Origin of the sequence: Nonomuraea sp. NPDC049655 (assembly GCF_044465465.1) — a bacterium.
Lineage (GTDB): Bacteria > Actinomycetota > Actinomycetes > Streptosporangiales > Streptosporangiaceae > Nonomuraea.
Map to the genome: position 1 here is coordinate 166,053 of NZ_JBITLS010000015.1, position 54,732 is coordinate 220,784.

Below are 54,732 nucleotides of genomic sequence, written 5' to 3' on the forward strand. Positions count from 1 at the left end.
CAACCTGCACGCCGACACCCGCGGCTGGGTCAAGAAGGGCTGGCTGGACTACATCGCGCCGCAGCTCTACTGGTACATCGGGCAGCCGCCGGCCGACTACTCCAAGCTCGTCCCGTGGTGGTCGGACGTGGCCGCGGGCACGAACACGCTGCTGTGGATCGGGCAGGCGGCGTACAAGGCGGGCGACCCGGCCCAGGCCGCCGAATGGCAGAAGCCGGACGAGCTGTCCAGGCACCTGACGCTCAACCGCGCCCACCCCGAGGTCGGCGGCGACATCTGGTACAACGCCAACGACGTCAAGGTGGACCGGCTCGCCTCCATCACGACCGCCGTCAACGACCACTACCAGCGGCCCGCGCTCGCGCCCGTGCTGCCCCGCCTGGCGAACGGCGAGCCGCCGCGCCGCCCGGTGGTGGCGTACGCGCTGCGCCGCACCGGCGGCGTCGAGGTGCGCGTGGTCGCCACCGGCCGGGACGAGCCGTTCCAGTTCGCCATCTTCCGCTTCCCGGACGAGGCCGGCCAGAACGCCTTCGCCGACGCGCGCAACCTGGTCGCGGTCGTGCCCGCCGACCGCCAGATCCGCTGGACGGACCCCGACGGCAAGCGCGGCGACCACTACTACGCGGTCGCCGTCGACCGGGCCAACAGGACCAGCAGGCCCAGCCACGGTTTCCGGGTGATCTGAAGGACACCGGTGAAGGAACGCTGACCTCCGGCGACGAGCGCATGGCTCACCAGCGCGCGTCGCCGGCACGTTCCCTGACCGGCGTCGAGCACGGCGCGCGCCACCGGCCTGTCGGCCCGCGGTCGCCCGCCGTCGCCCGTTCCGCGCCCAGCAGGGGTGAGCGCAGTGATCTCTCGATGGTTCCGACGCTGCCGGAACCCCTCGCCGAAGCCCCGGTCGCGATCTGGCTCCCTCTAGGAAGCCCTCCTACCGGCCGCCGACGGCTGCTGCTCAGCCGCGGCGCCCGCCGACCGCTGTGGTGGCACCACAGGGGTCGGGCGCACCAGCCCGAGCGCGACGACCTCGTTGGCGAGGCGCGTGCGGCGGTTGGTGCCCTCAGGAATCCTGAACTTCTGGTACAGCCGCAGCAGGTGTTGCTTGACCGCGGCTTCGGTCACGACCAGGTCGTCGGCGATCTCGCGCGCCGTCGCCGGAGCGACGAACGCCTCGTCGGACAGCGCCGGCCTGCAGAGCGAGGTCAGCACATCGACCTCGCGCCTGGTCAGCTCGGGCGCCGCCGCCCTGCGCAGCTCGACCTCGGGGGTGAAGTCCTCACGGGGGACTCCACCGATGCGACCCCGCGCCGCGCCGAACGAGACGACGTCTCCGTCGTCAAGGACCCTCCGGGCGATCGGCCTGCCGTTCACCCGTGTGCCGTTGCGGGACAGGCCCAGATCAACGACGTACAGGTAGGGTCCTCGTCTGACGAACTCGGCATGGAGTCGAGACACACTGGGGTCGGTGAGCCGGATGTCCACACCCCGGCCTCTCCCGACCGTCGTGATCTCGGGGCGCAACGGGACCACGTCGCCGGTGTCCTCGATGCGTATGAACGGCCCCTCCACGGCAGTTCCTCCCCAGGTAGCCCGCCGTAACTATTACTACAGCTCCGGCTTACCCAACCGAGGGGATGCGGAATCTCCTTTGCCGAAAGGAGAATCCCCCGTGAAATTGGTCTGGACCTCTGCGAACGGTTTTACCTGCTCACGGGTAGACTTCGGAGGAAGATAAGCGGAGGAAACACTCATGGCGGACAAGCCCACGAAAGGCCTGGCCGATGTCGTCGCCGCGTCCACAGCGCTGAGCGACATCGACGGCAAGGCCGGTCGCCTGTTCTACCGTGGATACGACATCCACGATCTGGCCGGCCGAGCGACGTTCGAGGAGACCGCGTACCTGCTGCAGCACGGCAGGCTGCCCGACCGGGCCCAGCTGGAGGCCTACGGCGCCGACCTGGCCCAGGGCAGGGAGCTCGGTGCGCTGGTCGCCGCCAACGTGGCGGAGATCGCCGAGAAGCAGAAACCCATGGAGGCGCTCCGCTCCCTCGTCTCACTCTCCGGCGCCGACGACCCCGACAAGGACTCCACCGCCCCCGACGCGAACCTGCGCAAGGCGGCCCGCCTGACCGCGCAGCAGCCCGTGCTGGTCGCCCGCTACCACGCCGCGCGCACCGGCGGCGCGGTCCCCGAGGCCGACCCCGAGCTCAGCATCGCCGGCAACTTCCTGCTCCAGGTCACCGGACGCGCCCCCGAGCGGCGTGCGGTCGAGATCTTCGACGAGTGCCTGGTGCTGCACGCCGACCACACGATGAACGCCTCGACGTTCGCCGCCCGCGTCTGCGCCGCGACCCTGTCGGACATGCACTCGGCCATCGTCGCGGCCATCGGCACGCTCAAGGGCCCGCTGCACGGCGGCGCGAACGAGCAGGTCATGAAGACTTTGGAGTCGATCCCGCCGGGCGGGGTGGCCCAGGCCGTGCGCGACAAGCTCGCCGCGGGCGAGAAGATCATGGGCTTCGGCCACCGCGTCTACAAGACCGAGGACCCGCGCGCGACGCACCTGCGCCGCATGTCCGCCGAGCTGGCCGAGGCCGCCGGCGACGACACCTACTACCGGATGTCGAAGGAGATGGAGGAGGTCGTCTTCGAGACGAAGGGCCTCTATCCGAACGTCGATTTCTACGCGGCGTCGGTCTACCACTACCTTGGCATTCCGACGGACCTGTTCACCCCCGTCTTCTCGATCAGCCGCATGTCCGGCTGGACCGCGCACGTGATCGAGCAGCATGCCGACAACAGGCTGATCCGGCCCGACAGTGAATACATTGGCGAGCGCGATCAGAAGTGGAAGCCAATAGAAGAGCGTTGAGCCGAGAGAACGAACGTGAACGCTGGGGACCGTTCCCGCTGATCGTGGCGGGAGCGGTCGCCGCCGTGCTCGTGATCCTGTTGGTGGACCCGCGCTGGGGCGGGTTCGCGCTGGGCGGTGTGCTGATGGTCGCCGCCGCGCTCCGGTTCGCCGGGTTCGACGGGCAACTGGCCGTCCGCGACAAGAAGACGGACGTCATCACGCTGATCGCGTTCGGCTTCCTCATGGCCCTGACCTCGCTCGCGCTGTACAACAACGGGTTCAAGGCCTGGCTCCTGTCCCTTTTGGCCGGTTGACGGGACGGTCCGATAGCCTCAACGCATCCATTCATTGAAGGGGAACCATTCGCATGCCCAAGATCAAGGTGGAGGGTCCGGTCGTCGAGCTCGACGGCGACGAGATGACCAGGATCATCTGGCAGTTCATCAAGGACCAGCTGATCCTTCCCTACCTCGACGTCGACCTGAAGTACTACGACCTGGGGATCGAGTACCGGGACTCGACGGACGACCAGGTCACCATCGACGCCGCCAACGCCATCAAGAAGTACGGCGTCGGTGTGAAGTGCGCCACCATCACCCCCGACGAGGCGCGGGTCGAGGAGTTCGGGCTCAAGAAGATGTGGAAGTCCCCCAACGGGACCATCCGCAACATCCTCGGCGGCGTGATCTTCCGTGAGCCGATCATCATGTCGAACGTGCCGCGGCTCGTGCCCGGCTGGACCAAGCCGATCGTCGTCGGCCGTCACGCCTTCGGCGACCAGTACCGCGCCACCGACCTGGTCATCCCCGGCGAGGGCACCCTGACCCTCACGTACACGCCGAAGGACGGCTCCGAGCCGATCGAGCTCGACGTGTACGACTTCCCGGGCGGCGGCGTCGCCATGGCGATGTACAACCTCGACGAGTCGATCCGCGACTTCGCCCGCGCCTCCATGCGCTACGGCCTGGCCCGCAACTACCCGGTCTACCTGTCGACGAAGAACACCATCCTCAAGGCGTACGACGGCCGCTTCAAGGACATCTTCGCCGAGGTCTTCGAGACCGAGTTCAAGGCCGACTTCGAGAAGGCCGGGCTCACCTACGAGCACCGCCTCATCGACGACATGGTCGCCGCGGCGCTCAAGTGGGAGGGCGGCTACGTCTGGGCCGCCAAGAACTACGACGGCGACGTGCAGTCCGACACCGTCGCCCAGGGCTTCGGCTCGCTCGGCCTGATGACCTCCGTCCTCATGACCCCCGACGGCCAGACCGTCGAGGCCGAGGCCGCCCACGGCACCGTGACCCGCCACTACCGCGAGCACCAGAAGGGCAACCCCACCTCCACGAACCCGATCGCCTCGATCTTCGCGTGGACGCGTGGCCTGGCCCACCGCGGCAAGCTGGACAACACCCCCGCCGTGACCGACTTCGCCAACAAGCTGGAGCAGGTCTGCATCGAGACCGTCGAGAGCGGTCAGATGACCAAGGACCTCGCCATGCTGGTCGGCGGCGACGCCAAGTGGCTCACCACCCAGGACTTCCTGGCCGCCTTGGACGAGAACCTCAAGAAGAAGATGTCTGCTTGAGAAAAAGCGGCCTCTACCTGCGGCTTCGTCGCACGGTAGGGGCCGTTTCGCATGTCCGGGGCCGTCTGCGGGCCGTCTCTGTCGGCGGGCGTCGGTCCGGGGGGTTGACGGGCGAGCAGGGGCGATTATGGTCCGTTTAGGAAAGTTTCCTAAGAGAAGCTTCCGTCCCTCTCACGCATCAGGAGGCGTCCTCGTGCTGTCCAGGAAGTGGGCCACCGGCCTGCCCGCCGCGACCCTGCTCACCACCGCGCTGCTCGCGGGCTTCGCCCCGGCCGCCCACGCCGTCCCCGACGGCTGCACCTCCAGCGTGAACGGCTCCACGGCCGAGAGCCGCTGCACCGGCGGCACGGGCCAGCACCAGATCGCGATCACCGTCCTGCACGTCAACCCCGCCGTCGGGTACGTCTACAACGTCGGCCCGTGGGTCTCTCCCGGCCAGGTCTCCTCGGCCACCATCCCGCCCGGCACGATCATCTCCATCCGCGTCAACAAGCGCTGACCCGCTGGAGGCGCCAGTCGCTCGCGGTGAGGCGGTACAGGACGTGGCGGCGCAGCCGGTGGCCGGGCGGCAGGACGGGATGGTCGAAGTCCCCCTCGGGGTCGTGGACCATCCCGAGGCGCCGCATGACGGCGCTGGAGCGGGTGTTGACCGTGGCCGTGAAGGAGACCACCTCCGCCAGGCCGAGCCGGTCGAAGGCGAAGCCGAGCGCGGCGGTGGCCGCCTCGCTCGCGTAGCCGTGCCCCCACGACCTGCGGTCGAGCCGCCAGGCGATCTCCGTCGCGGGCATGAAGGGGGCCTCGAACGTTGGCCGGTGCAGGCCGGTGAAGCCGATGAACTCGCCGGTGTCCAGCCGTTCCAGCGCCCAGCGTCCCCAGCCCTGCCGGATGATCAGGTCGTCGCCGGCGTCGGCGAGCGCGTCGCTCTGCTCGCGGCTGAGCGTGGCGGGGAAGTGTTCCATGACCTCGGGATCGGCGTTGAGCTCCGCGAAGGGCTCGCGGTCGGAGGGGCGCCAGGGCCGCAGCAGCAGGCGCTCGGTCCGCAGCTCGACCGGCGGCAGGTGGGTGGAGTCGATCACCGGTCACATCTTATGCGCGGGACGAGGTCGGGGAGCTCGTACTCTTGGTCCCGTGTTGAGTAGTAACCGGCTGCGTGTCCTGCTTGAGGTGTTCAGGACGGGCAGTATCGCCGGTGCGGCCAGGGTGCTGAAGTTGTCGCCGTCCGCGGTGTCCCATCAGCTGTCCCGGCTGGAGCAGGAGGCGGGGGTCGGGCTGGTCGAGCGCAACGCCCAGAGCCTGCGGCTGACCGAGGCGGGACGCCGCCTGGCCATCCGGGCCCAGGAGGTCGTCGACATCATCGAGGCGGCCGAGAAGGACCTGCTCGCCCAGGCCAGGGTGGACGCCGGCGAGCTGCGCATCGGCTTCTTCGCCTCCGCCGGGTACCGGCTGCTGCCGCTGGCGTTGTCGCGGTTCGCCTCCCGGTATCCCAAGGTGGCGCTCGACCTGGTGGAGGGCCAGCCGTACGAGCTGCTGCCCGATCTGGAGCGCGGCGCGCTCGACGTGCTGGTGGTCTTCGAGCACGCGCTCGATCCGTGGCAGTGCCCGGAAGGGGTGGAGGTCGTCCACCTGTTCGACGAGCCGCAGCTGCTGGTCCTGCCGACCGGCCACGCCGCCGCCCAGCGTCCCAAGGTGCGGCTGGCGGACCTGGCCGAGGAGCCGTGGATCACCACGTTCGGCGCCGAGCACCCGGTGTCGATCCTGGAACGGGCCAGCACGCTGGAGGGCTTCTCGCCGCGGATCCGCTGCCGCAGCGACCACTACGAGGTGACGATCGGCCTGGTGCGGGCCGGGCTCGGCGTCGCGCTGGTGCCGAGCCTCGGCCTGCAGGGCGCGACCGGGCTGCACACCTGCCGGCTGACCACGCCGAACCTGTTCCGCAGGATCGGCGTGGCCAGGCGGCCGACCAATCCCAACCCGGCCGCCCGGTCGTTCCTGGCCTATCTGCGTACGGCCTCGGCCCAGCTCAGGAACTCGCTGGAGCCGTCGTTGCGCTGAGGCGGGCGGCGACGTCCAGGCCGGCCCGCCGTACGGCGGAGGTCAGGTCGTGCTCGCTGCCCGCGGGGCCGTGGGCCAGGACGGCGTAGGCGATGCGGCCGTCCATGATGCCGACGTCGGATCGGACGCCCTCGTCGGTGCCGGTCTTGTTGGCCAGCCAGTCGCCCTCGGGATCGTGCCTGACCAGGGCGGGGACGAGCCCGTGGTCGGTGTTCTGGCGCATCCAGCCGCGCATGAGCGCCTGCCAGCCGCCCGGACCGGCGAGCTGCGCGGCCAGGCCGGACAGCTCGGCCGCGGTGCCGATCGCGAACGTCGGCGGGTCCTGCGGGGTGCGCGGTTCCCTGATGCGGTCGAGCAGCCTGGTCCGCGACAGCCCGAGGGCCGCGGCGGCGGCGTTGACCCGGTCCAGGCCGATCGTGCGCAGCAGCGCGTTCGTGGCGGTGTTGTCGCTGACGGCGGCGGTCAGCAGGGCGAGGTCGCCGATCGTCCAGACGCGCGCGGACAGCGACGTGAGCAGCCCGGAGCCGCCGCAGTAGTCGTCGTCGTGCAGAGTCACGGGCGTGTCGGGGGCCAGGATGCCGCCCTCGACGCTCATTGCCACCTCGGCCAGCAGCAGCAGCTTGCCGACGCTGGCCAGCGGCAGCTCGGCGTCCTCGTTGACGCCGTGGAACTCGCCCGTCACCAGATCCCTCGTCGCGACGGCGAGCGTGATGTCGTTCACCGCCCGATGATCCTTCCTGATCTGTCCTCGGTGAGCCTGTTGTCCTGCACGGCGAGCCGTCCGGCCACCACGACGGCCCTGATGCCGGCGGGAGGCAGCAGCGGGTCGGCGTAGGTCGCGCCGTCGGCCACCGTCGCGGGGTCGAAGAGCACCAGGTCGGCGTGCGCTCCGTCGCGCACGACGCCCCGGTCCGCCAGCCCGAACCGGTCGGCCGCCATGCCGGTCATCTTGTGGACGGCGGTCTCCACCGGGAACAGCCCCTGGTCGCGGGAGTAGCGGCCGAGCACCCTGGGGAAGGTGCCGGCCAGCCGGGGGTGCGGATGGCCCGGCTTGGGCACGCCGTCCGAGCCGATCATGACGTACTCGCTCGCCAGGACCCGCTGGACGTCGTCCTCGCGCATGGAGTGGCTGATGATGGTCACCTCGCCGTCCTCGGCGAGCAGCAGCTCTGCCGCCGCGTCCACCGGGTCACCGCCCAGCTCGGCGATCGTGCGGCCCTCGGCCTCGGGATGACGGGTGGCGCAGGCGACCGAGATGCGGTCCCAGCCGCCGTTGCCGACGGTGTTCTCCCAGCCCGGCACGCCGTCCTCGATGGCCGCGCGCATCCGGTCGCGCTGGCCGGGGTCGCGCAGCCGGTCGAGCAGCGCCTCGGTGCCGCCGTCGTTGGCCCACGGGGGGAACATCGCCGACAGCGACGTGCTGCCCTCGGTGTAGGGGTAGACGTCGCAGGTCAGGTCCATGCCCTGGGCGCGCAGCGCGGCGATGCGGGGGAGCGTGCGCAGGGTCTTGCCCCAGGCGTGCTTGCCGGCCGTCTTGTGGTGGCTGACGTGCAGCGCAGCCCCGCTGCTGCGGGCGATCTCGACGGCCTCCTCCAGCGCCTCCTCCACGCGCGACATCTCGTCCCGCAGGTGGGTGACGTACGGCTTGCCGTGCCGGGCCGCGACGCGGGCCAGCGCGACCACCTCGGCGGTGTCGCCGTACGTGCCGGGGGTGTAGATGAGGCCGGTGGACAGCCCGGCGGCGCCGGCGGCCAGCGCCTCGTCGAGCAGCGCGCACATGGTGGCGAGCTCGGCGGGGGTGGCCGGGCGGTCCTCGTAGCCGAGCACGCCGGCCCGCAGGGTGCCGTGGCCGACGAGGGAGGTCAGGTGGTTCGACCGGGGGGCCCGCTCGTGCGCCGCGACGAACCCGTCGTAGTCCTCAAAAATCGGGATGTCGCCGCCGAAGCCGGCCCTGCTCGACCGGCGCAGCGCCGGCACCCGCTCGGGCAGCGCCGGGAACAGGCTCGACCCGCAGTTGCCGCAGATCTCCACCGTGACGCCCATGAGCACGGGCGCGGCGGCCAGCTCCCGGCCCGCCTCCCCGAGCAGGGTGACCGCGTCGGAGTGGGTGTGCACGTCGATGAACCCGGGCGCGACCACCAGCCCGGCGGCGTCGATCACCCGCCCCCCGCCGCCGTCGGACGGGCCGCCCCCGGGCAGCAGGACGAGGCGGTCACCGCGGACGCCGACGTCGGCCCGGCGCAGCGGCGCGCCCGTCCCGTCGGCCACGAGGCCACCGCTGATCAGCATGTCGAGGCTCACGCGGCCGAACCCTCCCTGAGAAGCGAGCCGTTCACAGCACCTGCCCGAGGAAGGCGCGGGTGCGCTCGTGACGCGGCGCGGACAGCACCTCGCGCGGCGGCCCCTCCTCCACGATCACGCCGTCGTCGATGAACACCAGGTGGTCGCCCGCCTCTCTGGCGAAGCCCATCTCGTGGGTCACCACGATCATCGTCATCCCGCTGGCCGCCAGGTCGCGCATGACCTGCAGCACCTCCTGCACCAGCTCGGGGTCGAGCGCGCTGGTCGGCTCGTCGAACAGCATGAGCTTGGGGTCCATGGCCAGGCTGCGCGCGATCGCGACCCGCTGCTGCTGGCCGCCCGACAGCTGCCTGGGGTAGTGGCCGGCCCGGTCGGCCAGCCCCACCCGGTCGAGCAGCGTCTTCGCGCGCTCGGCCGCCTTCGCCTTCGGCAGGCGCTTGACCGTGCACGGGCCCTCCATGACGTTCTCCAGCGCGGTCATGTGCGGGAACAGGTGGAAGCGCTGGAAGACCATGCCGATCTCCTGGCGCTGGCGGCACAGCTCGCCGGGCCGCAGCAGGTGCAGCTTGCCGCCCTGCTCGCTGAAGCCCATGAGCTCGCCGTCGACCCACACCCGGCCCGCGTCGATCGTCTCCAGCCGGTTGACGCAGCGCAACAGCGTCGACTTGCCGGACCCGGACGGGCCCACCACGCAGACCACCGCGCCGGCCGGCACGTCGAGGCTGACGCCCTTCAGCACCTCCAGCTGGCCGAAGCGCTTCCTGACCGATTCGATCTTCACCATGCTAGTGGCCACGGCTGAACCGCCTCTCCAGGGAACGCTGGCCGAAGGTGGCCACGGTGGTGAGCAGCAGGTACCAGGTGGAGGCGACCACCAGCAGCGCGATCACCTCGAAGTTGTCCAGGTAGATGCGCTGGGAGACGGTCAGCAGCTCCGCGCCGGAGATGACCGAGACCATCGAGGTGGTCTTCAGCATGGAGATGAACTGGTTGCCGGTCGGCGGGATGATCACCCGCATCGCCTGCGGCAGCACGACCCTGCGCAGGATCTGCCGGTGCGTCATGCCCAGCGACTCGGCCGCCTCCCGCTGCCCGGGATCCACCGAACGGATGCCCGCGCGGACGATCTCGGCCATGTACGCGCCCTCGTTGATGGTCAGCCCGAGCAGCGCCGCCGTGAACGGCGTGATCAGCTCGTTGGCCGGCCACTGGAGGAACATCGGGCCGCCGAACGGCACGCCGAGCCCGATCTCGGGGAAGACCAGGCCGATGTTGAACCAGAAGATGAGCTGCACCAGCAGCGGCGTGCCCCGGAAGAACCAGGTGTAGAGGCCGGCCGCGCCGCGCAGCACCGGGCTGTCCGACAACTGCATGACGGCGGCGACCACGCCGAGGGCGACGCCGATGACCATGGACAGCGCGGTGAGCGCGATCGTGATCCACAGGCCGCCGAGCACGCGGCCGTCCAGCAGGAACTCGGCGATGACGTCCCAGTGGAGGTTGGGGTTGACGATGACGGTGTAGGCCAGCCACGCCATCACCAGCGCCGCGACCACCGCCGCGACGAGCCGCCCGGGCCTGGGCGGCTTCACCGCCTCGATCGGGAGTTCCATCATGCGCCGGTGTTGATCGTGACCTTGGGCACGGCGTTGGCCGTCGTGCCGTACTTCTCCAGGATCTTGCCGTACTCGCCGCTGTCGATCAGCTCCTGCAGCGCCTTGGCGACGGCGTCGCGCAGGCCGGTCTGCTTCTTGTCGATCGCGATGCCCCAGGGGCCGGCGTCGTACTGCTCGGCCAGGACCTCGTACTTGCCGGTCTCCTTGGCGTACATGGCGGCCACGGGGGAGTCGACGATCGTGGCGACGGTACGGCCGGAGTCGATGGTGAGCAGGCCGGTGGGGGCGTCCTCGCTCTGCATGATCTCCATCTTCTGGGCGCACTTCTCGTTCTGGCGCTTGCCGATCTCCAGGTTGGAGCTGCCCTTGGCCAGGACGACCTTCTTGCCGCACAGGTCCTCAAGGGTCTTGATGCCCTCGGGGTTGCCCTTCTTGACCATGATCGAGCCGCCGGCGTTGAAGTAGTCGACGAAGTCGACGGCCTTGCGGCGCTGTTCGAGGTCGCTGAGCGCGGCCATGGCGATGTCCCACCGGCCGCCCTGCAGGCCGGGGATGAGACCGTCGAAGGAGGCGTTGATGATCCGGGTCTTCAGCCCGAGCCGCTCGCCGACCGCCACGGCCAGGTCGGCGTCGACGCCGGTCATCTCCTGGGTGCCCGGCTTGTACATCTCCATCGGGGGATAGCCTTCCGAGGTCGCCATGCGGAGCTCGCCGGACTTCCGTACGGAATCCGGGACGAGGTCCTTGGCGCTCTTGCCGGTCGAGGAGGGCGGCGTGGGGGCCGCCGCCGTACCCGAGGTGGACCTCCCGCATCCCGCGCCGAGCGCGCAGGCCGCCACCAGGGCGATGACCAGGTGTGTTCGCATGGCATGTCATCGTGGCCAGGCCGTCAGGCGGCACCAAGCCTCGTGAAGGCATGCGACCCTCAGCAACGAATCCATCGATGCTCGACCCTTCATGCCCTCGCGGTTGTTTACGCTCGCCCCTCATGAGTTTGGACATCTGGCCCCAGACCACCACATGGCACGACGGGGAGCTGCGGCTCGGCGGGATCGGCGCGGTCGAACTGGCCCGGGAGCACGGCACGCCCGCGTACGTGCTGGACGAGGCCGACTTCACCGCCCGCGCCCGCGCCTGGCTGGACGCGCTGCCCGACGGCGACGTGCACTACGGCGGCAAGGCGTTCCTCTGCCCCGAGGTGGTGCGCTGGCTGGACCGGCTGGGCCTGTCCCTGGACGTCTGCACGGGCGGCGAGCTCGCCGTGGCCATGGCCGGCGGGATGCCGCCGGAGCGGGTCGTCTTCCACGGCAACAACAAGTCGGCCGACGAGCTGCGCAGGGCCGTGGCCTGGGGCATCGGCTGCGTGGTCGTCGACTCCTTCGCCGAGATCGAAAGGCTCGCCGAGATCGCCGCCTCCCTGGGCGTCCGGCAGCGGGTGATGATCAGGGTGACGCCGGGCGTGGACCCGCACACCCACGCCTTCATCGCCACCGGCGGCGAGGACTCCAAGTTCGGCTTCTCGCTGAGCGCCGGCGCCGCCGCGCTCGCGGTGGCGCAGGTGAGCGCCGAGCCCGCGCTGGAGCTGTACGGCCTGCACTCCCACATCGGCTCGCAGATCTTCGAGCTGGACGGCTTCGGCACCGCCGCCGCCAGGATGGCCGCCTTCGCCGCCGAGACCGGCGTCACCAGGCTCGACCTGGGCGGCGGCCTCGGCATCGCCTACACGCCGGACGACCCCACCCCGCCCACGCCCGCAGAGCTGCTCGCCGTGCTCAGGAAGGAGACCGCGGGCCTGCACCTGGCCGTCGAGCCCGGCAGGTCGATCGCCGGGCCGTCCACGGTCGCCCTGTACGAGATCGGCACGATCAAGGGCCGGTACGTGAGCGTGAACGGCGGCATGAGCGACAACCCCCGCCCCGGCATGTACGGCGCCGCCTACACCGCCGCCCTGGCCAACCGCGCCTCCGACGCCCCCACGAGCGCGTTCACCGTGGTCGGCAAGCACTGCGAGAGCGGGGACGTGCTGGTCAGGGACATCGCGCTGCCCGGCGACGTGCGGCCCGGCGACCTGCTCGCCGTCCCGGTGTCGGGCGCGTACCAGCGCTCGATGGCCGGCAACTACAACCACGTGCCCAGGCCGCCGGTCGTCGCGGTGCGCGACGGGCAGGCGCGGGTCATCGTCCGCCGCGAGAGCGAGGAGGACCTGCTGCGGCTCTACCTGTGACGCGGCCGCTCTACCTGTGACGCGGCGGCTGGGCCGCACCGGCCGGTCAGGGCGTGAGCTTGGCCAGGTCGGGGGCGTAGGCGGTCATCCAGCTCGGGTGCAGCCGGTAGTAGACCACGTCGTTCTCCCAGTCGAAGGCGTCCGCGCCGTAGAAGTCCTTGAAGTAGTCCAGGATGGCCGGCCAGTCGGCGGCCGGCTCGCCGTCCCGCGGGTTGAGGATCTCCACCCTGCCGTGGGTGAACACGCCCAGGTCCTCCCCGCGCATGTGGGCGACGCTGGCCGCCGGGCGGGCGGCGAGGTGGCGCGCCTTGGCGGCGCCGCGGGCCGTGCCGAAGTGCCATTTGCCGTGCAGGAAGTGGCCGTCGGCGCCGCTGATCCGCGGCTCGCCCTTCGCCGTCACGGTGGACACGGCGAGGACGCGCATGCCGGTCAGGATCCCGGTGAGCTGCTCGGCGGTCAGGGTGCGCTCGGTGACGATCGAGCGCAGGTGCGAGGTGGAGCGGGAGAGCGAGGCGTCCAGGAGCGCCTGGAGCTCTTCGAGCTCCTGCGGGGTTTCGCGCATTGAGGTCCTTGTCTGTACGTACGTACCGGCCCGCGGTCGGCACCGGCCGGTGGGACCATGCTCGACCGGAAACCCGACACCCTGTGTCGTGTTTTCCGGAACTCAGGACGAATCTCTGACGCGGGCCGCCTGTTCCTCCTGGACCCTGCGGGCGGTGCGCAGGAAGCCGAGGATCACCGCCAGCTCGTCCGGCCCGTACCCCTCCAGCGCCCGCGCGCCGGCCTGGCCGACCGGGACGAAGATCTCGGCCTCGGCGGCGCGGGCGGCGTCGGTGGCGGCGACCAGGACGCGGCGGCGGTTGCCCGGATCGGGCGCGCGGGCCACCATGCCCGCGCGTTCCAGCCGGTCGATGACGGTGGTGACGGCCGCCGGGCTGAGCTTCAGCGCGAGGCTGAGCGCGCCCGCGGCGACCGGACCCTCGGCCAGGACGACGTCGAGGCAGCGCAGGTCGGTGCGGTTGAGGCGGAGCCGGGCCGCGGCGGCCTCGTCGAAGGCGTCGAAGCTCTGCTGCAGCTGCCGGAGCTCCATGGCGATCTCTCCGATCACGGCACGTTTCGACATTCGAACCTTTCTGCTATCGTACTTTTCGTCAGTCGAAATGACGATATCACTTCCGGAGGCACCGCCATGCGCTCGACCACCCTCGCCGCGTCCGACACCGCCGAGATCCAGCGCCTGTTCGCCGACTTCATGGCCGCCTGGACCGCCGGGGACGCCCGCGCGTTCGGCGCCCTGTTCACCGACGACTCCGACTACGTCTCCTACGACGGCACGATCGCCCGCGGCCGCCGCGCGCACGAGCTCAACCACGACAAGCTCTTCCGCGGCGTCCTGGCCGGCTCGGCGCTCGTCGGCGACCTGGAGTCGGTGCGCTTCCTCACCCCCGACGTGGCGGTCGTGCACGGCACGGCCTCCGTCCTGATGCCCTGGCGGTCCACGCTGCCCAGGCGGCGGCTGTCCCGGCAGACCGTCGTCGTGGTGCGGACGGGCCAGGGCTGGCGCATCGGCGCGATCCACAACGGCCGGGTCCGGCCGGTCACCGTCCCGGAGCCGGACGCGTTCCCGTCCCGGATGTCGCAGCTGATGGCCCGGGTCGCCCGCCGGCTCGGCCTCGGCAGGAGATGACGGTTTTCGCAATCCCTGACCCTTCCTTGACGAGGTCGCGGCGTGGCGCAGTTGATCATCTGGGTAAGGCCCAACCTGTAACAGTCGTACGCGTCTCGGGGGGTTCGGATGCGACTGGGTATTTTGACAGGAGCGGGGCTCCTTGCGGCCGCCGTCGTCCTGACCGGGTGCGACTCGCCGCCCGACACTGCCAAGATCACCGACAGCAAGGCCGAGGCCGCGGCCAGGCTGAAGCAGAGCAAAGCGGCCAAGATCGCGCTGGCGCGCAAGGTGAAGGCGAACGAACTGGGCCAGATCCCGGTGCTGATGTTCCACCGGGTCATCAAGAACCCGGCCACCACCGACGACAGGACGCCGCAGCAGTTCCGCTCGGACCTCGAACGGCTGGTCAAGGAGGACTACGTCCCGATCAGCGCGTCGGAGATGGTGACCGGGAAGATCAACGTCCCGGCGGGCAAGCATCCCGTGGTCCTGACGTTCGACGACTCCTCGCCCTCGCAGCTCACGCTGAACGAGATGGGCGTCCCGCAGCCGGACACCGCCGTGGCGATCCTGCGCGAGGTGGCCGCCAAGCACCCGGGTTTCCGGCCGGCCGCCACCTTCTACGTCACCCGCGACATGTTCGGCAAGACCGTGCGCGAGGAGCAGGCCCAGACGCTGGGCTGGCTCAAGGACAACGGCTTCGACATCGGCAACCACACCCGTGACCACGTCAACCTGCACGGACGCTCGGAGAAGGAGGTGGAGGACCAGATCGGCGGCATCGCCAAGCAGATCGACGACCTGACCAAGGTCAAGCCCAACTCCATCGCCCTGCCGTACGGCAACCAGCCGCGCAACAAGAACTGGGCGCTGCACGGCAAGCTCTACAACCACGCCGGCGCGTTCCTGGCCGGATACACGCCCGCGCCGTCGCCGTTCAGCAAGGCGTTCGACCCGGGCGGCATCCCGCGGATCCGGGTCATGGAGAAGAAGGGCGACTGCGCGCAGTTCTGCTCGGCGGCCTGGCTCGACTGGCTCAAGAACAACCCGGACATGCGCTACACCTCGGACGGTGACGTCAGCACGGTCGCGTACCCGAAGTTCAAGAACCCGTACCTGCGCAAGTCCTTCACCACCTGGAGCCTGCCCTACTGACGGACGCGCCCGAGCACCACGCTCAGCTCGGCGGGTTGCAGCATGAAGTCGGCCACCTCGCCGGTGACGTCGATCGGGCGGACGGCCGCGGTGCGCAGGTCCAGCACCAGGTAGGCGGTCTCGCCCAGCCGGCCGTTCGCCCTGACCGTGAGGGTGTCCTCGTCCTCCCAGCGCAGCAGGGCGGCGAGCCACCAGCCGGTGGCCAGCCGCGGCGTGACCGTGCGCACGTGTTCGCCGGTCTTCGTGTCGAACAGGGCGACGCCCTGCTGGAGCACGCCGCCGGGGGTGAGCTCCCGGTGCCGTGACGCGATCAGGCGGCCGGAGGGGGACGGTTCGATGGCCCACTCCACGTTGCCCGGCATGGTGTAGCTGCGCAGCAGCTCGCCCTTGGGCGAGTAGACGGCGAACCACACCGACCTGAGGTGGCCCGGGGAGCGGCGGGAGGGCTCGCCGCTCTTCATGACGAGACCTTCCGACGTCCATCCGGCGACCTGCCCGCGGTCCGGGAGGCGGGTGGCGGTGCCGCGCGCGACGTCCACGATCACGGGCGGCTCCAGCACCACGTCGGTGTCCTTGGTCAGACGGTCGGGCTGGAGGAGCAGGTGCCGGCCGTCCAGGGAGAACAGCGGCGGCTGAGCGCCGAACAACGCCGTGACGGTCCCGCGCGGCTGCCTGACGGGGAGCCGTTCGACGGCTCCCGTCCGCAGGTCGGCCACGACGTAGGTGTTGTCGCTGTCCCTCAGGAAGGCCGCACGCCGGCCGTCCCGGCTGAGGGCGAACATCGTCCCGTCGAAGCTGTACGGCAGGCGGCCGCGCTCCGCGCCGTCCCCGACGAGGATCATGTGCGCGCACTCGTCGCAGCTCGGGACGTACGCGTAGCGGATCGGGGTGGCGTACTTCGTGCGCTTCGCGGGCTTCACCGGCTTCTCGGCCGTCTTGGTCGCAGTGACCGGCTGGGAGTGGACGAACCGCACGCCGGGCTCCGCCGGCAGGGGCGCGGCGACCCACGCGGCGGCCAGCACCACGCTCAGGGCGGCGGCCCCCGCCCGCCAGGGCAGCCTCCGGCGGCGCGTCACGCCAGCCTGCCGACGACGACCTCGCCAAGGCGGGAGGGGACGTTCTTCACCTGGCGGCTCTTCCCCGTCTCCAGGTCCACGAGGTACAGGACGGGATCGTCCCAGCCGAGCATGACGAGCAGGCGCCCGTCCTCCGTCCACCGCACCAGCTCGGCCTCGACGCCCGGCCCGCCCAGCGTCGCGCGCGCCCGCACCCGGCCGCCGGTGCGCGGATCCATGGTCAGCACCTCGTTTTCCGAGAAGAGGACCAGGCGGTCGCCGTCGGGCGTGAGCAGCGCCTGCAACGCCGGGTCGAAGGGCGTCCTGGTGCGTACGGCCCCCCGCGCGTCGAGCGTGACCAGCTCGGTGTCGGGGGCGCCCTCCAGGGCACGCCGGCCGGTGGTGGCCACCACCTTGCCGGGCACGACGTCGATCACGCGGCCGATGCCGGGCAGCCGCCGCCGGGCCCCGGTGACGGCGTCCACCAGGTCCACTCCGTCGGGCCAGGTCAGGATGACGTGCCGGTCGTCCTGGCCGAAGGCCGCGTCGGGCACGCCTTCGCCGGGGCCGGTCAGCGGGCGCGGGGCGTTCTCGGCGGACAGGTCGTGCAGCACGAGACGGCCGGTCGCCGCGTCCAGGTAGATCAGGCGGTAGCCGTCGCCGCTGATCACGAGCGGCGCCCGCCGATTGCTGATCGGCATCACCGCGCGGGCCTGGGGAAGGGCGACCGTCTGCCATGAGCCGGAGCGTCTCAGGTGCAACCGCCAGCGGTGGTGGCTCTGGTCGGCGTAGCCGATCGGCGCGGGGAGCGGCCCGGTGAGCGCCGCGGGAGGAGGGGGAGAGCTGTAGCGCCAGACCACGAGGCCGTTCCAGGCCATGATCAGGCAGACGGTGACCAGCGCCGCCGACACGGCGCGCCAGGGCACCCGCCACCGGCCCGGCACACCGGGCCGGGGACGTCCGGAGAGGATCCAGACGAGCAGGGGCAGTCCCCGAACCGCAACGTGGCTGAGGAGAAGCAGGTCGTCGTGGAGGCCGGGCAGCTCGGAGAGCGGCGCCGCCCACAGCGCTGCCGCGCTCCCGCCCGCCATCAGCATCCGGGCCGTGTCCGACCTCATGGCCGCCTCGGCGGCGACCAGATCGGCGGGCCCCTGCGCGAGGGGGCGGCCCAGATCGTGCAGCACGGCCTGGACGATCACCACGACGGCGAGCGTCCACGCGGCGGCGGCGCGTCCGGCGAATCCGACGTCACCCAGGAAGGAACGTGCCACCACGTGGAGCGCGACGCCGCAGGAGAGGGCGGCGCAGATGCGCCAGAGGATGACGAGCGGTCGTGACCCGACGCCCCGCCGCGGCGCGCGGAGCGTCCGTGGTCTCGGCCCGCCGCCCTTGGACAGCTCGCCGGCCAGCACTCCGAGGGTCCAGCCGCCCACCGGCAGGAAGAGGCGGAGGCCGAGGTCGCCCGAGACCGGCGGCAGCGCCATGAGAACCGTTCCCGCACTCGCCCCCGCCCACCGGAACCGCCGGGTGACCTGCATGTGGCGCAGCATCGCCGGGCCGTTGAACGCGGTGAAGGCCACCTGCTGCCGGGCCGAGAACCGGTCCGCGGCGGCCCGGCTCATCGGCCTGTTCGCGACGAGCGCCGCTGTCGCCGCCGACAGCACCGCGACGGCGACGACGATCGCGATCACCATGAAGAGGCCTCTTCCGGCCCACCCAGGAAGGGGGCACAATACGCCTTTCCGGGACGGAAGGGGCTGGCGTGGTTTCTCCGGAGATCTGGGAACGGCTCGACCACCGGGCGGGCATGCTCACTCGCCGGCAGGCGTGGCGCTGGCGGGCGGCGGCCGCCGCGGGCGCGGCGACGGCGCTCCTCGTCCTGGCCGGCTGGTCCAGCGGTGCCCTGTTCCCGCGCGTCGAGGAGCTGGGAGGCAACAGCTCCGTCAGGAGGTCCCAGGACGAGCTCGGCCGGCCGACCGGTCTCCAGGGCACGGTGAGCCGGTACCTCCACAACCAGGGCCACTTCCCCGTGACGGTCACCGGGGTGGGCGTGGAGGGAGCGGGGCTGACGATGACGTCGGCGCGGGGCGAGGACGGCCGCGCCCTGCCCCTGACGATCCCCGCCGGGCAGGGCGTGTCCTTGAGCCTCGGCGTGGTCGTCACGGACTGCGCGGCCGCCGCCTCCACGGGTTCCCGTGTGGTGCTGGAGGTCGATCGCTGGTGGGGGCGCGTCGCCGTGCGGCCGGAGATCAGAGGCGACCTGTACCACGCGGTGGACCTGGACTGCCGGTGACCGGCTCATGTTGATCAACCGTAGCGACCGGCGGAGTTGGGACGCCAGGTTGGAAGGAGGATTTCCTGATTGCACTCTGATGTCCGCGGCGTGCGAGGAGGTCGTCGAAGACCCGATCCGTGATCTGCGACCAACCAGTCAAGACCGCTGTTACAGGGTCCGAATGGACGCTGTGTACGGGCTTTGTGCAAAAACCGGTGAGTCACGAACGGTTAACGGATCCCTGGGAAGTTGCTGAGCGTCGTAAAGTTTGCGTGGTTGGGGTTCAGTGAACGTGGGGAAAGACGAATGCCGCAGATCGCGCCGCTGGTGGCCGGCGATCCAGCGCTGCTGGGATCGTTCCGGCTGTCCGGACGGATCGGCGAGGGCGGCCAGGGGATCGTCTACCTGGGCGTCAACGAGCAGGGCGAGCGGGCCGCGATCAAGCTGCTGCACGTGAAGTTCAGCGGTGACACGATCGCCAGGTCGCGCTTCGCCAGGGAGCTGAAGGCGGCCCAGCGGGTGGCCTCCTTCTGCACCGCGCGGGTGATGGAGGCCGACCTCGACGGCGACACGCCGTACATCGCCAGCGAGTACATCGACGGGCGGGCGCTGCGCGACATCGTCGAGACCGACGGCCCGCTCAGCGGCACGGTGCTCGACCGGCTGGCCATCGGCACGGCCACCGCGCTCACCGCCATCCACCACGCCTCGATCGTCCACCGGGACTTCAAGCCGGACAACGTGCTCATCGCCGCCGACGGGCCGCGCGTGGTCGACTTCGGCATCGCCCGCATCATCGACTCGACCGGCACGATCACCAGCCGCGCGATCGGCACGCCCGCCTACATGGCGCCCGAGCAGATCGCCGGCGACGACATCGGGCCCTTCACGGACGTGTTCGCCTGGGGCGCGACCATGGCCTTCGCGGCCACCGGGAAGGCGGCCTTCGAGGGCAAGTCGATCGCCGTGGTGCTCAACCGCATCCTGAACCACGAGGTCGACGTGGAGATGATGCACGAGCCGCTGCGGGGCGTGGTGCGTTCGGCGCTGGCCAAGTCGCCCGACGAGCGTCCCTCGGCCGACCAGCTCCTGCTGCGCCTGCTCGGGCAGACCGGCACGGCGGCCGGGGCCTCGACGGCGGTGCTCACCAGGGGCGTGCAGGTGGCCGGCGACGACACGACGCCGTTCACGCGGGTGTCGGCCACGTCCATCACTGACCGGCCCGCCACGCAGGCCACCGGCCACCCCGCCGGCCCCCCGTCCGGCACGGCCGCCGGCACCGCCCCCGCCCACCCGACCACGACCGGGACCGGCTCCGCGCACCCGACCGGCACCGGCTCCGCGCACCCGACCGGCACCAGGTCCGCGCACCCGACCGGCACCGGCACCCCGCACCCGACCGGCACCCCGCACACGACCGGCACCGGGACCGGTGTCTCCGGGCGTGTGGAGACCGTGCAGTCCGGCCAGGGCCAGGGCCAGGGCCAGAGGCAGAGCCAGAGCCAGAGCCAGGGCCCGGCGGCGAGGCCCCTCGACGAGCCCGTGCCGTCCGGAGGCCGGCGGCGGCTCAAGGTGTGGCTCGCGCTGGCCGCCGCGCTCGTCATGCTGGCGGTCGTGGCCGTCGCGGCGATGGCGAACGGCTGGTCGCCGCTGGCGTTCAAGGGCGAGGTCGTGACCCCCGTGCCGACGGGGAAGAAGAACTCGCGGCCCCCCACGTTCGCCTCGGTGGTGGACAAGGTCGCCCAGACCGGAAAGATCATCGTCGGCGTCAAGGGCGACCTGCCGGGCGTCGGCCTGCAGAACGGCGACGACTTCAGCGGGTTCGACGTCGAGGTGGCCAAGCTCGTGGCCGCCGCGCTCGGGGCCGAGGAGACGGTGTTCACCCGGGTCGGTCGGAACGACCGGGCGGCCGCGCTGGCCGAAGGCAGGGTCGACCTGGTCGTCGCCACGTACTCGGTGGACAAGAGCGAGACCAGGTTCGCCGGGCCGTACTACGTGGCCCACCGCGACGTGCTGGTCCGCGCCGGCACCGGCATCGACTCGCTGGACGACCTCAAGGGCAAGAAGATCTGCGCGCTCGACACTCCGACGGTCGGCGAGGTGCAGGACAGGGTGAAGGTCGAGCCCGTGACCGCCGGCGACTACGCGGCCTGCATGGACCTGCTCAGGAACGGCAAGGTCGACGCGGTGCCCGGCGAGGACCTGATCCTGGCCGGGTTCGCCAGCCGGGAGAACATGCGTTACAAGATCATCGGTGCCAAGCTCGACAACGAGCGGTACGCGGTCGGCATCCGCGACGGCGACGCCAAGACCTGCACCGCGGTCAAGGGCGTCATCGCCGACCTCTACCGCACGGGCACCATCAAGAAGCTCCTGAGCAGCCACTTCGACAAGGTCGACTTCCGGCCCGAGCTGAAGGTGCCCGCGATGGAGCCCTGCGGATGACGAGCGGTAACATCCGAAAGTCCAACGAATTCATCCAGTGAGTTAGGGGAAGGCCATGGCCACGCCCGTCAAGGTAACCGTCACCGGGGCCGCCGGTCAGATCGGCTACGCACTGCTGTTCCGCATCGCGTCGGGACAGCTGCTCGGCGCTGACGTCCCGGTCAAGCTGAGCCTGCTGGAGATCCCGCAGGCGGTGAAGGCGGCCGAGGGCACCGCCATGGAGCTCGACGACTGCGCGTTCCCGCTGCTGTCCGGCATCGAGATCACCGACGACGCCAACGTGGCCTTCGCCGGCGCCAACGTCGCCCTGCTGGTCGGCGCCATGCCGCGCAAGGCCGGCATGGAGCGCGGCGACCTGCTCGGCGCCAACGGCGGCATCTTCGGCCCCCAGGGCAAGGCGATCAACGAGCACGCCGCCGACGACATCCGCGTCCTGGTCGTGGGCAACCCGGCCAACACCAACGCGCTCATCGCCCAGCAGCACGCGCCCGACGTCCCGGCCGAGCGGTTCACCGCGATGACCCGCCTCGACCACAACCGCGCGCTGTCCCAGCTCGCCGCCAAGCTCCAGGTCCCGGTCACCGAGATCAAGAAGATGACCATCTGGGGCAACCACTCCGCCACCCAGTACCCCGACCTGTTCCACGCCGAGGTCGGCGGCAAGATCGCGGCCGAGCAGGTCGAGGGCGAGTGGCTGCGCGAGACGTTCATCCCGACGGTCGCCAAGCGCGGCGCCGCCATCATCGAGGCCCGTGGCGCCTCCTCGGCCGCCTCGGCCGCCAACGCCGCGATCGACCACGTCCACGACTGGGTCAACGGCACCGAGTGGACCTCGGCCGCCGTCGTCTCCGACGGCTCGTACGGCGTGCCCGAGGGGCTCATCTCGTCCTTCCCGGTGCGTTCGGTCAACGGCCGGTACGAGATCATCCAGGGCCTGGAGATCGACTCCTTCTCCCGCGAGCGCATCGACGCCAGCGTGCGCGAGCTGACCGAGGAGCGCGACGCCGTCCGCGAGCTCGGCCTCATCTGAACCTGGCGCGACACTTCGGACGCGCGTCCCCGGCTCAGCGGGGGCGCGCGTCCGCCGTCGTGAGGGGGAGCGCGGCGCCGCGGGTGCGCTCGGCCCAGCGCGTCACCGGCGGCACGGCCAGCCCGGCGGCCAGGAAGACCCCGCCGAACAGCAGCCAGCCCGGCAGCCCCCAGCCCACGATGACCGTGGTCATGACGGCGGGCACGACGATGTTGGACACCTGCTGGCCCATGCCGTACAGGCCCTGGTACTGGCCGATGGCGTGCGGCGGGGCCAGCTCGTACGACAACCCCCACGAGCCGGCGGCCTGCAGCAGCTCCCCGAGGACGTGCAGCAGCGCGCCGCCGAACAGGGCGACCACCGCCACCCAGGCCGGCTGTCCGGCGGCCAGGGCCAGCAGCACGCAGGCCAGCAGGAGGAACACGCCCGAGCGGCGCTGGGCGCGGGCCGCGCCGGCCGCGTCGTCGGTGCCGCGGCTGAGCCGCACCTGCAGGACCGTGACGGTGACGGTGTTGATCATGGCGACGGCCGCCACCGTCCACGCAGGCGCCGAGGTCCGGCCGGCCACCCAGAGCGGGATCGCGATGGTGAGCAGCCCGTTCTGCATGAACAGCACCGCGTTGAGCAGCGCCAGCACCGCGTACGGCCGGTCGCGCAGCACGATCCAGACCGGCTCGCCCGCCTTGCGCGGAACGGGCGCGACGGCCGGCACCCGGAACCCCAGCAGCGCGCTCCCGAGGTAGCAGAGCGCGCACCCGAAGATCATCCCCAGGTACACGGGACGGCTGTCGAAGTGCAGCGCCGCGCCCGCCCCGAGCCCGCCGACCGACCAGCCGACGTTGGTCACGGCCCGCAGGTACGCGCGCACCCGCACCCGGTCGGCCGCCGGCACCGCGCCACCGACCAGCGCCGCCCGCGCGGTGCCCTCACCGGCCTCGGCGAACGTCACCAGGGTGACCACCACGACGAACCCGGCGAACCCCGACACCAGCGCGTACACCGGCACCAGCAACCCGCCTGCGGCGGAGAAGGCGATCTGCACCCCGCGCGGCCCGACCAGGTCGGACAGCCGCCCGGCGGGCAGCCCGGCGGCGAGCCCGACGGCCGCGGCGATCGTCATCCCCAGCCCGATCTCGCCGTCCGACAGGCCGACCGACAGTTTGAAGAACAGCACGCTCACCGTGACGAACAGGCCGCGGCCCAGGGCACGCAGGAGTGTGGCGTACGTGAGCGCGCGCACGGGCCCGCTCTCGGGGAGGAGTGACACGGCGGAACAGGTTACTTGTGTGGGGAAACGTCCTTCTCGTCCGCCCCCGGACAGGAGGGGACGGGCTGGGCGGCCGGCGCGGGCTGGGAGGTCGCGTAGATCACCCCGGCCGCCGCGGCGAGGCTGCCCAGCAGGATGAGGGCACCAAAGAGCAGCTTCGTGACCCTTGGTGAAAAGCTCCTCACATTTGGGTATCACAGCACATAAACGCCGCCCACATCAGGCGTTCCCGGAAAGTGCCGTCCACGCGTCGGAGACGATGTCGCGCAGCGCCGCCCGCTCCGCCTTCCACCCCAGGTCGCGCTGGATCCGCGCGGACGAGGCCACCAGGACGGCCGGGTCGCCGGGCCGCCGGTCGCCGACGACGACCGGGATCTCGTGGCCGGTGACCTCGCGACAGACCGAGATCACCTCCTGCACGCTGAACCCGGTGCCGCTGCCCAGGTTGTAGATCTTGTGCTCGCCCTTGGCGACCGCCTCCAGCGCCAGCAGGTGCGCCCGCGCCAGGTCGCCGACGTGGACGTAGTCGCGCACGCAGGTGCCGTCGGCGGTGGGGTAGTCGGTGCCGAAGACGCTCACCGAGTCGCGCTCGCCGGTGGCCACCTTGAGCACGTTCGGGATGAGGTGGGTCTCGACCGTGTGGCGCTCGCGGAAGCGGCCGTAGGCGCCGGCCACGTTGAAGTAGCGCAGGCTCACCGCGCCGAGCCCGCGGATGCCCGCGTAGGCGCTCAGGGCGGTGTCCACGGCCAGCTTCGAGGCGCCGTAGGGGTTGGTCGGGCGCGTCGGGTCGTCCTCCTCGATGGGGGAGCGCTCGGGCTCGCCGTACGTGGCCGCCGTGGAGGAGAAGACGATCCGGCGCACGCCCTTGTCACGCATCGCGTCGAGCAGGGCCAGCGTGCCGCCGAGGTTGCCGGCCCAGTAAAGGCCGGGCTTCTCCACCGACTCGCCCACCAGGGACTTGGCCGCGAAGTGCAGCACGGCGTCCATGCCGTCGAGCGCGTCGTGGGCGTTCGTGATCGACTCACGCACGAACCGGGCGCCCTCGGGCACCGCGTCCTCGTGGCCCGTGGACAGGTCGTCGAGCACGGTCACCTCGTGCCCCGCCTCGACGAGCTGCGCGGCGACGACGCTGCCGACGTACCCGGCGCCTCCGGTGACCAACAGCCTCATGTGTACTCCTGTTTAGATATGTTTGATTTTGTACGGCTTGCCGTTCAGCATACGCGGGAAACCCGCCGAGTACGCTGCCAACCACCATGTTTGACACCCTCGCGGCGAACATCGCCCTGGTCCTGCTCTTCATCCTGGTCGGCGGGTTCTTCGCGGGCGCGGAGATCGCGATGGTCTCCCTGCGCGAGAGCCAGGTCCGCAAGCTCGCCGAGCGCGGCCGGAGGGGCGAGCGGGTGGCCAAGCTCGCCCGCGACCCCAACCGTTTCCTGTCGGCGGTGCAGATCGGGGTGACCGTCGCCACGATGCTCTCGGCCGCCTTCGGCGCCGACCGGCTCGGGATGGAGCTCGTCCCGGTGCTCGAACGCTGGGGGGTGCCGCGGGGGGTCGCGCCCGTGCTCGGGCTCGTGCTGGTGACGCTGGCCATCTCGTACGTCTCGCTGGTGCTCGGCGAGCTGGCCCCCAAGCGGCTGGCCCTGCAGCGCACCGAGGGGCTGTCGCTGTTCGTCGCGCCCTTCCTCGACCGGATCGCCGCCCTGTCGCGTCCGATCATCTGGATGTTGTCGAAGTCGACCGACCTGGTCGTCCGGCTGCTCGGCGGCAACCCGGAGGCCGACCGGGAGGAGGTCACCACCGAGGAGCTGCGCGACATGGTCGTCGGGCACGCCGAGCTCACCGCCGACGAGCGCAAGCTCATCGCCGAGGTGTTCGCCGCCGGCAAGCGCCAGCTCCGCGAGGTCATGCTGCCCCGCACCGAGGTCGAGTTCATGGACGCCGAGACGCCGCTGGCCGAGGCCGCGAACCTGGCCGCCGCGCTCCCGCACTCCCGCTTCCCCGTCTACCGCGACTCATACGACGAGGTCATCGGTTTCGTGCACGTGCGCGACCTGCTCGACCCCCAGCTGATCGGGCGTACCGAGCCCATCAGCGCGGTCGTGCCGATCCGGCCCGCCAAGTTCGTGCCCGCCTCCAAGCGCCTGCTGAGCACCCTGAACGAGATGCGCGACGAGGGCCAGCACCTGGCCATCGTGGTCGACGAGTACGGCGGCACCGCCGGCATCGTCACCATGGAGGACCTGGTCGAGGAGCTGATCGGCGACATCAGGGACGAGTACGACGTCGAGGAGGACGTCGTCGTCCTGCCCGCCGGCGAGATCGAGATCGACGGCCTGACCAACCTCAACGACTTCGCCACCGAGACCGGCGTACGGCTGCCCGACGGCCCGTACGAGACGCTGGGCGGGTTCGTGATGGCCATGCTGGGGCACGTGCCGGCCGCCGGCGAGCAGGTGGAGATCCAGGGCTTCGAGCTGACCGTCACCGAGTTGGACGGGCGCCGGATCGCGCGGGTGCGGGTGAAACGCCGGGCCGCCGTCGAGTCGCCGCCCGACCAGGATTCCTGACACAATTGCCTGCTATGGCCAGACCTCGTGTTCTCTCCGGCATCCAGCCCACCGCGGACTCATTCCACCTGGGCAACTACCTGGGTGCGGTCCGTCAGTGGGTCACCATGCAGGAGACCCACGACGCCTTCTACTGCGTGGTCGACCTGCACGCGATCACCGTGCCGACCGAGCCCGCCGCTCTGCGCAGGCGCAGCCGGGTGGCCGCCGCGCAGCTCTTCGCCGCCGGCCTCGACGCCGAGCGCTCGACCGTCTTCGTGCAGTCGCACGTGCGCGAGCACACCGAGCTCGCCTGGATCCTGATCTGCCTCACCGGCATGGGCGAGGCTGCCCGGATGACGCAGTTCAAGGACAAGTCGGCCAAGTTCGGCGAGAGCGCGGCCAGCGTCGGGCTGTTCACCTACCCGATCCTCCAGGCCGCCGACATCCTGCTCTACCAGGCCAACGCCGTCCCGGTGGGGGCCGACCAGAAGCAGCACCTGGAGCTCACCCGCGACCTGGGCCAGCGCTTCAACCACCGCTTCGGCGACACCTTCACGCTGCCCGACCCGTACATCCTCAAGGAGGTCGAGAAGATCACCGACCTCCAGGACCCGACGGCGAAGATGTCGAAGTCGTCCTCCAGCCCGGCGGGCATCCTCGACGTGCTGGAGCAGCCGGGGCCGCTGCGCAAGAAGGTCATGCGCGCGGTGACCGACACGGGCTCGGAGGTGCTGTTCGACGAGGAGAACAAGCCGGGCATCTCCAACCTGCTGCGCATCCAGTCGGCGCTGACCGGCACGCCCATCCCCGACCTGGTCGCCCGCTACGAGGGCCAGGGCTACGGCACGTTCAAGAAGGACGTCGCCGAGGCGGTCGTGGAGACGTTCACGCCGATCCGCGAGCGCACGGAGAAGCTGCTGGCCGACGAGGTCGAGCTCGACCGCCTGCTGGCCGTCGGCGCCGAGCGCGCCGCCGCCGTGGCCCGGCGGACGATGGCCGAGGTCCGCGACCGGGTGGGCTTCCTGCCCAAGGTGTGACGCGGGAAGGGCGGCGGGCCTGCCGCCCTTCCTCCGGTCGTCACAGGCGTGCGCGCCGGTCGAGGGGGCGTACGCGCAGGCGGGCGCGGAGCGCGGCCAGGCTCCGGCCGGTCAGCCGCACACCGCCCGACACGGCGGTCCATCCCGACCGTCCCCGGCTGAACGCCCAGCCGGGGAACTCGCGCATGGCCTCCTCCAGCAGGCGTTCCATGACGACGTCAGCACTCGGCGTTGTGGTCATGGACGCACAGTGCCACCCCGGACCCGATCCGTGACGAACCGCGGCGACAGATCTCGCCGTTCGGCCGGAGCGAACTCAGAGTTCGGTGGACGGCCTCACACGTCGATGTTGTGGCGCTCGGCGAGGAAACGCACCTCCGGCGCCCACGACGGCCGCGCGCGGCGCACCAGCGAGCGCACCATCTCCCGCAGCAGCAGCTTGTGGTCGAGCTCCTCGGGGCTCTCGCGCTCGATCCGCAGCAGGTAGACCAGGCTCGCGGCGTCGTCGCCCAGGTCTTCGCAGGCGCGGGCGACCTGGCACAGATGCGTGGTGCGCCGCTCGATGGACGGGGTCCTGCGGATGTCGATGTCGTCGGCCAGCCGCAGCACGGCCTCGGGGCGGCCGGTGTCGTGCTCGATGCTGGCCATGTGGATGGCGACGTTGGTGGGGCCGAAGAAGGCCAGGTCGTAGGCGTCGGAGTGGTCGTCGGCGCGGGCGGCGAGCCGGGCGGCGGCGCCGCGCACGGTCTGCCTGGCCTGCTCGTCGTCGCCGCCCCTGGCCGCGCTGATGGCGGCCAGCAGGTGCAGCGCGCCGAGCGCCTTGATGTGCCGCACGTCGCCGTCGGCCACGTGGGGTTCGAGGATCTCGATGCCGCGCCGGGCCACGTCGTGGGCGATCTGGTGCATGTCGTCGGAGAGCATCGACTGGCCGAGGTTCCAGTGGGCCCAGGCGAGCATCAGCGGGTCGGCCGACTCCTCGGCGTAACGCATGGCCCGGTCGGCGGCCAGGTGCGCGAGGTCCACCCGTTGCAGGTGCTTGAGCACCCCTCTGGCCAGCATGTACGCGTCCGTCGCGGTCCGGTAGGCCGCGGGGGTGCGCTCGGCCGCCAGGCTCTCGGCGTCGGAGACCAGCGAGGGCAGCGCGGCCATCAGGATCGAGTACCGGCGGGCCGAGGTGAACCAGGCGTTGCGCGCCGCCGCCACGCGTTCGGTCAGCTGCTCGGCGTCGGGCGGTTCGAGGTCGGGCTCGCCGGCGCGGCAGGCGAACAGGGCCCGCTCGATGTCGCGGATCTGCGGCCTGCTGGGCTCGTGGGAGTCGCGGGGGGTCTCGCCCAGGAGCACGGCGGTGCGAACGCCGAGGACCTTGGCGATCTCGCGGAGAAGGGGCAGCGAGGGGGTGCGTTTTCCGTGTTCGATGAGTTCGATGTGCCGGGTGGTGCAGCCGGACTGGGTGGCCAGCGCGGTCGTGCTCATGCCCCTTCGTTCGCGCTGGAGTCGCACCATCTGCCCGGTGCTGATGTCGGTCATGGGGGTGACGCCTCCTGGCTTGGTCCCAACACAGCACAGGCTAGGGTCACCGGAGCGACCCTGCCATGCGTTCCCCCTGGTCAGGAGGTATGTCGGCAAGCTCCCACGCCTCGGCTTCTACCCGGGTTTGCCCGCTATTGGGCTGATCGGGAGTGGTGGTCGCGCAGCCGTCCGAGCAGCCCGACGAGCTGGTCGCGCTCGGGGCCGGTCAGGGGCGCCAGCAGCTCGTCCTGGACGTCGTCCACCAGCCCGTCGAGCCGGGTGAGCCGGTCGCGGCCGCGCTCGGTCATGGAGATGACGTTGCGCCGGCGGTCGGCGGGGTCGGGCGCGCGCTCGACGAGGCCGCGCTCGGCCAGCTCGTTGAGCAGCGCGACCATGTCGCTGCGGTAGATGCCGGTGAGCCGGCTCAGCTCGGCCTGGCTGGCCGGGCCGGACTCGCGCAGCGCGACGAGCACCGCGTAGTGCCACTTGCGCGCGTCGGCGCCCGCGAGCCGGTCGCTGACCAGCCGGTCGGCCTGCATCGCGACGTGGGCCAGCAGCCGGCTCGGCAGGCCGCGCAGGCGGTCGGGGGCGGCCCGGTCGGCGGCGTCGGACATGTCGTGGCTCATGCCGGTGATCCTATCCCTTTGCGTTAGTCGCACTAACGATGTACATTCGTTAGTGTCATAAACGTTAGTAGGACGAACGAAAGAGACGTGTCATGCCTGTTGCCGAGGTGCTGGACTCGACCATGTACTACGAGGACCGGGGGGAGGGCGTGCCGATCGTCTTCCTGCACGGCAACCCCAACTCCTCCCACCTGTGGCGCAACGTGCTGCCCGGGGTGGGATCCGGCCGGTTGCTCGCGCCCGACCTGATCGGCATGGGCCGCTCGGGGCGGCCCGACCTCGCCTACCGCTTCACCGATCACGCCCGCTACCTCGACGCCTGGTTCGACGAGCTCGGCCTGGAGGAGGTCGTGCTGGTCGGCCACGACTGGGGCGGCGCGCTGGCCTTCGACTGGGCGGCGCGGCATCCGGGCCGGGTGCGCGGGGTGGCCTTCTTCGAGACCATCGTGCGGCCGATGAGCTGGAGCGAGCTGGGCGAGGGGCCGCGCGCCCGCAGCGAGCTGATCAGGAGCGAGGCGGGGGAGCGCCTGGTGCTCGACGACGACTTCCTGGTGCGGACGGCGTACACGGGCGGGGTGCTGAACCCGCTGGGCGAGGAGGAGCTGCGGCCGTACCTGGAGGCGTACGCGACCAGGGAGAGCCGCCGGCCGCTGCTGCAGTGGGCGCGCTCGATCCCGCTCGACGGCGACCCGGCCGACGTGGCCGAGGCCGTCGAGCGCTACGACAAGTGGCTGGCCGACAGCGACGAGGTGCCCAAGCTGCTGCTCACCTTCGACTCCTCGCCGACCCTGCTGATCCAGGGCGAGGTGCTCGACTGGTGCGCCCGCACCATCTCGGCCCTGGAGATCGAGCACCTGGGCCCGGCGGGTCACCACGCCCCGGAGGACCAGCCGGAGGCCATCGCGGCGGCGATCGGCTCCTGGGCCGACCGCCACGCCCTGCGCGCGAGCTAGCGGGCGCGTCCGGCGGCCTGACGGGCGGATCCGCGCGGGGGCCGGCGGACCGGCGGGCTAGCGGAAGCGGCGGCGGCCGACCAGGGCGAGCACCTCGCGCAGGGCGTCGGCGGCGGCTCTGACGTCCTGCTCCGGCACTCCGGCCAGCACCTCCTCGTGCGCCCGCGAGGAGGCGTCGAGGGCCGCCAGGGCCACCCGGCGCCCCTCGGCCGTGAGCTGCACCCACCGGCTGCGCGCGTCGCCCGCGTTGGCCTCCCGCTCGACGTAACCCGCGGCCGTCAGGCGCTGGAGCACGTTGCTGGTGCCCCCCGAGGTGAGCAGCAGCGCCTTGGACAGCTCGCTCGGCTTCATCCGGTGCGGCGCGGGTGTGCGGGCGAGCGCGGCCAGCACGTCGAACTCGGCGTAGGTCAGCCCCAGCTCGGCCAGCTCCGCCTTGATCGCCTGCTCGAAGACCAGGTGCAGCCGGGACAGGCGCTTGCTCAGCTCCAGACCGGCGATCAGCGACGACGACAGCCCGGACTCCACCCAGCGCGGCACCATCGCGTCGATCTCATCCGGTTTCACGCCACCGAGGATACCCATCGTCAGATTGCTTTTCGAAAAGCTTAATGAGAAGCTTTTCGCCATGAGAAACACTCTGCTGATCAAGAACGGCACCGTGATCGACACCGAGCCCGAGCCCGTGGTGCTCGGCCAGGTCGACGTGCGCGTCGAGGACGGCGTGCTCGCCGAGGTGGGCCCCGGCCTGCCCGACGTCCCCGGCGCCGAGGTGATCGACGCGACCGGGCGGATCGTGCTGCCCGGGTTCGTCGACACCCACCGGCACACCTGGCAGGCCGGCATCAGGGCGGTCGCCCCCGACGTCGCCTTCGACGGCTACCTGAGCCGCGTGCTCGGCGAGCTGGCCCCCGCCCACCGCCCGGCCGACGTCTACGCGGGCAACCTCGCCGGCGCGCTGGAATGCCTCGACACCGGCATCACCACGCTGCTCGACTGGTCCCACATCCAGCTCTCGCCCGCCCACACCGAGGCCACCGTGCGGGCGCTGCGTGAGTCGGGGATCAGGGCCGTGCTCGGCTGGTGCCACGGGGGCGAGCCGGGCGGGCTCGTCCGCGAGGGGCTGCGGGTGCACGAGGAGCACTTCGGCGCGGGCGGCGGCCTGGTCACCATGGTCGTCGCCGCGCTCGGGCCGGAGATCGTGGCGGAGGAGCACGCGCTGGCCGAATGGCGGCTGGCCCGCGAGCTCGACCTGCCGGTCACCGTGCACATGGGCGTCGGCGGCCCGGACAGCGCCGCCCGCGGCCTGGCGTTCATGGAGGCGAACGGCCTGCTCGGGCCGCGGACCACGTACGTGCACGCCAACAGCTACACCGACGACGACCTCAAGCGCGTCGCGGCCAGTGGCGGCAACGTGTCGGTCTCGCCGGTCGACGAGATGACGCTCGGCCTCGGCTACCCGGTCAGCGGGCGGGCCAGGGCGGCGGGCGCCCCGACCGGCCTCGGCATCGACACGGTGAGCTGCGCGCCGGGCGACATGTTCAGCCTGATGCGGGCGGCGTACCTGCTGGAGCGCGGCCGGCCGGACGGCGGCGGCATGGGCTTCACCACCCGCGACGTGCTGCGCATGGCCACCGTCGAGGGGGCCGAGGTGGTGGGCCTGGGCGACGTCGTCGGCTCGCTGCGACCAGGCAAGCAGGCCGACCTGCAACTGCTGCGCACGGACACCCTCGGCATGGCGGCGGCGCACGACCCGATCGGCGCCGTCGTGCTCAACGCCGACCCCGGTGTCGTGGAAACCGTGCTGGTCGGCGGGCGTGTCGTCAAGCGAGATGGGCAGATGCTCCACCAGGATCTGGCGGCGGTCCTCGCGTCACTGACAGAATCGGCCGACGCCGTGACGAGGTGATCGTTCGCCTCCGGCGGGCGGGGGTGAGGGCGTGATGGCGACTCTGAACGAGCGGATCGCGTCGCTGCGCGCCTGGGGCCGGGCGACGCTCGACCACTGGCGGGTCCGCAGGCTGTGGATCGACCACCTGGTCAGAGCCGTGCGCCGCTACCAGCTCCAGGGAGGCGACCGGCTGGCCGGCTCGGTCACCTACTTCTCGTTCCTGTCCTTCTTCCCGCTGCTCGCGCTCGGGTACGCGGTGCTCGGCTACACCCTCGACGCCAGCAGCGCGACCAGGGAGGCGCTGGAGACCGCCATCAACGAACGGCTCCCCGGCATGGCGACCGACCTCAACCTGGAGCAGATCGCCGGCGCCAGGACGACGGCGGGCATCATCGGCCTCCTCGGCCTCCTGTACGCCGGGCTCGGCGCGATGGACGCGCTGCGCGCGGCGCTGCGCGAGATGTCGATGACCACCGTGCCGCCCCCGAACTACTTCCTGGGCAAACTGCGCGACCTGATCTCGGTCATCCTGCTCGGGGCGACGCTGGTCGTGTCCACGCTGGTGTCCGGGGCCGCGACCACGGTCACGGACAAGGTGCTCGACCACGTCTTCGGCGACAACTCGCCGCTCAGCACCGAGGCGTTCCGGATCTTCGTGGTGGTGGCGAGCGTCGTGGCCGACTGGGTGCTGTTCGTGATCCTGCTCGGCTGGGTCGCCAAGCCGGCCGAGCCGTTCAAGGTCATCGTCAGGGGCGCGCTGCTCGGCGCGATCGGGTTCGGGCTGCTCAAGCAGGTGGCGAGCCTGCTGCTCAGCACCACGCTCAGCAACCCCGTCTACGGCGCGTTCGCCGCCATCGTGGGGTTGCTGGTGTGGATGAACTTCTCGGCCAGGCTCGTGCTGCTGGCCGCCGCGTGGACGTCCACCACGGGGTTGTGCCCGCCGCCGTCCCCGTCGCCGATCCCGTCGATCGGCGACCCGCTGGGGGTGCCGGCGGCCGACCCGGGCCAGGCGGCCGGCCCCGAGTGCAGGGGCACGACCCCGCACCCGACCTCGGAGCCCTGAGCCGGCCCTGACGCGCTCCCTGGCGTCAGAGGCGGGACCTGTTGCGCTTGCGGCGGATGCCGAAGCCGAGCCAGACGAGCCCGAACAGCAGGCCGCCGCCGATGACGGCCGAGCCGACCGTCCGGGTGGAGTCGGTCTGCTTGGAGGCCGCCGTGTCCAGCAGCGGCGGCTGGGCGGCCGGCGTCACCCGCGACACCGGCGCCGACGCCTGCGGCGCGGCCCGCACCTGCTCGGGCACCGGCTCGACGAGCCGCCCGACGGGGGTCGCCTTCCCCCTGACCGTGAAGCCCCAGTCGAGCAGCTTGGCCACCTCGTCCCAGAAGTAGCCCTCGTGCCGCATGATCGTGACGAGGATCGTGTGGCCGCCGCGGGTGGCCGCGCCGACGAAGCTGCCCTGCGCCTTGGACGTCCAGCCGTTCTTGACGCCGATCATGCCCTGGTAGCGCCAGAGCAGCTTGTTGTGGTTGCTGATCTCGTAGTAGTCCTTGGGTGCCGGAAACTTGGCAACCTTTGTACTGATATATCGCCGAAAATCGGGGTTTGCGAGGCCAGCGCGGGCGATGAGCGCCAAGTCGTACGCCGAGCTGCTCTGCCCGGGTTTGTCCAGGCCGCTCGGGGTCTTCGCCACCGTGTCGTACGCCTGCAGCCGCCTGGCCTCGGCGTTCATGTCGCGCATGGTCTGGGCCACGCCGCCGTTCGTCTCGGCCAGGGCCATGGCCGCGTCGTTGCCGGACGACATCATCAGCGCCCGGAACAGGTCGTCGACCTTGTACGTCATCTTGGGCGTCAGCCCGACCGCCGTGCCCTCCTGGTTGCAGGCGTTCTGGCTGGGCCGGACCCTGCGGTTCTTGTCGAGCTTCGGCAGCAGCGTCAGCGCCGTGAGCGTCTTGAGCGTGCTCGCCGGCAGGTAGCGGCCGTGCGCGTCCTTCGCGGCGAGCACCTGACCCGTCTCCACGTCCGCGATGACGTAGGAAGTAGCCTTGCTCTCAGGGGGCGCCTTGACGCCTTGGGGTTGCACCAGCCCACGGCTTCCCAGCGCGTCACCGCCGACGGGTGTCGCCGGGGCGGCGGATGCGGTCCCGCTCGTGAGCGTGACCGCGGCGAGAAGTGCCGTAACCGGCACAAATTTCGTCCACATGGCGGTCTCAGCGTAGCTCCGTGTGAATGCCCATGTGGCGACACATTCCCCGGATGATCCGCCTTCGATACTGGAGAGATGACCATGTCACCAAAGATCGCCGGTTTCCTCGTCATCCTCGGCGTGTTCATGATCGTCGAGTGGATCAACCTCGGGTTTAACTTGGCCGACGGACATCCCACCGGCTTCTACGTCGTGCACGGGATCCTGATCGGGGTCAACGTGATCCTCGGTGCGGTGCTGGCGGTGATCGGGTGGCGCGGACTGCGGGAGGCGGGGATCAGGCGTCGCAGAGAAGGCGGCGGGTGAGCGCGTGCAGCTCGTCGGCCTCCTCGCGCGAGTCGCCGATGGAGGTGAAGCCCAGCTTGCCGTACTCGGGGATGGCGCCGAGCAGGTGGAAGACGTTGCCCGTGCGCCGGTCGGCGTCGAAGCCGATCCCGAGCCGCCGGGCGGTCCGCATGACCTCGCCCGGCGTGCGGCCGCGCAGGCAGGAGGAGGAGCAGTTGTCGGTCGCGGTGTAGTACTTCGGCTGGTCCCCGGCCATGAGGAGGCCGGTGGCCGGGTCGTACCTGGCCCCGGTCGTCAGCACCACCGCGCCGTACGGGTGCGTCGTGCCGCCGATCCGCAGGTTGATCTCGCACAGCAGCGCGGCGTACCCGGCGTCGGCCTTGAGGGCGAAGAAGTCCATGCCGAACAGGCCCACCACGCCCCGCTCGGCCAGGATGGCGGCGATGCGCTCGGCCGACTCGCCCACCTCGTGCCGGTACTCGGGGGCGGCGGGGAACGTGCAGCCCTGGTAGACGTCGTTGTTGGGGCCGCCGAGCACCTGGTCGTGCGTGGCCAGCACGGCCGCGTGCCCGCCGGGCGTGATTCGGGCCAGGGCGCTCGGGTAGTAGAGCGGGCGATGTTCGATGAACTCCTCCACCACCGCGCCGCGTTCCCTGATCTTCGTCGTGAAGCTCGTCCAGGTCTCCCCGGCCGCCGAAAATCGGGTCAGCGAGCGGTCGGCCTTGTCGACGATGGCGTTGCCGAGGCCCGAGTAGCCGTCGTTGAGCTTGACGATCACCCGTTCGCCGGGGAGCGAGTCGATGGCCTCGTCGATCGCGATGATGCTGTGCACGTCGCCGAAACCGCGCGCCATGGGCACGCCGGCCTCGTGCCCGACCTCGCGGGCGCCGCTCTTGGAGCCGTAGTAGGCCAGCGCGGTGGCGGGGCCGTAGATGGGGACGTTGAGTGACGCGGCCAGCTCCTCCTCGGTCTCGCTGAGGACGAACGGCACCAGCCAGGTGTCGGCGTCGATCGCCGACCGTAACCGGTCGAGGACGTCGGGTCGGCGCAGCAGCGTCCGGGTGAGGGGTTGCGACCAGGGCTCGTCGAGACTGATGAGCTCCAGGCGCTTGGCGGCGTCGTCCGGGTCGGGGAGGAAGGCGAGGTAGTAGTCGATGATGTCGGGATCGATCGGCGCGGAGGAGAGGTAGATCACCTTGACCCCGGGTTCCCGGAGCGTCAGGAGGAGGAAGAGCAGGCGCTCCTCGTACGATCGGGCTGCCGTGATGCGGCGCAGCTCGTCCTGCGGCAGGGAGAGCGAGGGTACGACCACCAGGGTCCCCTCGCTCGGCTCGAAGATGCTCAACCCGGCATACTTCTCCCCGAACGGGATATTAGTGATCATATAGCGAGTGAAACACGCATTCTTCACAAATGCAGCAAGCGCCAAAGTGTCATGACCATGACAGAAGGTGACAGGATTCGAAATCGGTGAGCACGTTTGGAAGTGGCGACATCGGGTCACCATCTAATGATCCCTTGTGACTATTTTCCGGATCAGGTAGGCATGTGCGGAACGTGACCACCTGCGGTTACGGGCATGCCGTCGGCCAACTTTTGGTGTATCTGTCGGCGCGAAGGCGCACGGGAGCGATAAAGTCAGAAGCATCGCCACCGGGCTCGCGGCTTACCGCCGTGCACCCGGGCTGCTGCGACCGATGAACGCGAAGCCCGTGCTGACGATCTCGCACCGAAACCTACGGGTGTGGCTTTTGATTCGCCGAACGGCCGCCTCAACCAGGTGGCTGCCGCAGGATGGACTTTTTCGAGAGCGTTATGAGCCGACGTCCGTGCGTGGGACGCGCGGCCTCGACGGGATGGATGGTGACATATGCGGGGACGTGAGCTGCGGGGAGAGCTGGACGCGTTCCTGGCGGAGATCGAGCAGGAGCTGGTGGCGTTCCGTCGCGACCTTCACATGCATCCTGAGCTCGCCTTCGCCGAATACCGCACGACCCAGCGCATCGCCGACCGGCTGACCGCCGCGGGGCTGACGCCGTCGGTGCTGCCGCGCGGCACCGGGCTCATCTGCGACGTGGGCAGCGGCGACGGGCCGACCATCGCGCTGCGGGCCGACATCGACGCGCTGCCGCTCCAGGACGAGAAGGACGTGCCCTACCGCTCCACCGTCCCCGGCGCGTGCCACGCCTGCGGGCACGACGTGCACACCACCGTTCTGCTCGGCACCTCGATCTTCCTGGCCCAGCAGGCCGCCGCCGGGCTGCTGCCCGGCCGGGTCCGGCTGATCTTCCAGCCCGCCGAGGAGCTGCCCGGCGGCGCCCTTGAGGTCATGGCCCACGGCGGCATCAGCGGCGTCGACCGCATCTTCGGCCTCCACTGCGACCCGCGCGTCGACGTCGGCCAGCTCGGTCTCCGGAGCGGCCCGATCACCTCGGCCTGCGACAAGATCGTGGTCAGGGTCTCCGGCCCCGGCGGCCACACCGCCCGTCCCCACCTGACGGCCGACCTGGTCTTCGCCCTGGCCAAGATCCTCACCGAGCTGCCCGCCGCGCTCTCCCGCCGGATCGACCCGCGCTCCTCGCTCAGCCTCGTCTGGGGCCGGGTCGAGGCGGGCTCGGCGGCCAACGCCATCCCCGACGACGGCATCGCCGAGGGCACGATCCGCTGCCTCGACGAGAACGCCTGGCACGCCGCCCCCGACCTGATCAAGGCCCTGCTGGAGTCCGTCGCCGGCGCGTACGGCGTCGAGGCCGTCATGGACTACACGCGCGGCGTGCCGCCGGTCGTCAACGACGAGGTCAGCGTCGAGATGCTGGCCGAGGCGGCCGAGCGGGCCCTCGGCGCGGGCGCGGTGGTGCCCACCCAGCAGTCGCTCGGCGGCGAGGACTTCGCCTGGTACCTGGAGTCGATCCCCGGCGCCTTCGCCCGGCTCGGCACGCGCTCGCCCGACGGCGTCACGTACGACATCCACCAGGGCACCTTCGACGTCGACGAGAAGGCGATCGCGATGGGCGTGCGGGTGATGGCCGCCACCGCGCTGACCGCGCTGTGGGACGTCGGCCCGATCGACTCCATCAGCAACGCCATGGCCTGAGCGCCGCTCCGACGGCCCGCCGCGTCGCGCGGCGGGCCGTCGGCATGTCAGCCGAGCCTGCCGAACACCACCGGCAGCCGCAGGGACGAGTGCCCCGGCGACACGGTGACCCGGGTGCCCGCCGGATAACGCAGGGTGTAGTCGCGGTCGGTCGAGATGATCACCAGGCCCAGCCGGTGGCCCTTCTTGAACAGATAGTCCTTGGGCTGGAAGTCCCAGGTGAAGGTGTACTCCTTGCCGGGGCGCAGCGGCTGCGTGCGGTCGGCGCGGTGGCGGTTGCGCACGTCGAGCCACCCTCTGGAGACGATCTTGTACGCGGTCGTCGCCGTGCCGAGCCGCCTGAGCGTCGTGCAGCCCGTGTCACCCGGGACGCCCTCGCCGTAGCAGTAGGTCTGGCCGGTCGACAGCAGGGTGCCGTCCGGGCGCACGTCGGTGCCGTAGTCCACCAGCAACGCCGTCAGGTACGGCGAGGCGCCGTCCTTGAACGAGGCCCGCACCGAGACCGTCGGCGTGCCGGAGATGCGCACGTCGGCGGGCAGCTCGCCGGTCCGGTACGCCAGCCGGTTCGGGTCCGGCCCGGCCGCCTCCACCAGTTGCTCGGCCGACCGCGCGCTCTGGTCCACGAAGGACTCCGCGGGCGACAGCGGCCGGGGCAGCAGGCCGAGCCGTTCGCCGGCGGCCGGGTGCAGCGCGACCGTGGTGGCCCCGGGCAGCGGCCAGGAGGCGTGCTGCTGCCACTCGCCGACGCCGATCTCCACGTCGGCCTGCGGTTCGCGCATGATGCCCGAGTCGACGCCCTGCAGCCAGTAGTCGAACCAGCCGTGCAACTGGCGCAGCCACTCGGCGGTGCGCAGGTTGAAGGGGTTCATGTGGGTGCCCTGGTGCAGCCAGATCTTGCGCGGCACGTGCCGCTCGGCCAGGGCGTACCACCATTGGGCGAACTGCTTGGTCTTGACGTTCCAGTCGTTGAGCCCGTGCACGAGGAAGACGCTGGCCTTCACCTTGTCCACGTCGTTGAGGTAGTTGCGGGCGTCCCAGAGCGGGCCGTAGTCGCCGGTGATCCGGTCCTGGCTCGCGGTCAGCGCGTCCATCTTGGCGCCGCAGACCTCGAAGCCCCGGTCCCTGGTCAGCACGAACTTGGCCAGGACGTCCAGGTCCTCGCCCTGGTAGCCGCCGGGGGCCAGGACGCCGCCGTTGGCCCGGTAGTAGTCGTACCAGCTGGAGATGGCGGCGATCGGCACGATCGTCTTCAGGCCCTCGACGCCGGTCGAGGCGACGGCGTTGGGCAGGGTGCCGTTGTAGGAGACGCCGATCATGCCGACCTTGCCGGTGGACCAGGTGGCGCTGACCTCGTTGCCGTCGGCGTCGAAGCCGCGGGCGCGGCCGTTCAGCCAGTCGATGGCGGCCTTCGGGCCGGCCGTCTCGTTCCGGTCGCCGGTGGACGGGCAGCCGGTGGCGCGGGCGCTGCCGACGTTCTCGACCAGGGCGATGGCGTAGCCGCGGGGCACGAAGTAGTTGTCGTAGTAGCCGTCGAAGGGCTCGCCGGCGAGCTTGTTCGACAGGGACTTCAGGGTGGGCAGCGGGTTGCCGTTCGCGTCGACGTCCACCGGGTGGTTGGGCACGTCGTTGCCGGGGGCGTAGTAGGGGCTGGCCTCCATGATCACCGGGACCTTCAGGCCCTGGTCGGTCTCCTTGGGGCGCAGGATGTCCATGGCGACGCGGTCGGGCTGCCCGTCGTCGTCGCTGTCGGTCCCGGCCACCTCGACGAAGACCGTCTGCTTGACGGCGTCGGCGCGGGAGAAGACGGGCTGGGTGGCGTTGTTCTCGATCTTGAGGGTGGGGGTGGCGGCCGTCGCCGGGGCGGGCCCGCCCAAGGTCACGGCGAGGATCGCGACCAGCGGTACGGCCAGTGTCTTCCAAGGCTGCATACGGGGCTCCGATACGAAATTTCCACCGTTGATCGGAATCTCTGCCATGATCGACCGCTCGGCAAGGGCCCCTTCCATACCAAACTTGGGCAAAATCTTCCGGGGGCCGTCCCAAGTGCTTGAACCCAGATTCAGGTCACGGACGCGCTTGATGTCGATAACGGAGAGGTTGCGACCCTGTGTGCCGGTTTGGTCTGCCCTGGTCAAGCAACTATCTTCCGTGCAGGTGCCGTACGTTTCTTCGCGCCTGCGATGAAGTTCGACGGCGAGGAAATGGAAGGGAGTCGCCTTGCTCGGCAAGCGATTCAGCAGGATTGCCGTCGGCTCGGTAGCCGGCGTCATGCTCATGGCAGTCGCGGCCTGTGGCGGCGAGGGCGGAGGCACCTCGGCGAGCACGCAGCCGAGCTCCGGCGCCAGCAGCGAGGCCCCCAAGGGCGGCCTGAAGGTCGGCCTGGCGTTCGACGTCGGCGGCCGTGGCGACAAGTCGTTCAACGACGCCGCCTACGCCGGCCTGGAGAAGGCCAAGACGGAGCTGAACGCCGACATCAAGGAGCTCAGCCCGGCCGCTGACGGCTCCAACCGCGGCGACCTGCTGCGCCAGCTCGCGGACGCGGGCTACAACCCCATCATCGGTGTCGGCTTCGCCTACGGCGACGACATCAAGAAGACCGCCGCCGAGTACCCCGACGTGCAGTTCGCCGTCGTCGACTCGGCCTCCAACGGCCCGAACGTGACCGGCCTGCTGTTCGCCGAGGAGCAGGGCTCCTACCTGGCGGGCGTCGCCGCGGCGACCAAGTCGGAGGCCGGCCACGTCGGCTTCGTGGGCGGCGTCGAGAACGACCTGATCAAGAAGTTCCAGGCGGGCTTCGTGATGGGCGCCAAGTCCGTCAAGTCGGACATCAAGATCGACATCAAGTACCTCACTCCCGACGGTGACTTCTCCGGCTTCAAGGCCCCCGACAAGGGCAAGGTCGCGGCCGAGAAGATGTACCAGGACGGCGCGGACATCGTCTACCACGCCGCCGGCGACTCCGGCCTCGGCGTGTTCCAGGCGGCGGCCGCGGCCAAGAAGAAGGCCATCGGCGTCGACTCCGACCAGCGCCAGACGGTCAAGGAGACCGACCTCCAGTCGGTCATCATGACCTCGATGCTCAAGCGCGTGGACGTCGGCGTCTTCGAGTTCGTCAAGGCCTTCCAGGGCGGCGCCAAGGGCGGCAGCAACACCGTCTACGACCTCAAGGTCGACGGTGTGGGCCTGTCCACCACCGGTGGCGAGATCGACGACATCAAGGACAAGCTCGACGCTGCCAAGAAGGACATCGTCGACGGCAAAATCACGGTTCCGTCCAAGCCGTAATCTGGGTAGGAACGGACGACCGAGGGCCCGGAGTCCCCACTTCGGGCCTTCTGGCTATCCGCCCCGTCCGCCCCCCATGCTCTAGGAGAGGCGAAATGAGCTCGGACACCCTCGCCGCGGTGCAACCCGCCGTAGAGCTGGAGGGCATCACCAAGCGTTTCCCCGGCGTCGTCGCCAACCACGACATCCGCATCACCGTCGAACCCGGCACGGTCCACGCGATCGTCGGGGAGAACGGCGCGGGCAAGTCGACCCTGATGAAGATCCTCTACGGCATGCAGAAGCCGGACGAGGGCACGATCAGGGTCAACGGCCGGGAGGTCAGCTTCCGCACCCCCAGCGACGCCATCGACGTCGGCATCGGCATGGTCCACCAGCACTTCATGCTGGCCGACAACTTCACCGTGCTGGAGAACATCGTCCTCGGCGCCGAGCCCACCAGGGCCGGCGTGCTCGACACCGGCAGGGCGCGGGCCCGCATCGCCGAGCTGGCCAGCAGCCACGGCCTGCGCGTCGACCCCGACGCGCTGGTGGAGGACCTCGGCGTCGGCGACCGCCAGCGGGTGGAGATCCTCAAGGTCCTCTACCGCGGCGCCCGCATCCTCATCCTCGACGAGCCCACGGCGGTCCTCGTGCCGCAGGAGGTCGAGGAGCTGTTCGAGAACCTGCGCGAGCTCAAGGGCGAGGGCCTGACCGTCATCTTCATCTCGCACAAGCTCGACGAGGTGCTGAACATCGCCGACGCGATCACCGTGATCCGCCGCGGCACCACCGTCGCCAGCGTCAACCCCGCCGAGGTGACCGCCCGCCGGCTGGCCGAGCTGATGGTCGGCAGCGAGCTGCCCACGCCGGAGACCCGCGAGTCCACCGTGCGCGAGAGCGTCACGCTGAGCGTGTCGCGGCTGACGATGGAGGCCGACGGCTTCCGTGCCGTCCCCAGGGGCACCTCCGTCGACCTGTACGTCGACAAACTGCGCGAAGAGGGCAAGCGCCTGATCCTCGACGACGTCTCCTTCGACATCCACGCGGGCCAGATCCTGGGCATCGCCGGCGTCGAGGGCAACGGGCAGTCCGAGCTGATCGAGGCGATCATGGGCATGCGTCCCGCCCACGGCACGATCACCCTGGGCGGCGTGGACATCAGCGCCTGGTCCACGCTGAAGCGCAGGGAGGCCGGCATCGGCTACATCCCCGAGGACCGCCACCGGCAGGGCCTGCTGCTGGAGGCGTCCCTGTGGGAGAACCGGGTGCTCGGCCACCAGACCAGGCCCCCGGCGCGCAGCGGCATCTGGGTCGATCGCCGCGCCTCCAAGGCCGACACCGAGCGCATCGTCAAGGAGTACGACGTGCGCACCCCCAGCGTGGAGACCCTGGCCCTGGCCCTGTCCGGCGGCAACCAGCAGAAGCTGATCGTCGGACGCGAGATGAGCGGCGAGCCCTCGTTCCTCATCGCCGCCCACCCCACCCGCGGCGTGGACGTCGGCGCCCAGGCCGCCATCTGGGACCACCTGCGCAACGCGCGGGCCGCCGGCCTGGCCGTGCTGCTGATCTCGGCCGATCTCGACGAGCTGATCGGCCTGTCCGACACGATCAGGGTCATCCTGCGCGGCCGGCTCGTGGCCGAACTCGATCCTTCCGACGTCACGCCCGAGCGGCTTGGCGGTTACATGACCGGCGCCATCGCCGGCACTGAGGAGACGTGATGCCCGCCGGGCTCAACCGGGCGCTGCTCACCGTCGCAGGCGCCGTCGTCGCCATCATCCTGGCGATCGCGATCTCCAGCGTGGCGATCATCGCGGCGGGCGCCAGCCCGATCGACGCGTTCGCCGCCTTCTTCGACTTCGGCGAGACCGCGCGCTCGGTGTCCAACGGCATCGCGGCGTTCCTCAACCGGGCGGTGCCGCTGTTCATCGCGGGTCTGGCGGTGGCCGTCGGCTTCCGCATGAACCTGTTCAACATCGGCGTCGAGGGCCAGTACCGCATCGCGGCCATCTGCGCGGCCTACGTCGGCTCGACGTTCACCGCGCCGAAGCCGATCCAGATCCTCGTGATCATCGTGGTCGCGGCCGTCGTGGGCGGCGCGTACGCGCTGATCCCCGCGGTGATGAAGGTGACCCGCGGCGTGAACGAGGTGATCTCCACGATCATGCTCAACTACATCGCCATCGCCCTGGCCTCCTACCTGGTCCGCGGCCCGTTCGCGGGCCAGCGGGCGGCCGGCCAGCTCACCACGACCACGCCGCAGCTGCCCGAGTCGGCCATGTTCCCCAACCTGAACTTCGTCTTCGACTGGTTCGGGCTGCTGGCGCCCACCCGCGGCGGCGGCGTGTGGGGCTTCCTGCTCGTGGCCGTCGTGCTCGGCCTGGTGGTCTGGGTCGTGCTGGAGCGCACCCGCTTCGGCTTCAACGTCAAGGCCAGCGGGCTCAACGGCCCGGCCGCCTTCGCCTCGGGCGTCAACCCGAAGAAGATGGTCATCGCGGCCATGGTGCTGTCCGGCGCGATCGCGGGGCTCATCGGCCTGCCCGAGATCCTCGGCGACAAGGGCGCCTTCAACTCCAACTTCACCGCCGGCCTCGGCTTCCTCGGCATCGCGGTGGCGCTGCTGGGCAGGAACAAGCCCGTCGGCATCGCGATCGCCGCGCTGCTGTTCGCCTTCCTCGACCGGGCGCAGGGCGCGCTGCAGATCGCGGACGTGCCGTCGTCGGTCATCACGATCATCCAGGGCGTCATCGTCCTGCTGGTGGTCATCGCGAACGAGGTGACCAACCGCATCGCCATGCGGCTTGAGGAGCAGCGGGCCGCCCGGCAGCTCGACACGAACAGACCGGTTGAGGTGGCAGCATGAGCAGGGTCGGCAAATACCATCTGGCGCTGCTCGGCGTCGCCGCGCTCATCCTGCTGCTGTCGCTGGTGCGGATCATCTCCGGCCAGGACGACCTGACCTCCTCCGGCACGTTCAACGCGGCGCTGCTGCTCGCGGTGCCGATCGGCCTGGCCGGTCTCGGCGGCCTGTGGGCCGAGCGGGCCGGCGTGGTCAACATCGGCCTCGAAGGCATGATGGTGCTCGGCACCTGGTTCGCCGGCTGGGCCGGATACCAGTGGGGCGCCGTGGCCGCGCTGGTCGCCGGGCTGCTCGGCGGCGCGCTCGGCGGGCTCATCCACGCGATCGCGACCGTCACGTTCGGCGTCGACCACATCATCAGCGGCGTCGCCATCAACCTGCTCGGCCCCGGCATCACCCGCTTCCTGTCCGAGGTCCTCTACGGCGAGGGCACCTCGGCCAGCGCGAAGGGCGCCGGCATCACCACCTCGCCGGCGATCAGCTCGGGCGCGCCCGAGGTGAGCCTGCCCGTCCTGTCCGACGGCCCAGACCTGCTCGGCAAGCTGGAGAGCACCCACTGGTTCCTGCTCTCCGACCTGGCCGGCATCCTGCGCGGGCTCACCCACGACGTGAACGCGCTGATCATCCTGGCCGTGCTGCTGCTGCCGGTGACGTACCTGGTGCTCTGGCGCACGTCGTTCGGGCTGCGGCTGCGGTCGGCGGGGGAGAACCCGTGGGCGGCCGAGTCGCTGGGCGTGAACGTCTACCGGATCAAGTACCTCGCGGTCGTCGTCTCCGGCGCGTTCGCCGGGCTCGGCGGCGTGTTCCTGGTCTTCGTCTCCAACAAGTACGTCGAGGGCCAGACGCAGGGACGCGGCTTCATCGGCCTGGCGGCCATGATCTTCGGCAACTGGCGGCCCGGCGGGCTCGCGGCCGGCTCGTCCCTGTTCGGCTACGCCAGCGGCCTGCAACTGCGCAGCTCCGGCGAGGCCAACGCGGTCACCACGTTCTTCCTGTTCGGCGCGCTGCTGCTGGTGGTCTACCTCGCGCTGCAGATCCGCAGGCTGGTCGTGCCGAGCCAGCCGGCCGAGATCGTGGCCAGGGGCGTCAAGGACTACACCGTGATCGCCGCCGCGGCGGTCGGCGCGCTCCTGCTGTTCTGGCTCTGGCGGACCGTGGAGACGCTGCCGGGCGAGTTCGTCTTCATCACGCCACACGTGCTCACGCTGCTCGTGCTCCTGGTCGCCTCGCAGCGTCTGCGGATGCCCAAGGCCGACGGCGTACGCTTCCGTCGGGGGGATCAACATTGAACATCGATTGGGACGGCCTGCGCGCCGAGGCCGCCACGGCCATGCGCAACGCCTACGCGCCGTACTCCAAGTTCCCGGTGGGGGCGGCGGCGGTCGTCGACGACGGCCGGATCGTCACCGGCTGCAACGTCGAGAACGCCTCGTACGGGCTCGGCCTGTGCGCCGAGTGCGGCCTGGTGTCGGCGCTGCAGATGTCGGGCGGCGGCCGGCTGGTGGCCTTCACCTGCGTGGACGGCCACGGCGAGCTGCTCATGCCGTGCGGGCGCTGCCGTCAGCTGCTGTACGAGTTCGGCGGTGAGAACCTGCTGGTCGAGACCGTCGACGGCCCCAAGCGCATGGCGCAGATCCTGCCGTACGCGTTCGGCCCCGACGACCTCAGCAGGAGCTCGTGACCATGGACGCCATCGAGGTCATCCGCGCCAAGCGCGACGGCGGCGAGCTCACCACCGCCCAGATCGACTGGGTGATCGCCGCCTACACCCGCGGTGACGTGGCCGACGAGCAGATGTCCGCCCTGGCCATGGCCATCCTGCTCAACGGCATGAACCGGCGCGAGATCGCCGACTGGACGCAGGCCATGATCCGGTCGGGCGAGCGCATGGACTGGTCGATGCTCGACCGGCCCACGGCCGACAAGCACTCCACGGGCGGCGTCGGCGACAAGATCACGCTGCCGCTGGCGCCCCTGGTGGCGGCGTGCGGGGCGTACGTGCCGCAGCTGTCCGGGCGCGGGCTCGGGCACACCGGCGGCACCCTGGACAAGCTGGAGTCCGTCCCGGGCTGGCTGGCCTCGCTCTCCAACGACCAGATGCTGCACGTCCTGCGCACGGCCGGCGCGGTGGTCTGCGCGGCGGGCTCCGGGCTGGCCCCGGCCGACAAGAAGCTCTACGCGCTGCGCGACGTCACCGGCACCGTCGAGTCGATCCCGCTGATCGCCTCGTCGATCATGTCGAAGAAGATCGCCGAGGGCACCGGTTCGCTGGTGCTCGACGTGAAGGTGGGCTCCGGGGCGTTCATGAAGACGACCGAGAGCGCCCGCGAGCTGGCCGAGACCATGGTCGCGCTCGGGAGCGACGCGGGCGTGCGCACGGTCGCCCTGCTGACGGCCATGGACCGGCCGCTCGGCCGGGCGGTGGGCAACGCGCTGGAGGTCGAGGAGTCGATCGAGGTGCTGGCCGGCGGCGGCCCGTCCGACGTGGTCGAGCTGACCGTACGGCTGGCGCGCGAGATGCTGGCGGCGGCCGGGGTCTCCGGCAAGGACCCGGCCGACGCGCTGCGCGACGGCTCGGCCATGGACGCGTGGCGGCGGATGATCTCGGCCCAGGGCGGCAACCCCGACGCGGTCCTGCCGCGGGCGGCCGAGAGCATGACGGTGGCGGCGCCGTCGTCCGGCGTGCTGGCCCATCTCGACGCGTACGCCGTGGGGCTGGCCGCCTGGCGGCTCGGCGCCGGACGGGCGCGCAAGGAGGACCCGGTGTCGTTCGGGGCCGGGATCGTGCTGCACGCCAAGCCCGGCGACCTGGTGCGCGCGGGCCAGCCGCTGCTGACGCTGCACGCGGACGAGACGGCCAGGTTCGAGCGGGCGCTGGACGCGCTGGACGGCGGCTACGAGGTCGCCGAGTCGGGGCGCGAGCTGCTGCCCCTGGTCATCGACCGCATCGGCTGACCGCCGGAAGCACGCGTGCGCGGCGGCCGGACCCCTGCCCGGGGACGGCCGCCGCCGCTTTTCCCTGGCCGCGTACCTGCTAGGTGGTGACGGCGGGGACCTCGGGCACGTCGGTGAAGACGCCCGCGAGCACGGCGCGCTGCGTGGGCAGCGCCTCGGTGTACCGGGCGCGCCCCTCGTCGGTGATGCAGACGAACACGCCCCGGCGGTCGGAGTCGCACGTGCCGCGGGTGACGAACCCGCTCTTCTCCAGCCTGGCCACGACCCTGGACAGGGCGCTCTGGCTCAGGTGGACCTCTTCGCAGAGCTCCTGGATGCGCAGCTTCCTGTCGTGGTGGACGATCCGGTCGAGCACCTCGAACTCGCTGGGCCCGAGCCCGTGCCGCTCGCCCAGCTCCCGCTCCAGCGCGCACATGGCCTTCGCGTGTTTGGCCAGGACGTAATGCCAGGTCTCGACCACGAACTCCTCGTCCATGTCGCGGAGGTTACCATCTCGGGAAGTTTCATGCAACGACATTAAATGCGCTTGCATTAGATGCTGCTGCATGTATTGTTCTGACTCATGTCCTCTTCCTCATCCCGTTGGGGCGCGCTCGCCGTGCTCTGTGCAGTGATCTTCCTTGACGCCCTTGATGTCTCCATGGTCGGTGTCGCCCTGCCGGCCATCCAGCACGATCTGGGCCTCAGCACGTCTTCCCTGCAGTGGGTGGTCAGCGGCTACGTGCTCGGCTACGGCGGTCTTCTGTTGCTCGGGGGCAGGACCGCCGACCTGCTCGGGCGGCGCAGGGTGTTCCTGGTCGCTCTGGGCGTCTTCGCCGTCGCGTCGTTGCTGGGTGGTGTCGTGGACGACGGGGGCCTGCTGATCGCCGCCCGGTTCGTCAAGGGTGTGGCCGCCGCCTTCACCGCGCCCGCCGCTTTGTCGATCATCACCACCACGTTTCCTGAGGGCCCGGAGCGCAACAAGGCACTGAGCATCTTCACCGCCTGCGCCGCGAGCGGCTACTCGCTCGGCCTCGTGCTCTCCGGCCTGCTGACCGGGCTCGGCTGGCAGTGGACGCTCCTCATGCCGGTGCCGGTCGCGGTCATCGCGCTGATCGCCGCGCTGAAGGTGCTGCCGAAGGTCCAGGAGGAGCGGGCCGAGGGCGGCCACGACCTCGTCGGCGCCGTGCTGATCACCGCCTCGATGTTGCTGCTGGTCTTCACCGTCGTGCAGGCTCCCGAGGTCGGCTGGGTCTCGTTCCGGACGATCGGCTCGCTGGTGGCCGTGGCGGTGCTGCTCGGCCTGTTCGTCCTCACCGAGCTGCGGTTGAAGCACCCGCTGGTGCGGCTCGGCATCCTGCGCTCGGGCCACATCGTCCGGGCCAACCTGGGGCTGCTCATCCTGATGGGTTCGTACGTGGCCTTCCAGTTCGTGGCCATGCAGTACTTCCAGAACCTGCTGCACTGGTCGGCGCTCGGCACGGCCATGGCGTTCCTGCCCGCGGGCCTGCTCGTCGCGGTCACCTCGACCAAGATGGGTGACTTCGCCGACAGGTTCGGCACCGCCAAGCTGATCGTCATCGGCGCCGCGGCCCTGGCCGGCGGTTACGCGATCTTCCTCGGCATCGACGAGACGCCCAGCCTGGGGGGTCTGGTGATCCCCGGCATGGTCCTGATCGGCGTGGCGTTCGCCCTGTCCTTCCCCTCCCTGAACATCCAGGCCACCACCGGCGTGGACGACGACGAGCAGGGCCTGGCCTCCGGGCTGCTCAACACCTCCGGCCAGGTCGGCGGCGCGATCGTGCTGGCCGTGGTGACCGCCGTGCTGACCTCGGGCGGCGAGACGCTGTCGATCGGCGCGCTGCGCTCGGCGATCGTGGTCGCGCTGGTGCTGGCCCTGGTCGGACTGGTGATCTCGGCCACCGGGCTGCGCTCGCGCAAGGCCGCCGCGGTCGAGGCGGAGGACGTGAAGGTCTTCGAGGCCGTCTGACCTCCCTGTGATCGGGAAGAGGGTTCCGCCGGGGGCGGGGCCCTCTTCCTCATTCCTCCGGGGCCTTCCTCATCTCTCCGGGGCCTTCCTCATCTCTCCAGGGCGCCGAGCGGGTCGGAGTAGTCGATCCACTCCGTCGCCGAGTCGCCGAGGTCGGCGCTCTCGCCGGTGCGGACGTCCACCTGGACCAGGTGGACGTCCTCCTCGGCCCACAGGCGCACGAGGACCTTGTCGCGGCTCAGCCAGCGCTCCACCCTGATCACTTCGAGGTCGTCGACGTCCAGGCGGGGGCGGGGGCCGGTGACGCGGCCGGTGCGGGCGTCCATGGTGACCAGCCGGTCGTCGGCCGTCACCAGGGCCAGGGAGCGGCCGTCGGGGGCGAGCGCGGCGCCGTGCTCGATGAGGGCGGGGTCGATCCGGAAGCCCTTCGTACGGGCGCCCGCGCCGTCCAGCCTGAGTGTGCTGACGGAGGCGTGGCCGGGGACGGCGGTGGTGTCCCGGCGTTCGGCGACCACCCGCGTGCCGTCGTCGTGGACGGCCAGGATCTCGACGTCCGCGCCGCGGACCGTGCGGGTCGTGCCCGTGCGGAAGTCGAGCACCGCGCTGTCGTCCGCGTCGCCGAAGGACAGCGCGAAATAACGGCCGTCCGGGGACGAGCTGATGTGCGCCTCGCCGTCACCGGCCGTGGCGTCGATGCGCTTGACCACGCCCGTGGGCAGGTCGTGGACCAGGTAACGGCCCTGCGGGTTCTGGTAGAGGAGCCGGTGGCCGTCCTGGCTGAGGGCCAGCGGCATGTACTCGCCGGTGGCCGGGTCGTAGCCGGCCCGCGCGTCCGGCAGCCGCCACTCCGCACCCGAGCGGGTCGTGAGCACCCACTGGCCGCAGGGTTGCGGGTCGCGGGCGTCGGCCTCGGCGTCGCGGCAGTAGCCCGGGTAGGCGAAGCGGACCGGGTCGGGGAGCGCGGCGGGCAGCGGGTCGCGGATCTCCTGGGCGGGGGCCCGCGTCCCAGGGCCGATGGGGGAGCGGGCCGTCGCCTCGTCCATGCGGGCGGCCAGCGCGGACAGCCCCGCGGCGGCCGCCGCGACCATCGCGGCGACCAGGCCGAGGGAGGCGAACGTCCACACCGACGCCCGGATCCTGCGCCGCGCCGTGACCCGGCGCAGCACGGTCTCGGCGAGGTCGGCGAGGTCGGCGAGGCCGGCGCGCGGCATCCCGGCGGCCAGGCCGAGCAGGGCGGCCCGCAGGGCCGGATCCCCGGGAGCGGCGTCGTGGGGGCCCGCCGCCGGGGCGGCGAGCTCGGGAGCGGGGCCGAGCGTCCAGGAGGCGGTGGGTTCGGGAGCGGGGGCGAGCGTCCAGGGGGCGGTGGGTTCAGGAGCGGGGGCGAGCGTCCAGGGGGAGGCGGACGTCGCGCCGTTCCTCGACCGGTCGCCCTGGCGACCCTCGGCCATGTCCGCGCGTTCCTCGGACGGGTTCGCGCGTTTCTCAGGCGGGTTCGCGGGGTCCTCGGGCGGGTCCGTGGGGTCCTTGGTCAGATCCGCGGGGTTCTCGAACAAGGTCGGGTGGGTGGCGCGGAGCTGATCGCGGGCCCGTCGCAGCTCGTCGTCCAGCGCGCCGATCCACAGGCCCGTGACCTGGGCCGCGTGCGGCAGGCTCAGCACGTCGTGGAAGGTGACGACGACGGCCGCGCGGGTCCTCGGGGCGAGTCCGGCGAGCAACTGGCCCTCCGGGACCGGCCAGGGGGCGCCCGTCGCGCCCAGGAACCGTCCGTACAGCTCGCGCAGCACCGCGTCGGCCGGGCGGTGGTAGCGGATCGCGGACCACCGGCGGCAGGACGCGACGAGGGCCGCGGTGGCCAGCTCGCGGGCCTTGTCCGCGTCGCCCGTCAGCAGGTAGGCCGTGCGAGCGAAAGAGGGCCCATAAGACGCCAGAAAAGCCGATAAGTCGTGGGATTTGCTCACTTGTATGACTCCTTGGAGGTTGATCAGCGTAGAGGCAGTCCCGGCTCCGCGGAAGTGCCCGGGAAACCCGGGCCGATCCGCCGCCAAGCCGCTTGCAGGCCCGTGGGCTGGGCATCTACCGGGCATGCGCCCGTCATCCCCGGCCGGCGAGCGGTCGTCGCGCCTTCGCCTCGCCGTCCCGCTCGCCTGCCTCGCCGTCCTGACCGCGTGCGGCACCTCCTCGCAGACCGCCCGGCTGGACACCCCCGCGGACACCGGTCCCGGCACCGCCACCCCCCGCAGCGCCCCCTCGGACGTCCCCACCAGCACCGCCGAGGTGGACGTCGAGCGCGACGGCCTCGACCCGGCCGTGGTCACCGGCGTCCGGTACGCGACCCACGACGGCTACGACCGGGTGGTGATCGACCTCAAGGGCGACATCCCCGGCTACAAGGTGAAATGGGTGGACGAATTCCTCCAGGACGGTTCCGGCGAGCCCATGGGCGTCCAGGGCGGCGCGTACCTGCAGCTCACCCTCTTCCCCGCCAACGCGCACGACGACGACGGCTACCCCACCTGGAAGGGCGGGCCCGTCTACCGGGCCGGCCTCAGGAACGTCTCCCACGTCGTCAGGACCGGCGACTTCGAGGGACGCGTGGGCGTCGGCCTGGCGCTCGCCCGCCGGGCCGGCTTCCGGGTGAAGGAGCAGTCCGCGCCGAGCCGGCTGGTGCTCGACGTGGCACACTGAAGGCCGTGGTGAGAAAGATCGAGGGCCCGACCCGCATCCCCGTCCCCGGCGGCAAGATCATCGACGAGCACGTGGGGCGCGTCAACAGCGGCGACGAGCAGGTCTCGATCGCTCACATGACCGCCCCGCCCGGCTGGGCCGAGCCCGCCCAGACCCCGTCGTTCACCGAGTACACCGTAATCCTGCGCGGCAGCCTGCTCGTCGAGCACGACGGCGGCACGGTCGAGGTCGGCGCGGGCCAGTCGGTGGTGACGTCGCCGGGGGAGAAGGTGCGCTACAGCGTGGGCCCCGACGGCGCCGAGTACGTCGCCGTGTGCCTGCCCGCCTTCACGCCGGAGAGCGCCGGCCGCGACTGACCGCCCGCGACCGACCGCCCACGACCGACCGACCGGCCGCCCGCGACCGACCGACCGGCCGCGACCGACCGACCGGCCGGGCGTGCCTCACGGGTGTGCCGGGAGGGTTGTCCACAGGCGGGCGCGACGTGTGCGGCGGCGGAGGAGTGTGCTCATATCATGGCCAGATGAGCCCCACGCTTGACAAGATCCGGCAGGCTCCCAAGGTGTTGTTGCACGATCACCTCGACGGCGGGCTGCGCGCCGAGACGATCGTCGAGCTCGCACGGGAGATCGACTACGGGCGGCTGCCCTCCACCGACCCCGACAATCTGCGCCTCTGGTTCGAGGAGGCCGCCGACTCCGGCTCGCTGGAGCGCTACCTGGAGACCTTCGACCACACGGTCGCGGTCATGCAGACCCGCGAATCCCTGGTCCGGGTGGCCGCCGAGTGCGCCCGCGACCTCGCCGACGACGGCGTGGTCTACGCCGAGGTGCGCTTCGCCCCCGAGCAGCACACCACCATGGGGCTGAGCCTCGACCAGGTGGTGGAGGCGGTGCTCGAAGGGTTCACGCTGGGCTCGCAGGGGCGCGGCATCCGGGTCGGCACGCTGCTGACCGCGATGCGCCACATGGCCCGCTCGATGGAGATCGCCGAGCTGGCCGTCCGCTACCGTGACGTCGGGGTCGTGGGGTTCGACATCGCCGGGGCCGAGGCCGGCTACCCGCCCACCCGGCACCTCGACGCCTTCGAATACCTCCAGCGGGAGAACGCGCACTTCACGATCCACGCCGGCGAGGCGTTCGGGCTGCCGTCGATCTGGCAGGCCATCCAGTGGTGCGGCGCCGACCGGCTGGGCCACGGCGTCCGGATCATCGACGACATCACCGTGGCCGGCGACGGGTCGGCCAAGCTGGGGCGGCTGGCGGCGTACGTGCGCGACAAGCGCATCCCGCTGGAGATGTGCCCCACGTCCAACCTCCAGACCGGGGCCGCCGACTCGATCGCCGAGCACCCCATCGGGCTGCTGCGCAGGCTGCACTTCCGGGTCACCGTCAACACCGACAACCGGCTGATGAGCTCGACGAGCGTGTCCCTTGAGTTCGCCAAGCTGGTCGAGGCGTTCGGCTACGGCTGGGACGACCTGCAGTGGTTCACGGTCAACGCGATGAAGTCGGCCTTCCTGCCGTTCGACGAGCGGCTGGCGTTGATCAACGGCGTGATCAAGCCGGGGTTCGCGCAGATCAAGTGGCAGCCGTGAAACACACCTACCGGTCCAAGACCGGGTTCGTGCTGGGCTGCGCCTGGCTGGTCTTCGTGGCGTTCAACGTGTGGGACCTGACGGCCCACTACAACGGCAAGCCGTCCATGGTGGCGCTGGCCGTGCTCGGGGCGATGACGGCGCTCGTCTACGCGATCGCGGTCCGGCCCGCCACCGTGGTCGCCGAGGAGGGGCTGCTGGCCCGCAACCCACTGCGCACGACGTTCCTGCCGTGGGCGTCCGTGGGCGAGGTGACGGTCACCCACTCCATCGCGGTCCGTTACGGCGGCGAGGGCGCTGACGAGCAGGTGCTGCGGTTGTGGACGCCCATGAGCAGCGCCAGAGAGCGGTCCAAGGCGCAGCGGCGCGGCGTGCCCAAGCCCCAGCGGGGCGGCCGGTTCCGGGTCGAGGCCACGGTCAGCAAGGCCGAGCAGGCCGCCGCCGAGGCGTTCACCGGCAAGACCCACGCCGACTTCGTGGGCGACCAGATCCGCGACCGCGCCGAGGCCGCCCACCGCCGCGCGGACCCGGCGGCCGCGGCGGCACCGGTCAAGGTCACCTGGTCCTACGACTCGATCGCCGTCCTCGTGGTCGCGGTCGCCCTGATCATCGCCGCCATCGTCATCGCCTGACCGCCCCCGGCCCTTAGGCGAGGGCCGGAGGGGCAGGGCTCCGGCGGGTGGGGGCCCGTCGGGTCGGGAGGTTCGACAGATCAGGGGCCCGGCGGGTCAGAAGCCGGTGGGGCAGGGGGTTCAGCGGGCTGAGGGGCCCGGTGGGGCAGGGGGTTCGGCGGGCTGAGGGGCCCGGTGGGGCAGGGGGTTCGGCGGGTCAGGGGCCTGGCGGGTCAAGGGGGTGGCGGGTCAAGGGGGTGGCGGGTCAGGGGGTTCGGCGGGTTAGGAAGCGGGTCATGCCGGCCTGGGCGAGGCCCGACTGCTCCACCTGCCGGGCGGCCACGGTCTCGGCCTCGAAGGCGCGCTCGACCTCGGCCAGCGGCGGGCGCAGCAGCCCCAGGTGCACGGCGGTGGCGGTGCCCGGCCGGGTCCAGTGGCGCACCCGCGCGATCGCCGTCTCCACCAGCTCCTCGGCGGGCACGAGTTCGTCCAGCAGCCCGGCCGCCAGCGCGTCGGCGGCGTTCAGCCGGGCCGAGTCCAGCACCAGCCGCAGCGCCCGGCCGCCGGCCAGCCGGAGCAGCAGGTGGCTTGCGGCGTTCGAGATCGACAGGCCGAGGTGGTTCTCGGGGAAGAAGTACTCGGCGGCGGGGGCGCCGATGCGGCTGTCGAAGCAGAGCGTCCACTCGGCGGCGCCGCCGACGGCCAGGCCGTTGACCGCGGCGACCACCGGCACCCGGGTCTCCAGCACGGCCCTGGTCATGTCGTGGAACAGCTCGACCTCCGCCTCCAGCGGCTTGCCCGCCGCCTCGGCGATGTCCTCGCCGGCCGAGAACGCCCGGCCGGCGCCGGTGATCACGATGCCCCTGGCGATGCGGCCGTGCGCGCGGACGGCCGCGGCCAGGTCCTTGCGCATGCCGGCGGTCAGGGCGTTCAGCTTCTCGGGGCGGGCGAGGGTGATCAGGGCCACCTCGTCGCGTACGGTCACGTCGATCATGCCGGGTCCTCCGTGGGGATGGCGGGGGCGGCGCGCTGGTCGCGGCCGGGGCGGAGCAGGTGACGCTTCTCGATGCGGGCGGACGGGGTGAGCGTGAACGACTCCACGAACTCCACGT

54 protein-coding genes (2 of these 54 running past the window's edge) are annotated in these 54,732 nt (G+C 71.1%); 30 read left to right on the forward strand and 24 right to left on the reverse strand.

What is annotated here, in order from left to right; translation table 11 throughout:
• Positions 1 to 685: the 3' portion of a family 10 glycosylhydrolase gene (locus tag ACIBQ6_RS39870; protein WP_358282318.1), read on the forward strand. It extends 728 nt beyond the left edge of the window; the window shows 685 of its 1,413 coding nt (coding positions 729-1,413); its start codon lies off the left edge, out of view; it ends in the stop codon at positions 683 to 685.
• A gap of 233 nt (positions 686 to 918) precedes the next feature.
• On the opposite strand, the gene ACIBQ6_RS39875 is transcribed toward ACIBQ6_RS39870, so the two are convergent.
• A complete protein-coding gene (locus ACIBQ6_RS39875; protein ID WP_352362084.1) occupies positions 919 to 1,569 on the reverse strand; it encodes an FHA domain-containing protein in 651 nt (216 codons plus the stop codon).
• A 181-nt stretch (positions 1,570 to 1,750) separates the two neighbouring features.
• Here ACIBQ6_RS39875 and ACIBQ6_RS39880 point away from each other — a divergent pair, with 181 nt between their 5' ends.
• The 4 genes from ACIBQ6_RS39880 to ACIBQ6_RS39895 all read left to right on the forward strand — a co-directional run bounded on the left by ACIBQ6_RS39880 (position 1,751) and on the right by ACIBQ6_RS39895 (position 4,938).
• Positions 1,751 to 2,872 (forward strand): citrate/2-methylcitrate synthase, encoded by a 1,122-nt coding sequence (locus ACIBQ6_RS39880; RefSeq protein WP_358282320.1) that lies wholly within the window; start codon positions 1,751 to 1,753, stop codon positions 2,870 to 2,872.
• The gene (locus ACIBQ6_RS39885) at positions 2,869 to 3,168 is read left to right on the forward strand and encodes a DUF3017 domain-containing protein (protein WP_358282322.1); all 300 of its coding nucleotides are present in this window, start codon (positions 2,869 to 2,871) and stop codon (positions 3,166 to 3,168) included. The genes ACIBQ6_RS39880 and ACIBQ6_RS39885 overlap by 4 nt, the downstream gene beginning before the upstream one ends.
• A 53-nt stretch (positions 3,169 to 3,221) precedes the next feature.
• On the forward strand, positions 3,222 to 4,439 hold the full coding sequence (locus ACIBQ6_RS39890; RefSeq protein ID WP_397218350.1) for an NADP-dependent isocitrate dehydrogenase: 1,218 nt from the start codon (positions 3,222 to 3,224) through the stop codon (positions 4,437 to 4,439).
• A gap of 193 nt (positions 4,440 to 4,632) precedes the next feature.
• Positions 4,633 to 4,938 (forward strand): hypothetical protein, encoded by a 306-nt coding sequence (locus tag ACIBQ6_RS39895; protein WP_397218351.1) that lies wholly within the window; start codon positions 4,633 to 4,635, stop codon positions 4,936 to 4,938.
• On the opposite strand, the gene ACIBQ6_RS39900 is transcribed toward ACIBQ6_RS39895, so the two are convergent.
• Positions 4,925 to 5,515 (reverse strand): GNAT family N-acetyltransferase, encoded by a 591-nt coding sequence (locus ACIBQ6_RS39900; protein ID WP_397218352.1) that lies wholly within the window; start codon positions 5,513 to 5,515, stop codon positions 4,925 to 4,927. The two genes, ACIBQ6_RS39895 and ACIBQ6_RS39900, sit on opposite strands and share 14 nt — an antisense overlap.
• 52 nt (positions 5,516 to 5,567) lie before the next feature.
• Here ACIBQ6_RS39900 and ACIBQ6_RS39905 point away from each other — a divergent pair, with 52 nt between their 5' ends.
• Positions 5,568 to 6,491 (forward strand): LysR substrate-binding domain-containing protein, encoded by a 924-nt coding sequence (locus ACIBQ6_RS39905; RefSeq protein WP_357969738.1) that lies wholly within the window; start codon positions 5,568 to 5,570, stop codon positions 6,489 to 6,491.
• Here ACIBQ6_RS39905 and ACIBQ6_RS39910 read toward each other — a convergent pair.
• Genes ACIBQ6_RS39910 through ACIBQ6_RS39930 form a run of 5 tightly spaced genes read right to left on the reverse strand, consistent with a single transcriptional unit; the run spans position 6,460 to position 11,274 of the window.
• Positions 6,460 to 7,212 (reverse strand): serine hydrolase, encoded by a 753-nt coding sequence (locus ACIBQ6_RS39910; RefSeq protein WP_397218353.1) that lies wholly within the window; start codon positions 7,210 to 7,212, stop codon positions 6,460 to 6,462. The genes ACIBQ6_RS39905 and ACIBQ6_RS39910 overlap by 32 nt on opposite strands.
• On the reverse strand, positions 7,209 to 8,792 hold the full coding sequence (locus ACIBQ6_RS39915) for an amidohydrolase family protein (RefSeq protein WP_397218354.1): 1,584 nt from the start codon (positions 8,790 to 8,792) through the stop codon (positions 7,209 to 7,211). Before ACIBQ6_RS39915 ends, ACIBQ6_RS39910 begins: the two co-directional genes overlap by 4 nt.
• Positions 8,793 to 8,823: 31 nt before the next feature.
• Positions 8,824 to 9,576, reverse strand: a complete 753-nt coding sequence (locus ACIBQ6_RS39920) for an amino acid ABC transporter ATP-binding protein (RefSeq protein ID WP_397218355.1) — start codon at positions 9,574 to 9,576, stop codon at positions 8,824 to 8,826.
• A gap of 1 nt (position 9,577) precedes the next feature.
• Positions 9,578 to 10,408, reverse strand: coding sequence for an amino acid ABC transporter permease (locus ACIBQ6_RS39925; RefSeq protein ID WP_358282334.1), 831 nt, complete (start codon positions 10,406 to 10,408; stop codon positions 9,578 to 9,580).
• Positions 10,405 to 11,274 (reverse strand): ABC transporter substrate-binding protein, encoded by an 870-nt coding sequence (locus ACIBQ6_RS39930; protein ID WP_358282336.1) that lies wholly within the window; start codon positions 11,272 to 11,274, stop codon positions 10,405 to 10,407. Before ACIBQ6_RS39930 ends, ACIBQ6_RS39925 begins: the two co-directional genes overlap by 4 nt.
• 122 nt (positions 11,275 to 11,396) lie before the next feature.
• Between ACIBQ6_RS39930 and lysA the strand changes: the two genes are divergently transcribed.
• Positions 11,397 to 12,632 (forward strand): diaminopimelate decarboxylase, encoded by a 1,236-nt coding sequence (gene lysA, locus ACIBQ6_RS39935; RefSeq protein ID WP_397218356.1) that lies wholly within the window; start codon positions 11,397 to 11,399, stop codon positions 12,630 to 12,632.
• 46 nt (positions 12,633 to 12,678) lie between these two features.
• Here lysA and ACIBQ6_RS39940 read toward each other — a convergent pair whose 3' ends face one another.
• Complete coding sequence (locus tag ACIBQ6_RS39940) at positions 12,679 to 13,194, reverse strand: pyridoxamine 5'-phosphate oxidase family protein (RefSeq protein WP_397218357.1); 516 nt, start codon at positions 13,192 to 13,194, stop codon at positions 12,679 to 12,681.
• Between the two features lie 102 nt (positions 13,195 to 13,296).
• Entirely contained in the window at positions 13,297 to 13,755 is a 459-nt protein-coding gene (locus ACIBQ6_RS39945; RefSeq protein WP_397170516.1) for a MarR family winged helix-turn-helix transcriptional regulator, read from the reverse strand.
• Between the two features lie 66 nt (positions 13,756 to 13,821).
• On the opposite strand from ACIBQ6_RS39945, the gene ACIBQ6_RS39950 reads away from it, so the two are divergent.
• Positions 13,822 to 14,319, forward strand: a complete 498-nt coding sequence (locus ACIBQ6_RS39950; RefSeq protein ID WP_397218358.1) for an SgcJ/EcaC family oxidoreductase — start codon at positions 13,822 to 13,824, stop codon at positions 14,317 to 14,319.
• A gap of 108 nt (positions 14,320 to 14,427) precedes the next feature.
• Positions 14,428 to 15,456, forward strand: coding sequence for a polysaccharide deacetylase family protein (locus ACIBQ6_RS39955; protein ID WP_358282346.1), 1,029 nt, complete (start codon positions 14,428 to 14,430; stop codon positions 15,454 to 15,456).
• On the opposite strand, the gene ACIBQ6_RS39960 is transcribed toward ACIBQ6_RS39955, so the two are convergent.
• On the reverse strand, positions 15,450 to 16,532 hold the full coding sequence (locus ACIBQ6_RS39960; protein ID WP_397218359.1) for a hypothetical protein: 1,083 nt from the start codon (positions 16,530 to 16,532) through the stop codon (positions 15,450 to 15,452). The genes ACIBQ6_RS39955 and ACIBQ6_RS39960 overlap by 7 nt on opposite strands.
• Complete coding sequence (locus tag ACIBQ6_RS39965) at positions 16,529 to 18,205, reverse strand: WD40 repeat domain-containing protein (RefSeq protein ID WP_397218360.1); 1,677 nt, start codon at positions 18,203 to 18,205, stop codon at positions 16,529 to 16,531. Before ACIBQ6_RS39965 ends, ACIBQ6_RS39960 begins: the two co-directional genes overlap by 4 nt.
• Before the next feature lie 68 nt (positions 18,206 to 18,273).
• Here ACIBQ6_RS39965 and ACIBQ6_RS39970 point away from each other — a divergent pair, with 68 nt between their 5' ends.
• The 3 genes from ACIBQ6_RS39970 (at position 18,274) to ACIBQ6_RS39980 (ending at position 22,261) form a co-directional block, all read left to right on the forward strand.
• Positions 18,274 to 18,804 (forward strand): hypothetical protein, encoded by a 531-nt coding sequence (locus tag ACIBQ6_RS39970; RefSeq protein ID WP_397218361.1) that lies wholly within the window; start codon positions 18,274 to 18,276, stop codon positions 18,802 to 18,804.
• A 288-nt stretch (positions 18,805 to 19,092) separates the two neighbouring features.
• On the forward strand, positions 19,093 to 21,231 hold the full coding sequence (locus tag ACIBQ6_RS39975) for a serine/threonine-protein kinase (protein WP_397218362.1): 2,139 nt from the start codon (positions 19,093 to 19,095) through the stop codon (positions 21,229 to 21,231).
• A gap of 55 nt (positions 21,232 to 21,286) precedes the next feature.
• A complete protein-coding gene (locus tag ACIBQ6_RS39980) occupies positions 21,287 to 22,261 on the forward strand; it encodes a malate dehydrogenase (RefSeq protein ID WP_358282356.1) in 975 nt (324 codons plus the stop codon).
• 34 nt (positions 22,262 to 22,295) lie between these two features.
• Here ACIBQ6_RS39980 and ACIBQ6_RS39985 read toward each other — a convergent pair whose 3' ends face one another.
• Both ACIBQ6_RS39985 and galE read right to left on the reverse strand, forming a co-directional pair.
• Positions 22,296 to 23,528 (reverse strand): MFS transporter, encoded by a 1,233-nt coding sequence (locus tag ACIBQ6_RS39985; RefSeq protein ID WP_397218363.1) that lies wholly within the window; start codon positions 23,526 to 23,528, stop codon positions 22,296 to 22,298.
• 219 nt (positions 23,529 to 23,747) lie between these two features.
• Positions 23,748 to 24,698, reverse strand: coding sequence for a UDP-glucose 4-epimerase GalE (gene galE / locus ACIBQ6_RS39990; protein WP_397218364.1), 951 nt, complete (start codon positions 24,696 to 24,698; stop codon positions 23,748 to 23,750).
• 86 nt (positions 24,699 to 24,784) lie between these two features.
• Here galE and ACIBQ6_RS39995 point away from each other — a divergent pair, with 86 nt between their 5' ends.
• On the forward strand, positions 24,785 to 26,098 hold the full coding sequence (locus tag ACIBQ6_RS39995; RefSeq protein WP_397218365.1) for a hemolysin family protein: 1,314 nt from the start codon (positions 24,785 to 24,787) through the stop codon (positions 26,096 to 26,098).
• Positions 26,099 to 26,112: 14 nt separating this feature from the next.
• A complete protein-coding gene (gene trpS / locus ACIBQ6_RS40000) occupies positions 26,113 to 27,117 on the forward strand; it encodes a tryptophan--tRNA ligase (protein WP_352362044.1) in 1,005 nt (334 codons plus the stop codon).
• A 40-nt stretch (positions 27,118 to 27,157) separates the two neighbouring features.
• On the opposite strand, the gene ACIBQ6_RS40005 is transcribed toward trpS, so the two are convergent.
• The 3 genes from ACIBQ6_RS40005 to ACIBQ6_RS40015 all read right to left on the reverse strand — a co-directional run bounded on the left by ACIBQ6_RS40005 (position 27,158) and on the right by ACIBQ6_RS40015 (position 29,252).
• On the reverse strand, positions 27,158 to 27,358 hold the full coding sequence (locus tag ACIBQ6_RS40005) for a hypothetical protein (protein ID WP_357969777.1): 201 nt from the start codon (positions 27,356 to 27,358) through the stop codon (positions 27,158 to 27,160).
• A 95-nt stretch (positions 27,359 to 27,453) separates the two neighbouring features.
• Positions 27,454 to 28,644, reverse strand: coding sequence for a helix-turn-helix domain-containing protein (locus ACIBQ6_RS40010; protein WP_397218366.1), 1,191 nt, complete (start codon positions 28,642 to 28,644; stop codon positions 27,454 to 27,456).
• 134 nt (positions 28,645 to 28,778) lie between these two features.
• On the reverse strand, positions 28,779 to 29,252 hold the full coding sequence (locus ACIBQ6_RS40015) for a MarR family transcriptional regulator (protein ID WP_358282368.1): 474 nt from the start codon (positions 29,250 to 29,252) through the stop codon (positions 28,779 to 28,781).
• Positions 29,253 to 29,344: 92 nt separating this feature from the next.
• On the opposite strand from ACIBQ6_RS40015, the gene ACIBQ6_RS40020 reads away from it, so the two are divergent.
• Positions 29,345 to 30,205 (forward strand): haloalkane dehalogenase, encoded by an 861-nt coding sequence (locus ACIBQ6_RS40020; RefSeq protein WP_387669096.1) that lies wholly within the window; start codon positions 29,345 to 29,347, stop codon positions 30,203 to 30,205.
• A gap of 57 nt (positions 30,206 to 30,262) precedes the next feature.
• Here ACIBQ6_RS40020 and ACIBQ6_RS40025 read toward each other — a convergent pair whose 3' ends face one another.
• Positions 30,263 to 30,769: a MarR family transcriptional regulator gene (locus ACIBQ6_RS40025; protein WP_352362035.1), complete on the reverse strand. Its 507-nt coding sequence runs from the start codon at positions 30,767 to 30,769 to the stop codon at positions 30,263 to 30,265.
• A 61-nt stretch (positions 30,770 to 30,830) separates the two neighbouring features.
• On the opposite strand from ACIBQ6_RS40025, the gene ACIBQ6_RS40030 reads away from it, so the two are divergent.
• Together ACIBQ6_RS40030 and ACIBQ6_RS40035 are read left to right on the forward strand one after the other, a co-directional pair.
• Positions 30,831 to 32,111 carry an amidohydrolase family protein gene (locus ACIBQ6_RS40030; RefSeq protein ID WP_358282372.1) on the forward strand — a complete coding sequence of 427 codons (1,281 nt, stop codon included), beginning with the start codon at positions 30,831 to 30,833 and terminating at the stop codon, positions 32,109 to 32,111.
• Between the two features lie 34 nt (positions 32,112 to 32,145).
• Positions 32,146 to 33,156 (forward strand): YihY/virulence factor BrkB family protein, encoded by a 1,011-nt coding sequence (locus ACIBQ6_RS40035; RefSeq protein WP_397218367.1) that lies wholly within the window; start codon positions 32,146 to 32,148, stop codon positions 33,154 to 33,156.
• A 25-nt stretch (positions 33,157 to 33,181) separates the two neighbouring features.
• Here the strand turns inward: ACIBQ6_RS40035 and ACIBQ6_RS40040 are convergent, their stop codons facing one another.
• Positions 33,182 to 34,174 (reverse strand): D-alanyl-D-alanine carboxypeptidase, encoded by a 993-nt coding sequence (locus ACIBQ6_RS40040; protein WP_358282376.1) that lies wholly within the window; start codon positions 34,172 to 34,174, stop codon positions 33,182 to 33,184.
• 198 nt (positions 34,175 to 34,372) lie between these two features.
• Between ACIBQ6_RS40040 and ACIBQ6_RS40045 the strand changes: the two genes are divergently transcribed.
• Complete coding sequence (locus ACIBQ6_RS40045) at positions 34,373 to 34,603, forward strand: SCO4848 family membrane protein (protein WP_352326812.1); 231 nt, start codon at positions 34,373 to 34,375, stop codon at positions 34,601 to 34,603.
• On the opposite strand, the gene ACIBQ6_RS40050 is transcribed toward ACIBQ6_RS40045, so the two are convergent.
• Positions 34,575 to 35,966, reverse strand: a complete 1,392-nt coding sequence (locus ACIBQ6_RS40050; RefSeq protein ID WP_358282377.1) for a peptide ligase PGM1-related protein — start codon at positions 35,964 to 35,966, stop codon at positions 34,575 to 34,577. The two genes, ACIBQ6_RS40045 and ACIBQ6_RS40050, sit on opposite strands and share 29 nt — an antisense overlap.
• A 486-nt stretch (positions 35,967 to 36,452) precedes the next feature.
• On the opposite strand from ACIBQ6_RS40050, the gene ACIBQ6_RS40055 reads away from it, so the two are divergent.
• The gene (locus tag ACIBQ6_RS40055; RefSeq protein WP_358282379.1) at positions 36,453 to 37,676 is read left to right on the forward strand and encodes a M20 family metallopeptidase; all 1,224 of its coding nucleotides are present in this window, start codon (positions 36,453 to 36,455) and stop codon (positions 37,674 to 37,676) included.
• A 47-nt stretch (positions 37,677 to 37,723) separates the two neighbouring features.
• On the opposite strand, the gene ACIBQ6_RS40060 is transcribed toward ACIBQ6_RS40055, so the two are convergent.
• A complete protein-coding gene (locus ACIBQ6_RS40060; protein WP_397218368.1) occupies positions 37,724 to 39,604 on the reverse strand; it encodes a Xaa-Pro dipeptidyl-peptidase in 1,881 nt (626 codons plus the stop codon).
• 289 nt (positions 39,605 to 39,893) lie between these two features.
• On the opposite strand from ACIBQ6_RS40060, the gene ACIBQ6_RS40065 reads away from it, so the two are divergent.
• The 6 genes from ACIBQ6_RS40065 (at position 39,894) to ACIBQ6_RS40090 (ending at position 46,758) form a co-directional block, all read left to right on the forward strand.
• Complete coding sequence (locus ACIBQ6_RS40065; RefSeq protein ID WP_357702386.1) at positions 39,894 to 40,961, forward strand: BMP family ABC transporter substrate-binding protein; 1,068 nt, start codon at positions 39,894 to 39,896, stop codon at positions 40,959 to 40,961.
• A gap of 95 nt (positions 40,962 to 41,056) precedes the next feature.
• Positions 41,057 to 42,664, forward strand: a complete 1,608-nt coding sequence (locus tag ACIBQ6_RS40070) for an ABC transporter ATP-binding protein (RefSeq protein WP_397218369.1) — start codon at positions 41,057 to 41,059, stop codon at positions 42,662 to 42,664.
• Positions 42,664 to 43,806, forward strand: a complete 1,143-nt coding sequence (locus tag ACIBQ6_RS40075; protein ID WP_352362017.1) for an ABC transporter permease — start codon at positions 42,664 to 42,666, stop codon at positions 43,804 to 43,806. The genes ACIBQ6_RS40070 and ACIBQ6_RS40075 overlap by 1 nt, the downstream gene beginning before the upstream one ends.
• Positions 43,803 to 45,092 carry an ABC transporter permease gene (locus tag ACIBQ6_RS40080; protein ID WP_358282385.1) on the forward strand — a complete coding sequence of 430 codons (1,290 nt, stop codon included), beginning with the start codon at positions 43,803 to 43,805 and terminating at the stop codon, positions 45,090 to 45,092. The genes ACIBQ6_RS40075 and ACIBQ6_RS40080 overlap by 4 nt, the downstream gene beginning before the upstream one ends.
• Complete coding sequence (locus ACIBQ6_RS40085; RefSeq protein ID WP_352324863.1) at positions 45,089 to 45,484, forward strand: cytidine deaminase; 396 nt, start codon at positions 45,089 to 45,091, stop codon at positions 45,482 to 45,484. Before ACIBQ6_RS40080 ends, ACIBQ6_RS40085 begins: the two co-directional genes overlap by 4 nt.
• A 2-nt stretch (positions 45,485 to 45,486) precedes the next feature.
• Positions 45,487 to 46,758, forward strand: a complete 1,272-nt coding sequence (locus ACIBQ6_RS40090) for a thymidine phosphorylase (RefSeq protein WP_358282387.1) — start codon at positions 45,487 to 45,489, stop codon at positions 46,756 to 46,758.
• 79 nt (positions 46,759 to 46,837) lie between these two features.
• Here ACIBQ6_RS40090 and ACIBQ6_RS40095 read toward each other — a convergent pair whose 3' ends face one another.
• Positions 46,838 to 47,233 carry a MarR family transcriptional regulator gene (locus tag ACIBQ6_RS40095; RefSeq protein ID WP_358282389.1) on the reverse strand — a complete coding sequence of 132 codons (396 nt, stop codon included), beginning with the start codon at positions 47,231 to 47,233 and terminating at the stop codon, positions 46,838 to 46,840.
• Between the two features lie 87 nt (positions 47,234 to 47,320).
• Here ACIBQ6_RS40095 and ACIBQ6_RS40100 point away from each other — a divergent pair, with 87 nt between their 5' ends.
• Positions 47,321 to 48,727: an MFS transporter gene (locus ACIBQ6_RS40100; RefSeq protein ID WP_358282391.1), complete on the forward strand. Its 1,407-nt coding sequence runs from the start codon at positions 47,321 to 47,323 to the stop codon at positions 48,725 to 48,727.
• Positions 48,728 to 48,816: 89 nt separating this feature from the next.
• On the opposite strand, the gene ACIBQ6_RS40105 is transcribed toward ACIBQ6_RS40100, so the two are convergent.
• Positions 48,817 to 50,685, reverse strand: coding sequence for a hypothetical protein (locus tag ACIBQ6_RS40105; RefSeq protein WP_397218370.1), 1,869 nt, complete (start codon positions 50,683 to 50,685; stop codon positions 48,817 to 48,819).
• A 124-nt stretch (positions 50,686 to 50,809) separates the two neighbouring features.
• On the opposite strand from ACIBQ6_RS40105, the gene ACIBQ6_RS40110 reads away from it, so the two are divergent.
• The 4 genes from ACIBQ6_RS40110 to ACIBQ6_RS40125 all read left to right on the forward strand — a co-directional run bounded on the left by ACIBQ6_RS40110 (position 50,810) and on the right by ACIBQ6_RS40125 (position 53,641).
• The gene (locus ACIBQ6_RS40110) at positions 50,810 to 51,412 is read left to right on the forward strand and encodes a hypothetical protein (protein WP_364338266.1); all 603 of its coding nucleotides are present in this window, start codon (positions 50,810 to 50,812) and stop codon (positions 51,410 to 51,412) included.
• 5 nt (positions 51,413 to 51,417) lie between these two features.
• Entirely contained in the window at positions 51,418 to 51,768 is a 351-nt protein-coding gene (locus tag ACIBQ6_RS40115; protein ID WP_397218371.1) for a cupin domain-containing protein, read from the forward strand.
• Positions 51,769 to 51,935: 167 nt separating this feature from the next.
• Positions 51,936 to 53,009, forward strand: coding sequence for an adenosine deaminase (locus tag ACIBQ6_RS40120; protein WP_364338267.1), 1,074 nt, complete (start codon positions 51,936 to 51,938; stop codon positions 53,007 to 53,009).
• The gene (locus ACIBQ6_RS40125; protein ID WP_397218372.1) at positions 53,006 to 53,641 is read left to right on the forward strand and encodes a PH domain-containing protein; all 636 of its coding nucleotides are present in this window, start codon (positions 53,006 to 53,008) and stop codon (positions 53,639 to 53,641) included. The genes ACIBQ6_RS40120 and ACIBQ6_RS40125 overlap by 4 nt, the downstream gene beginning before the upstream one ends.
• 244 nt (positions 53,642 to 53,885) lie before the next feature.
• On the opposite strand, the gene ACIBQ6_RS40130 is transcribed toward ACIBQ6_RS40125, so the two are convergent.
• Positions 53,886 to 54,614, reverse strand: coding sequence for an enoyl-CoA hydratase/isomerase family protein (locus tag ACIBQ6_RS40130; RefSeq protein WP_397218373.1), 729 nt, complete (start codon positions 54,612 to 54,614; stop codon positions 53,886 to 53,888).
• Positions 54,611 to 54,732 carry the 3' end of an AMP-binding protein gene (locus ACIBQ6_RS40135; protein ID WP_397218375.1) on the reverse strand. 1,366 nt of this gene lie beyond the right edge of the window, so 122 of the gene's 1,488 nt are visible here — the last part of the coding sequence; its start codon lies beyond the right edge, outside the window; it ends in the stop codon at positions 54,611 to 54,613. Before ACIBQ6_RS40135 ends, ACIBQ6_RS40130 begins: the two co-directional genes overlap by 4 nt.

What these genes read in the sequence shown, in the direction of transcription:
- ACIBQ6_RS39880 (WP_358282320.1), top strand. Translation starts at nt 1,751, where the DNA reads ATGGCGGACAAGCCCACGAAAGGCCTGGCCGATGTCGTCGCCGCGTCC.
- ACIBQ6_RS39890 (WP_397218350.1), top strand. Translation starts at nt 3,222, where the DNA reads ATGCCCAAGATCAAGGTGGAGGGTCCGGTCGTCGAGCTCGACGGCGAC.
- ACIBQ6_RS39920 (WP_397218355.1), bottom strand. Translation starts at nt 9,576, where the DNA reads ATGGTGAAGATCGAATCGGTCAGGAAGCGCTTCGGCCAGCTGGAGGTG.
- ACIBQ6_RS39925 (WP_358282334.1), bottom strand. Translation starts at nt 10,408, where the DNA reads ATGATGGAACTCCCGATCGAGGCGGTGAAGCCGCCCAGGCCCGGGCGG.
- ACIBQ6_RS39930 (WP_358282336.1), bottom strand. Translation starts at nt 11,274, where the DNA reads ATGCGAACACACCTGGTCATCGCCCTGGTGGCGGCCTGCGCGCTCGGC.
- lysA (WP_397218356.1), top strand. Translation starts at nt 11,397, where the DNA reads ATGAGTTTGGACATCTGGCCCCAGACCACCACATGGCACGACGGGGAG.
- ACIBQ6_RS39940 (WP_397218357.1), bottom strand. Translation starts at nt 13,194, where the DNA reads ATGCGCGAAACCCCGCAGGAGCTCGAAGAGCTCCAGGCGCTCCTGGAC.
- ACIBQ6_RS39945 (WP_397170516.1), bottom strand. Translation starts at nt 13,755, where the DNA reads ATGTCGAAACGTGCCGTGATCGGAGAGATCGCCATGGAGCTCCGGCAG.
- ACIBQ6_RS39950 (WP_397218358.1), top strand. Translation starts at nt 13,822, where the DNA reads ATGCGCTCGACCACCCTCGCCGCGTCCGACACCGCCGAGATCCAGCGC.
- ACIBQ6_RS39955 (WP_358282346.1), top strand. Translation starts at nt 14,428, where the DNA reads ATGCGACTGGGTATTTTGACAGGAGCGGGGCTCCTTGCGGCCGCCGTC.
- ACIBQ6_RS39965 (WP_397218360.1), bottom strand. Translation starts at nt 18,205, where the DNA reads ATGGTGATCGCGATCGTCGTCGCCGTCGCGGTGCTGTCGGCGGCGACA.
- ACIBQ6_RS39975 (WP_397218362.1), top strand. Translation starts at nt 19,093, where the DNA reads ATGCCGCAGATCGCGCCGCTGGTGGCCGGCGATCCAGCGCTGCTGGGA.
- ACIBQ6_RS39980 (WP_358282356.1), top strand. Translation starts at nt 21,287, where the DNA reads ATGGCCACGCCCGTCAAGGTAACCGTCACCGGGGCCGCCGGTCAGATC.
- galE (WP_397218364.1), bottom strand. Translation starts at nt 24,698, where the DNA reads ATGAGGCTGTTGGTCACCGGAGGCGCCGGGTACGTCGGCAGCGTCGTC.
- ACIBQ6_RS39995 (WP_397218365.1), top strand. Translation starts at nt 24,785, where the DNA reads ATGTTTGACACCCTCGCGGCGAACATCGCCCTGGTCCTGCTCTTCATC.
- trpS (WP_352362044.1), top strand. Translation starts at nt 26,113, where the DNA reads ATGGCCAGACCTCGTGTTCTCTCCGGCATCCAGCCCACCGCGGACTCA.
- ACIBQ6_RS40005 (WP_357969777.1), bottom strand. Translation starts at nt 27,358, where the DNA reads ATGACCACAACGCCGAGTGCTGACGTCGTCATGGAACGCCTGCTGGAG.
- ACIBQ6_RS40010 (WP_397218366.1), bottom strand. Translation starts at nt 28,644, where the DNA reads ATGACCGACATCAGCACCGGGCAGATGGTGCGACTCCAGCGCGAACGA.
- ACIBQ6_RS40015 (WP_358282368.1), bottom strand. Translation starts at nt 29,252, where the DNA reads ATGAGCCACGACATGTCCGACGCCGCCGACCGGGCCGCCCCCGACCGC.
- ACIBQ6_RS40020 (WP_387669096.1), top strand. Translation starts at nt 29,345, where the DNA reads ATGCCTGTTGCCGAGGTGCTGGACTCGACCATGTACTACGAGGACCGG.
- ACIBQ6_RS40030 (WP_358282372.1), top strand. Translation starts at nt 30,831, where the DNA reads ATGAGAAACACTCTGCTGATCAAGAACGGCACCGTGATCGACACCGAG.
- ACIBQ6_RS40035 (WP_397218367.1), top strand. Translation starts at nt 32,146, where the DNA reads ATGGCGACTCTGAACGAGCGGATCGCGTCGCTGCGCGCCTGGGGCCGG.
- ACIBQ6_RS40045 (WP_352326812.1), top strand. Translation starts at nt 34,373, where the DNA reads ATGACCATGTCACCAAAGATCGCCGGTTTCCTCGTCATCCTCGGCGTG.
- ACIBQ6_RS40050 (WP_358282377.1), bottom strand. Translation starts at nt 35,966, where the DNA reads ATGATCACTAATATCCCGTTCGGGGAGAAGTATGCCGGGTTGAGCATC.
- ACIBQ6_RS40055 (WP_358282379.1), top strand. Translation starts at nt 36,453, where the DNA reads ATGCGGGGACGTGAGCTGCGGGGAGAGCTGGACGCGTTCCTGGCGGAG.
- ACIBQ6_RS40060 (WP_397218368.1), bottom strand. Translation starts at nt 39,604, where the DNA reads ATGCAGCCTTGGAAGACACTGGCCGTACCGCTGGTCGCGATCCTCGCC.
- ACIBQ6_RS40070 (WP_397218369.1), top strand. Translation starts at nt 41,057, where the DNA reads ATGAGCTCGGACACCCTCGCCGCGGTGCAACCCGCCGTAGAGCTGGAG.
- ACIBQ6_RS40075 (WP_352362017.1), top strand. Translation starts at nt 42,664, where the DNA reads ATGCCCGCCGGGCTCAACCGGGCGCTGCTCACCGTCGCAGGCGCCGTC.
- ACIBQ6_RS40080 (WP_358282385.1), top strand. Translation starts at nt 43,803, where the DNA reads ATGAGCAGGGTCGGCAAATACCATCTGGCGCTGCTCGGCGTCGCCGCG.
- ACIBQ6_RS40090 (WP_358282387.1), top strand. Translation starts at nt 45,487, where the DNA reads ATGGACGCCATCGAGGTCATCCGCGCCAAGCGCGACGGCGGCGAGCTC.
- ACIBQ6_RS40095 (WP_358282389.1), bottom strand. Translation starts at nt 47,233, where the DNA reads ATGGACGAGGAGTTCGTGGTCGAGACCTGGCATTACGTCCTGGCCAAA.
- ACIBQ6_RS40100 (WP_358282391.1), top strand. Translation starts at nt 47,321, where the DNA reads ATGTCCTCTTCCTCATCCCGTTGGGGCGCGCTCGCCGTGCTCTGTGCA.
- ACIBQ6_RS40110 (WP_364338266.1), top strand. Translation starts at nt 50,810, where the DNA reads ATGCGCCCGTCATCCCCGGCCGGCGAGCGGTCGTCGCGCCTTCGCCTC.
- ACIBQ6_RS40120 (WP_364338267.1), top strand. Translation starts at nt 51,936, where the DNA reads ATGAGCCCCACGCTTGACAAGATCCGGCAGGCTCCCAAGGTGTTGTTG.
- ACIBQ6_RS40130 (WP_397218373.1), bottom strand. Translation starts at nt 54,614, where the DNA reads ATGATCGACGTGACCGTACGCGACGAGGTGGCCCTGATCACCCTCGCC.